General features: G+C 63.7%; 48 protein-coding genes and 1 pseudogene (1 of these 49 cut by a window edge). 28 read left to right on the top strand and 21 right to left on the bottom strand.

The window, feature by feature from the left end:
- The 7 genes from amt to Q390_RS17415 form a co-directional block, all read left to right on the top strand.
- Positions 1-177 carry the 3' end of an ammonium transporter gene (amt, locus tag Q390_RS0103610; RefSeq protein ID WP_027994847.1) on the top strand. 1,254 nt of this gene lie to the left of the window's left edge, so only the last 177 of its 1,431 coding nucleotides appear in the window; its start codon lies off the left edge, out of view; the stop codon is at positions 175-177.
- A gap of 256 nt (positions 178-433) precedes the next feature.
- A complete protein-coding gene (locus tag Q390_RS17410) occupies positions 434-1,615 on the top strand; it encodes an SMP-30/gluconolactonase/LRE family protein (RefSeq protein ID WP_084153753.1) in 1,182 nt (393 codons plus the stop codon).
- A gap of 74 nt (positions 1,616-1,689) precedes the next feature.
- Positions 1,690-2,820: a glycolate oxidase subunit GlcE gene (glcE, locus tag Q390_RS0103620; protein WP_027994848.1), complete on the top strand. Its 1,131-nt coding sequence runs from the start codon at positions 1,690-1,692 to the stop codon at positions 2,818-2,820.
- A gap of 4 nt (positions 2,821-2,824) precedes the next feature.
- Positions 2,825-3,610 (top strand): YoaK family protein, encoded by a 786-nt coding sequence (locus Q390_RS0103625; protein WP_027994849.1) that lies wholly within the window; start codon positions 2,825-2,827, stop codon positions 3,608-3,610.
- 49 nt (positions 3,611-3,659) lie between these two features.
- Positions 3,660-4,895, top strand: a complete 1,236-nt coding sequence (glcF, locus tag Q390_RS0103630; RefSeq protein WP_027994850.1) for a glycolate oxidase subunit GlcF — start codon at positions 3,660-3,662, stop codon at positions 4,893-4,895.
- 71 nt (positions 4,896-4,966) lie between these two features.
- Positions 4,967-5,560, top strand: coding sequence for an excalibur calcium-binding domain-containing protein (locus Q390_RS0103635; RefSeq protein WP_027994851.1), 594 nt, complete (start codon positions 4,967-4,969; stop codon positions 5,558-5,560).
- Between the two features lie 90 nt (positions 5,561-5,650).
- Positions 5,651-6,574 carry a ProQ/FINO family protein gene (locus Q390_RS17415; RefSeq protein ID WP_245606854.1) on the top strand — a complete coding sequence of 308 codons (924 nt, stop codon included), beginning with the start codon at positions 5,651-5,653 and terminating at the stop codon, positions 6,572-6,574.
- A 93-nt stretch (positions 6,575-6,667) separates the two neighbouring features.
- Here the strand turns inward: Q390_RS17415 and Q390_RS0103645 are convergent, their stop codons facing one another.
- From Q390_RS0103645 to lplT, 3 genes are all read right to left on the bottom strand, one after another.
- A complete protein-coding gene (locus tag Q390_RS0103645) occupies positions 6,668-7,642 on the bottom strand; it encodes a magnesium and cobalt transport protein CorA (RefSeq protein ID WP_027994852.1) in 975 nt (324 codons plus the stop codon).
- Between the two features lie 108 nt (positions 7,643-7,750).
- Positions 7,751-8,638, bottom strand: a complete 888-nt coding sequence (locus Q390_RS0103650; RefSeq protein ID WP_027994853.1) for an EamA family transporter — start codon at positions 8,636-8,638, stop codon at positions 7,751-7,753.
- A 55-nt stretch (positions 8,639-8,693) separates the two neighbouring features.
- Positions 8,694-9,998 (bottom strand): lysophospholipid transporter LplT, encoded by a 1,305-nt coding sequence (gene lplT / locus Q390_RS0103655; protein WP_027994854.1) that lies wholly within the window; start codon positions 9,996-9,998, stop codon positions 8,694-8,696.
- A 155-nt stretch (positions 9,999-10,153) separates the two neighbouring features.
- On the opposite strand from lplT, the gene alr reads away from it, so the two are divergent.
- The gene (gene alr, locus Q390_RS0103660; protein WP_027994855.1) at positions 10,154-11,269 is read left to right on the top strand and encodes an alanine racemase; all 1,116 of its coding nucleotides are present in this window, start codon (positions 10,154-10,156) and stop codon (positions 11,267-11,269) included.
- Positions 11,270-11,562: 293 nt separating this feature from the next.
- Positions 11,563-12,480 (top strand): lytic transglycosylase domain-containing protein, encoded by a 918-nt coding sequence (locus tag Q390_RS0103665; protein ID WP_245606855.1) that lies wholly within the window; start codon positions 11,563-11,565, stop codon positions 12,478-12,480.
- Between the two features lie 6 nt (positions 12,481-12,486).
- Here Q390_RS0103665 and Q390_RS0103670 read toward each other — a convergent pair whose 3' ends face one another.
- Together Q390_RS0103670 and Q390_RS0103675 are read right to left on the bottom strand one after the other, a co-directional pair.
- A complete protein-coding gene (locus Q390_RS0103670) occupies positions 12,487-12,804 on the bottom strand; it encodes a cupredoxin domain-containing protein (protein WP_037472042.1) in 318 nt (105 codons plus the stop codon).
- A 5-nt stretch (positions 12,805-12,809) separates the two neighbouring features.
- Positions 12,810-13,433, bottom strand: a complete 624-nt coding sequence (locus Q390_RS0103675) for a DUF4142 domain-containing protein (protein ID WP_425423927.1) — start codon at positions 13,431-13,433, stop codon at positions 12,810-12,812.
- A 280-nt stretch (positions 13,434-13,713) separates the two neighbouring features.
- Between Q390_RS0103675 and Q390_RS0103680 the strand changes: the two genes are divergently transcribed.
- Positions 13,714-16,281 (top strand): penicillin acylase family protein, encoded by a 2,568-nt coding sequence (locus tag Q390_RS0103680; RefSeq protein WP_027994859.1) that lies wholly within the window; start codon positions 13,714-13,716, stop codon positions 16,279-16,281.
- A 39-nt stretch (positions 16,282-16,320) separates the two neighbouring features.
- Here the strand turns inward: Q390_RS0103680 and Q390_RS0103685 are convergent, their stop codons facing one another.
- The 5 genes from Q390_RS0103685 to Q390_RS0103705 form a co-directional block, all read right to left on the bottom strand.
- Positions 16,321-16,989: a TetR/AcrR family transcriptional regulator gene (locus Q390_RS0103685; RefSeq protein ID WP_027994860.1), complete on the bottom strand. Its 669-nt coding sequence runs from the start codon at positions 16,987-16,989 to the stop codon at positions 16,321-16,323.
- A gap of 130 nt (positions 16,990-17,119) precedes the next feature.
- Positions 17,120-19,930 (bottom strand): Hsp70 family protein, encoded by a 2,811-nt coding sequence (locus Q390_RS0103690; protein ID WP_027994861.1) that lies wholly within the window; start codon positions 19,928-19,930, stop codon positions 17,120-17,122.
- 7 nt (positions 19,931-19,937) lie between these two features.
- Entirely contained in the window at positions 19,938-21,860 is a 1,923-nt protein-coding gene (locus tag Q390_RS0103695; protein ID WP_245606856.1) for an Hsp70 family protein, read from the bottom strand.
- Positions 21,857-22,450, bottom strand: coding sequence for a DUF2760 domain-containing protein (locus Q390_RS0103700; RefSeq protein WP_027994863.1), 594 nt, complete (start codon positions 22,448-22,450; stop codon positions 21,857-21,859). Before Q390_RS0103700 ends, Q390_RS0103695 begins: the two co-directional genes overlap by 4 nt.
- Positions 22,451-22,652: 202 nt before the next feature.
- Positions 22,653-24,131 carry a Fic family protein gene (locus Q390_RS0103705; RefSeq protein ID WP_027994864.1) on the bottom strand — a complete coding sequence of 493 codons (1,479 nt, stop codon included), beginning with the start codon at positions 24,129-24,131 and terminating at the stop codon, positions 22,653-22,655.
- Positions 24,132-24,384: 253 nt separating this feature from the next.
- Between Q390_RS0103705 and otnI the strand changes: the two genes are divergently transcribed.
- Both otnI and Q390_RS0103715 read left to right on the top strand, forming a co-directional pair.
- Positions 24,385-25,200, top strand: coding sequence for a 2-oxo-tetronate isomerase (gene otnI, locus Q390_RS0103710; protein WP_027994865.1), 816 nt, complete (start codon positions 24,385-24,387; stop codon positions 25,198-25,200).
- A gap of 111 nt (positions 25,201-25,311) precedes the next feature.
- A complete protein-coding gene (locus Q390_RS0103715; protein ID WP_027994866.1) occupies positions 25,312-27,267 on the top strand; it encodes a methyl-accepting chemotaxis protein in 1,956 nt (651 codons plus the stop codon).
- A gap of 87 nt (positions 27,268-27,354) precedes the next feature.
- Here the strand turns inward: Q390_RS0103715 and Q390_RS0103720 are convergent, their stop codons facing one another.
- On the bottom strand, positions 27,355-28,458 hold the full coding sequence (locus Q390_RS0103720; protein ID WP_027994867.1) for an alkene reductase: 1,104 nt from the start codon (positions 28,456-28,458) through the stop codon (positions 27,355-27,357).
- Positions 28,459-28,712: 254 nt separating this feature from the next.
- Here Q390_RS0103720 and Q390_RS0103725 point away from each other — a divergent pair, with 254 nt between their 5' ends.
- Complete coding sequence (locus Q390_RS0103725; protein ID WP_051603020.1) at positions 28,713-29,939, top strand: YbfB/YjiJ family MFS transporter; 1,227 nt, start codon at positions 28,713-28,715, stop codon at positions 29,937-29,939.
- Positions 29,940-29,966: 27 nt separating this feature from the next.
- On the opposite strand, the gene gstA is transcribed toward Q390_RS0103725, so the two are convergent.
- Entirely contained in the window at positions 29,967-30,575 is a 609-nt protein-coding gene (gstA, locus tag Q390_RS0103730) for a glutathione transferase GstA (protein ID WP_027994869.1), read from the bottom strand.
- Positions 30,576-30,641: 66 nt separating this feature from the next.
- Entirely contained in the window at positions 30,642-31,583 is a 942-nt protein-coding gene (locus tag Q390_RS0103735; RefSeq protein WP_027994870.1) for a LysR family transcriptional regulator, read from the bottom strand.
- 90 nt (positions 31,584-31,673) lie between these two features.
- Here Q390_RS0103735 and Q390_RS0103740 point away from each other — a divergent pair, with 90 nt between their 5' ends.
- Positions 31,674-32,831 (top strand): YeiH family protein, encoded by a 1,158-nt coding sequence (locus tag Q390_RS0103740; RefSeq protein WP_084153756.1) that lies wholly within the window; start codon positions 31,674-31,676, stop codon positions 32,829-32,831.
- A gap of 20 nt (positions 32,832-32,851) precedes the next feature.
- On the opposite strand, the pseudogene Q390_RS17420 reads toward Q390_RS0103740, so the two are convergent.
- Positions 32,852-33,046 (bottom strand): annotated as a pseudogene (locus Q390_RS17420) (YkgJ family cysteine cluster protein); the annotation flags it as partial.
- Positions 33,047-33,312: 266 nt separating this feature from the next.
- Here Q390_RS17420 and mnmG point away from each other — a divergent pair.
- The 11 genes from mnmG to Q390_RS0103805 all read left to right on the top strand — a co-directional run bounded on the left by mnmG (position 33,313) and on the right by Q390_RS0103805 (position 43,952).
- Positions 33,313-35,286: a tRNA uridine-5-carboxymethylaminomethyl(34) synthesis enzyme MnmG gene (mnmG, locus tag Q390_RS0103755; RefSeq protein ID WP_027994872.1), complete on the top strand. Its 1,974-nt coding sequence runs from the start codon at positions 33,313-33,315 to the stop codon at positions 35,284-35,286.
- The gene (gene rsmG / locus Q390_RS0103760) at positions 35,283-35,936 is read left to right on the top strand and encodes a 16S rRNA (guanine(527)-N(7))-methyltransferase RsmG (protein ID WP_027994873.1); all 654 of its coding nucleotides are present in this window, start codon (positions 35,283-35,285) and stop codon (positions 35,934-35,936) included. The genes mnmG and rsmG overlap by 4 nt, the downstream gene beginning before the upstream one ends.
- Positions 35,937-36,043: 107 nt before the next feature.
- Entirely contained in the window at positions 36,044-36,877 is an 834-nt protein-coding gene (locus Q390_RS0103765) for a ParA family protein (protein ID WP_027994874.1), read from the top strand.
- 54 nt (positions 36,878-36,931) lie between these two features.
- Positions 36,932-37,471: an RBBP9/YdeN family alpha/beta hydrolase gene (locus tag Q390_RS0103770; protein ID WP_027994875.1), complete on the top strand. Its 540-nt coding sequence runs from the start codon at positions 36,932-36,934 to the stop codon at positions 37,469-37,471.
- Between the two features lie 8 nt (positions 37,472-37,479).
- On the top strand, positions 37,480-38,400 hold the full coding sequence (locus tag Q390_RS0103775; protein WP_027994876.1) for a ParB/RepB/Spo0J family partition protein: 921 nt from the start codon (positions 37,480-37,482) through the stop codon (positions 38,398-38,400).
- A 4-nt stretch (positions 38,401-38,404) separates the two neighbouring features.
- Positions 38,405-39,160: a class I SAM-dependent methyltransferase gene (locus Q390_RS0103780; protein ID WP_027994877.1), complete on the top strand. Its 756-nt coding sequence runs from the start codon at positions 38,405-38,407 to the stop codon at positions 39,158-39,160.
- Between the two features lie 187 nt (positions 39,161-39,347).
- Positions 39,348-40,880: a COG3014 family protein gene (locus Q390_RS17425; protein WP_051603017.1), complete on the top strand. Its 1,533-nt coding sequence runs from the start codon at positions 39,348-39,350 to the stop codon at positions 40,878-40,880.
- A gap of 26 nt (positions 40,881-40,906) precedes the next feature.
- On the top strand, positions 40,907-41,302 hold the full coding sequence (locus Q390_RS0103790; protein ID WP_027994878.1) for a YcfL family putative periplasmic lipoprotein: 396 nt from the start codon (positions 40,907-40,909) through the stop codon (positions 41,300-41,302).
- A gap of 25 nt (positions 41,303-41,327) precedes the next feature.
- A complete protein-coding gene (gene lpoB / locus Q390_RS0103795) occupies positions 41,328-41,936 on the top strand; it encodes a penicillin-binding protein activator LpoB (RefSeq protein ID WP_051603018.1) in 609 nt (202 codons plus the stop codon).
- Positions 41,937-41,947: 11 nt separating this feature from the next.
- On the top strand, positions 41,948-42,922 hold the full coding sequence (locus tag Q390_RS0103800; protein ID WP_245606857.1) for a hypothetical protein: 975 nt from the start codon (positions 41,948-41,950) through the stop codon (positions 42,920-42,922).
- Between the two features lie 7 nt (positions 42,923-42,929).
- Positions 42,930-43,952, top strand: a complete 1,023-nt coding sequence (locus tag Q390_RS0103805) for an alpha/beta hydrolase (protein WP_245606858.1) — start codon at positions 42,930-42,932, stop codon at positions 43,950-43,952.
- Positions 43,953-43,985: 33 nt separating this feature from the next.
- On the opposite strand, the gene Q390_RS19345 is transcribed toward Q390_RS0103805, so the two are convergent.
- Positions 43,986-44,144, bottom strand: coding sequence for a DUF3149 domain-containing protein (locus Q390_RS19345; RefSeq protein WP_084153757.1), 159 nt, complete (start codon positions 44,142-44,144; stop codon positions 43,986-43,988).
- A gap of 174 nt (positions 44,145-44,318) precedes the next feature.
- Here Q390_RS19345 and cynS point away from each other — a divergent pair, with 174 nt between their 5' ends.
- From cynS to Q390_RS17430, 3 genes are all read left to right on the top strand, one after another.
- Positions 44,319-44,762: a cyanase gene (gene cynS, locus Q390_RS0103815; protein ID WP_027994882.1), complete on the top strand. Its 444-nt coding sequence runs from the start codon at positions 44,319-44,321 to the stop codon at positions 44,760-44,762.
- Positions 44,763-44,890: 128 nt separating this feature from the next.
- A complete protein-coding gene (locus Q390_RS0103820) occupies positions 44,891-46,162 on the top strand; it encodes an MFS transporter (RefSeq protein ID WP_027994883.1) in 1,272 nt (423 codons plus the stop codon).
- Positions 46,163-46,238: 76 nt separating this feature from the next.
- Positions 46,239-47,411 carry a GGDEF domain-containing protein gene (locus tag Q390_RS17430; protein WP_037472046.1) on the top strand — a complete coding sequence of 391 codons (1,173 nt, stop codon included), beginning with the start codon at positions 46,239-46,241 and terminating at the stop codon, positions 47,409-47,411.
- A 3-nt stretch (positions 47,412-47,414) separates the two neighbouring features.
- Here Q390_RS17430 and Q390_RS0103830 read toward each other — a convergent pair whose 3' ends face one another.
- From Q390_RS0103830 to Q390_RS0103855, 6 genes are all read right to left on the bottom strand, one after another.
- The gene (locus Q390_RS0103830) at positions 47,415-48,110 is read right to left on the bottom strand and encodes a response regulator transcription factor (RefSeq protein WP_037472047.1); all 696 of its coding nucleotides are present in this window, start codon (positions 48,108-48,110) and stop codon (positions 47,415-47,417) included.
- A 57-nt stretch (positions 48,111-48,167) separates the two neighbouring features.
- On the bottom strand, positions 48,168-49,958 hold the full coding sequence (locus tag Q390_RS0103835; RefSeq protein WP_027994885.1) for a sensor histidine kinase: 1,791 nt from the start codon (positions 49,956-49,958) through the stop codon (positions 48,168-48,170).
- A 6-nt stretch (positions 49,959-49,964) separates the two neighbouring features.
- Positions 49,965-50,135: a hypothetical protein gene (locus Q390_RS19855; protein ID WP_156949817.1), complete on the bottom strand. Its 171-nt coding sequence runs from the start codon at positions 50,133-50,135 to the stop codon at positions 49,965-49,967.
- Positions 50,136-50,231: 96 nt separating this feature from the next.
- Positions 50,232-51,815, bottom strand: a complete 1,584-nt coding sequence (locus Q390_RS0103845) for an ATP-binding protein (RefSeq protein ID WP_211250408.1) — start codon at positions 51,813-51,815, stop codon at positions 50,232-50,234.
- 108 nt (positions 51,816-51,923) lie between these two features.
- Positions 51,924-53,510 (bottom strand): ATP-binding protein, encoded by a 1,587-nt coding sequence (locus tag Q390_RS0103850; protein ID WP_211250409.1) that lies wholly within the window; start codon positions 53,508-53,510, stop codon positions 51,924-51,926.
- 24 nt (positions 53,511-53,534) lie between these two features.
- Positions 53,535-53,776, bottom strand: a 242-nt coding sequence (locus tag Q390_RS0103855; RefSeq protein WP_027994888.1) for an integrase core domain-containing protein, incomplete at its 5' end; no start/stop codon positions are given.

The raw sequence follows: 53,776 nt of genomic DNA on the forward strand, positions 1-53,776 counted from the left end.
GGCGCGCAAGTGTGGATCCAGGTGAAGAGCGTGCTGCTGACCATCGTCTGGTCTGGCGTGGTCTCGTTCATCGCCTACAAACTGGCTGACCTGCTGGTGGGGCTGCGCGTGCCCGAAGAGGCCGAACGCGAAGGCCTGGATATCACCTCTCACGGCGAAACAGCGTACAGCCGCTGAACGAGGGGGTGGGAAGGCAGCGGTGTCTGGTGGCACTGCTGCCTTCTTTATGGAGAGTTGCTGGGGGAGGTATTGGGGTCAGAATTATTGGGGTCAGATTTCAATTAATTTGAATCAAATGGCGCTAAAGCCCATGCCAGTCATGCGCTATGTGCTATCTATTTTGCAGTAACTTGGTATTTTTTTATGCCTGTGTACAGAGATCAAAACCGGTTCGCGCTCTAATCTGCGGCTCTGACACTGCAGGAGCAAGCACATGGCATGGCGCGTGATTACCCGTGAGGCGGCGCAGTTGGGCGAGTCGCCGTTCTGGTCGGCAGACGACGCCCGGCTGTATTGGGTGGACATTGCCGGGCGCGCCGCTTTGCGCACCGACCCGGCCAGCGGCGCCACCGAGCGCTGGCCGCTGCCCGATGAGCCCGGCTGTATCGCGCCGGCGCGCACCGATGGCCGTCCCAGCGGCTGGGTGTTGGCGCTGCGCAGCGGCATCTACCGCGCGCAGCACTGGGGCGGGGCGTTGGACTGCCTTGCGCGCCTGCCCTACGACCCGGCGCATGAACGCGCCAACGACGGCAAATGTGATCCGCGCGGGCGTTTCTGGGTGGGTACGCGCGACGAGCGGCCCGGCGGTGGCCATGCGGCGATGTACTGCATCGATGCGCGCCAGGGTCCGGCACAAGTGCAGCGCATGTGGGGCGGCGCCAGCACGCTCAACGGCCTGGGCTGGTCGCCTGACCAAGGCACGTTGTACAGCGCCGACACGCCGACGCACCGCATCGAAGCGCGCGACTGGGACGGCGCGCACAACACCCTCGGCCCGGTGCGCCTGCTGCACCCGTTTGCGCTCAAGCCGGCGGGCTGGCAACCGGGGGAGGGCGTGCCCTATGGCGGTCGCCCCGACGGCGCAGCGGTCGATGCAGAGGGCAACTACTGGTGCGCGCTGTACGAAGGGGGGCGCGTGCTGCAACTCTCGCCCGGCGGCGCAGTACTGCAAGCGATTGCCACGCCCGTGGTGTGCCCGACCATGGTCTGCCTGGGTGGGCCGGACGGGCGCACGCTGTTTGTCACCAGCGCGCGCCACGGCCGTCCGCCAGCGGATCTGGCACGCACGCCGCTGGCCGGCCACGTGCTGGCGCTGGCGCAGCCCGTGGCGGTGCCAGGCTTGCCGGTGAATGCGTTTGTCGAGTCGGGTGCGGCGCTGCCGCAGGTGGTGCCGGCTTTGACGCTGCAAGCCGTCAATGACGGCGTGGTCGCCGTTTTGCTCGCCAGTGGCGCGCCGGTCGGTCACCTGAAATGGATCGGTGGCCGGTGGAAGTTCAAGGCCATGGGTTACGAGGGCACGGACCTGGTGCCCGGTGGTGGGCCATTGACGGCGCGCCACAACTGCACCTTTGCGCTGCTGGACGCTGCTGCCATCGAGGCCGGCTTGCTGGGCTGAACGCCCAAATAAGGGGGTGGCCACCGCCATCATTGCGCCGTTGCACCCTGGTCGCAGGCGTACCATCGGCGACTATGGAACGTGTTCTGCAACAGATGATCGAGCGTGTGCGCGATGCCGCGGCACACCAGGCGCCGCTGCGCATCCGTGGTGGCGGGAGTAAAGACTTTCATGGTGGTGTGCCGCTGCAAGGCGAGGCGCTCGATACGCGCGCCTACCGCGGCGTGGTCAGCTATGAACCCAGCGAGCTGGTCGTCACCGCGCGCGCTGGCACGCCGCTGGTCGAGCTGGAGGCGCTGCTGGCCGAGCACGGGCAGTGCCTGGCGTTCGAGCCACCACACTTTGGTGCAGGTGCCACGGTGGGCGGCATGGTGGCGGCGGGCTTGTCCGGCCCGGGGCGCGCCAGCGTCGGTGCGGTGCGCGATTTTGTGCTGGGCGTGGAGCTGATCAATGGCCGCGCCGAACATTTGACTTTTGGTGGCCAGGTGATGAAAAACGTCGCTGGCTACGACGTCTCGCGCCTGATGGTGGGCGCCTGGGGCACTTTGGGCTTGCTGACGCAGGTCAGTCTGAAGGTGCTGCCGCTGACCCCGGGCGAGTCCACGCTGCGCTTTGATTGTGACCAGGCTGAAGCGCTGCGCCGTCTGCATACTTGGGGCGGCCAGCCGCTGCCGCTGAATGCCAGTTGCTGGCTGCAGACTGCCGAGGCGGGCCAGCTGTATGTGCGCCTGCGCGGTGCAGTGGCTGCGGTCGAGGCGGCGTGCAAAAGCATGGGCGGCGAACGGCTGGACAACGCTGCCGTGGCCCCTGACTGGCATGCCTGCCGCGAGCAGACCTTGCCTTGGTTTGCTGCGCGCACGCAGTCACCCGCTGAGCCGCCGCTGGATTTGTGGCGCCTGTCGGTGCCCGACACCGCGCCGGTGCTGGCGCTGCCCGAAGGCGTGGCGGCGCCGCTGGTCGAGTGGCACGGCGCCCTGCGCTGGGTGCAGGCGCCGCGTAAACATGCTGCCGCCTTGTATGAAAAAGCCCTGCTGGCCGGTGGGAGTGCTTCTCTTTTTGTAGCTGGTAGCGCAGGCTCTTTAAAGGCTGAAGGCTGTTTTGCTGTGCATTCGGCTGCTCTGGGGGCGATCCACCAGCGGCTACGCCAGGCGTTCGATCCGGCCGGACTCTTCAATCCGGCACGTGCGGGCGCTGTAGGCGCTTAGCGCCATGCGGCGACTGCGCCACCTGACCGGACGCCACCGCACCTCGTCTACCAACCGTGCGCTGGGCCTGCTGCTGGCCTTCAACGCCGGCGCGGTCAATGCCGGTGGTTTTCTGGTGGTGCAAATGTACACCTCGCACATGTCGGGTTTTTTGTCGCTGCTGGCGGACAACGTGGTGCTGGGCAATCTGGCGCTGGTGTTGAGTGCCGTGGGCGTGCTGTGGGCCTTTCTGTCGGGCGCCGGCACCACGGCGATTTTGGTCAACTGGGCGCGGGCGCACCAGTTGCGCAGCGGCTTTGCGCTGCCGCTGCTGCTCGAAGCGCTGCTGATGCTGCTGTTTGGCCTGATGGGTGCCATCACCCTGACCTGGCACACGGTGTTTGCCGTGCCACTGACGGTGCTGCTGCTGGCCTTCATCATGGGACTGCAAAACGCCGTGGTGACCAAGATGTCGTCGGCGCAGATCCGCACCACGCACATGACCGGCGTCATCACCGACTTAGGGATAGAGATGGGCAAGATGTTTTACTGGAACCGCAGCGGCACCCCGCCGGCGGCGCAGGTGCGCGCGAACCATGTGCGCATGCGCCTGTACGCCAGCCTGCTGGCCATGTTCACCAGCGGCGGCGTGGTCGGGGCGGCAGGTTTCAAATACATTGGCTTCATCTGGGTGGTGCCGCTGGCCGCGCTGATCTTGGCGCTGTCGTTGCCGCCGCTGATGGCGGATCTGGAGCGCCTGCGCACGCTGTGGCGCCTGCGCCGCCAAGGCACTGCGCCAGACCGCCCCTGATGGCCTCTGAACACGCCCGCTATTTTTTATCTGTTTCACCACCCATACCATGCAAACCCAGCTTGCTCCCCTGTTCCAGGGCACGGCCGACGGCCAGGTCGCCGAAGCCATCCTGCGCAAATGCGTGCACTGCGGTTTTTGTACCGCCACCTGCCCGACCTACCAATTGCTCGGTGACGAGCTGGACAGCCCGCGCGGGCGTATTTACCTGATCAAGCAGGTGCTGGAAGGCCAAACGCCGACGCGCAGCACGCAGCTGCATTTAGACCGCTGCCTGACCTGCCGCAACTGCGAAACCACTTGCCCGAGCGGCGTGCAATATGGCCACCTGGTCGATATTGGCCGCAAGCTGGTTGACGCGCAGGTGCCGCGCCCGCTGGGCGAACGGGCCACGCGCTGGCTGCTGAAAGAGGGCCTGACCTCGCCGCTGTTTGCCCCGGCCATGCAACTGGGCCAGGCGGTGCGCAGTCTGCTGCCAGCCAGCGTGCGCGCCAAGGTGCCAGCGCCCGAGCCGGCCGGTGTCTGGCCGACGCGGTCACACGCGCGCAAGGTCTTGCTGCTGGCGGGTTGCGTGCAGCCGAGCATGGCGCCGGGCATCAATAGCGCCACCGCACGGGTGCTGGACGCCGCCGGTATCCAGACCATCATCGCCCCCGAGGCCGGCTGCTGCGGCGCGGTCAAATTCCACCTGAACGACCAGGACGGCGGGCTGGCCCACATGCGCGCCAACATCGACGCCTGGTGGCCGCACATCGATAGCGGCGCGGTCGAATGCCTGGTCATGAACGCCTCGGGCTGCGGCGCCACGGTGAAGGAATACGGCTACCACCTGCAACACGACGCGCAGTACGCCGCCAAAGCGGCGCGCATCAGTGCCCTGACGCGCGACCTGAGCGAGCTGCTGCCCGACATCACCCCACTGCTGCAAGGAAAACTGGCCGACGTACCCCAGGGTGTCATGGCCTTTCATGCGCCGTGCACCTTGCAACACGGCCAGCAGCTGCGCGGCGGCGTGGAAACACACCTGCGCGCGCTCGGCTTTGACGTGCGCGTGGCTTTGTGTGAAGCGCATTTGTGCTGTGGCTCGGCCGGTACCTATTCGGTGCTGCAGCCTGAGCTGTCCCAGCAGTTGCGCGAGCGCAAGCTGGGCCACCTGGGCGCGCTGGAGCCGACGGTGATCACCTCGGCCAACATTGGTTGCATCACCCACCTGCAAAGCGGCACCGCCACGCCGGTACGCCATTGGGTGCAGGTGCTGGACGAGGCCTTGGCTGGTCAGCCCTGAGCGGCAGAAATTCAGGTGCGGCGGCACCGTCGCTACCATGGCGCCCATAAACAAGGGAACAGGGAGGCGCCATGCGTTTTGAGGGAACACTTGCGAAGTGGAATGACGACCGGGGTTTTGGCTTTATCCAGCCGACGCAAGGCGGCCAGGAGCTGTTTGCACATATCTCGGCATTTCCGCGCGATGGTCAGCGGCCGCAACTCAACGAGCCCTTGAGCTTTGAGGTGGCGCTGGCGCAGGGCGGTAAAAAGCAAGCCGTGGCCATTCAGCGGCCCGGTGCCGTGGCGCCGCGCTCCACTGCTGCCCGGCGCACGCCGCCGCAACTGTCACGCAACCATTCGTCCACCGGCGTGTTTGGCAAGCTGGTAGTGCTGCTGCTGGTGTGCGCTGTGTTGGGCGTGGGCTACTCAAAGTACGACGCCTACCAGCAGGCGCGGGCCAGCGCGACAGTGGCAGCGCCATGGGAGGACGCCCCACCTGCCGGCCGCAGCATCCCGGCGGTGGCGCCTCTGGTGCCTAGCAGCTACCGCTGTGATAGCCGGCAACACTGTTCTCAAATGACCTCCTGCGCCGAGGCCACCTTCTTTTTGAAAAATTGTCCCACCACCAAAATGGACGGCGATGGTGACGGCGTGCCCTGTGAGCAGCAATGGTGCACGCGTTAACCCCATCACCGGGCGGAGACTGCTTTACAGGCCTTTGACGCCAAGGCTGGCATGATTGAGGGCTTTGTTGCTGTTATCCGCTACACCTATATGACCGACCACCTGCCCACTCCAGACCAGACCGCCGCGCCCGCTGCCCCCGAAGGCGCTGCCGCGCCCGCGCTGCCTGAGAACGCTTCCGCCAGCGCTGCTGACACGCACCGCCCCGCAGGCGCTTCAAACCGGGGTGGCCGGGGTGGCCGTGGCCGCGGGCGCAAACCCGGTGGCGGCGACCAAGCTGCACCCGCTGATGCGCATGCACCAGCCGATGCCACCGCTGCCCCACGCCGTGCCCCACGCGCCATCCCGCCGGCGCTGGAGCAACTGGCCGCGCTGTACCCGCAGCTGTTTGGTGCGGTGTTTTTGCCGCTCAAGCGCGGCATTTTTCAGGACCTGCTGAGCGCCCACCCGGAAGCGTTTGAGCGCGAAGCACTGAAGCTGGCGCTGGGCATCCACACGCGCTCGACGCGCTATCTGCAATGCGTCGCTGCCGGCCAGCAGCGCCACGACCTGCAAGGCCAGCCGGTCGAAGCCATGGCGCCTGAGCACATCCACCAAGCCTTGCTGGAAGTGCACCGGCGCCGCCAGGGCCGCAGCACCGAAGACCTGCTGCCCAAGCTGCGTGCGCGCATCGTCGCCAACATCGAGGCCAGTGGCCTGTCGCGCGAAGAATACGCCGAGCGCGTGCGCACGCGCGACGCAGCGGCCAACGCCCTGCTGGACGAAGCGCTGGCCGAACTGTCCGCAAAAATCGCCCGCGAAGAAGCGCTGCAGCGCACTTTCGAGGCCAGCGGCAAGAGCGTGGACGAGTTCGCTGACATGTACGGCATGGACCCGCGCGCCGTGGCCCGCAGCCTGCACAACGCGCGGTCGCGGGCGGCGGCTGAAGCAGCGGCGGCCGCCGCCGCAGCAGCAGTAGAGCCAGAGGTGGCAGCTGACCCCATCGAGCCACACCCTGCACCCGACGCCGCATAAAAGCCGCATGAAAAAGCGCTAGCAACTATCAAAAAAATAGCTGCTGACGCACGTATTTAAAGGGCGGTAGGCCAATTTGACTGCAAAGAGCGCCTACAGCCACCCCGCCTTGCGGAAGCGCCAGTACAGCACCACGCCGGTGCTGAAGATCGTTGCCAGGGCAAGCGGGTAGCCATACTTCCAATGCAGCTCGGGCATGCCTGTGAAGTTCATGCCCCAGATGCCGGCCAGCGCGGTCGAGGCGGCAAAAATGGCGGCCCAGGCGGCGAGCTGTTTGGTGGTTTCCGACTCTTCGATCGTCACCATCGACAGGTTCACCTGGATCGCCGTACCGATGGTGTCGCGCATGGCGTCGATGGCGCCGCTGATGCGCGTGACGTGGTCGTGCACGTCGCGGAAATACTCTTGTACGCGGCTGCACACGCTGGGAACGCGCCCGCCGTGCAGCTTGCCCAGCACATCCAGCAGTGGTGCGGCCGCATGGCGCAGCATGCCGGTGCGCCGCTTCAAGGCGTAAAGCCGCTCGATGTTGCCGCGCGCTGCGCCGGGGGTGAAGATCTGCTCCTCCACGTCTTCCAGTTCGGCTTCAAAGTCGTCGAGCACGGGAAAGTAGCGGTCCACCACCGCATCCATCAGCGCGTACAGCACAAAACCGGCGCCGCTTTGCAGCAGTTGGGGCTCGCGCTCGCAGCGATCGCGCACGTCCTGAAAGCCATACTGGCTGCGGTTGCGCACCGACAGCACAAAATTGGGTCCGGCAAACACCGCCAACTCGCCCAGCGGTTCGTCGGTGTCGGCCGGCGCAGTCGGGTCGAGCAGGTGCATGACGACAAACACCATGCTGCCGTATTCCTCGATCTTCGGCCGCTGGTGGCCTTTGCGCGCGTCTTCCACGGCCAGTTCGTGCAGGTTGAACTCTTGCTGCATCTGCGCCAGCTCGGCGGCATCCGGGTCGTGCAGGGCGACCCAGACTAGGCAGCCCGGGCGCTGCAGCCAGTCGCTGATGTCATCGGTATGGATATCGGCGCACTTGCGACCGTTTTCGTAGACAACGCAGTTGATGATCATGGAAGCGGTCGGAGCCAGGCAGAGGGGTGGAAACGGCGAAGGGCGGATCTTCGCATGTCCTGCCCTGGCAGTCGGGCCCGCTGCATGGGTGCGCTTGGCGGCGGTATGTCAGGTCGGTGCGCGCCGCGCCGGCAGGCTGGCCAGCAGTGCCGCCAGCACGATCAGCGCGCCGCCGGCCAGGGTGCGTGGGCTGAGCACGGCAGCGTCCAGCAGCCACGCCGAGGCGCTGGCAAAGACCACTTCGCTGAGCATGATGAGCGCGGTGGCACTGGCCGCCAAGCGCGCGGCGCCGTATTGCAACGCCCAGTTGCCCGTTATAAAGGCCCCTGCCAGCGCCAGCGCCACCACGACCCAGCCGCTGGCCAGCACCGGAGGCGGCGGCACCAGGCCCATGGACCATCCCAGGCCGGCGCTGAGGCCCGCCAGCAGCGCCGCGCCGCCAAACATCGCCACCATGCGTGCGGCATCGGGGACGTGGTGCAGGCGGCGCAGCAGCACGTTGGTCAGAGCAAAGAAAAAGCCGCCCGCAACAGCCAGTCCATCGATGGCAGACAAACCTGTGGTTAGCTGTGACAGCGGCTGGCCCGGGGGCACCACCACCAGTACCACGCCAGCAAAGGCCAGCAGCAGGCGCAGCAGCGCCAGCGGTGTCGGCACTTCGCCCAGCAGCTTCCAGGCCAGCAGTACCGACCATGCCGGCATCAGATAGAACAGCAGCACCACGCGCACCACGTCGCCCACCGTCACGGCCCAGTTGAAGCACACATTGGTCAGGCCCGCCGCCAGCGCCAGCAGCCACAGGGCCGGGTGCTGCCAGGCCAGGCGCAGCGCCCCCGGACGCAGCGCCAGCAGCGCGACCAGCGCCACGGCATACAACAAGGCGGTGGCCCACAGCGGGTGCAGGCCGGCGCCCTGTAACAGGCGAAATGGCCACCACGAAACGCCCCAGATCAAGGCGTTCAACAGCAGCGCCAGGGCGGGCAAGAAATAATGCATGAAATGGCCTGTAGCGCTTATGGGTTAAGCGCTTTAAGCTATCAAAACTGAATTTTCAGTGGTGGTTGTCGCGGCGCGCAATGCGCAGCAGGTGCGTGACGGCGGCACGGTGGTATTTGCAGTTGTACAGATGCCAGAAGCGGATCAGCCACATGGCCCCGGCGACCAGTACGCCAAATACGGTGATGGCGCCAAACACCGATAGGCCGAGTTTCAGCGACAGACTGTAGAGCGCGCCCATGCCCAGAATGGCCGCCTGTTCGTTGAAGTTTTGCACCGCAATCGAGCGGCCCGCGCCCATTAGGTTGTGGCCGCGGTGCTGCAGCAGCGCATTCATCGGCACCACCAGAAAACCGCCCAGACCGCCCAGCAAAATCAGGAACGGCACCGCGATCCAGATGCTGTGGATGAACACCATCAGCACCAGCAACACGCCCATGGCAATGCCCATGGGGATGACGCGCGTGGCGCTGTCCAGGCGCATGCGCAGCGATGCCAGGATGGCGCCCGCCGCCGTGCCAATCGCCACCACGCCGGTCAGCGCCGAGGCCTGGGTGGTGTTGTAGCCCAGCGCCACGGCGGCCCAGGCCAGCACGATGAATTTCAGGTTGCCGCCGGCGCCCCAGAACAAGGTGGTGGTGGACAGCGAAATCTGTCCCAGCTTGTCACTCCACAGGCGGCGGTTGCAGGCCCAGAAGTCGGGTAGCAGCGCCAGCGTGTTGGCGGCAATGCTGCGCTCGGCATCGTGGCGCAGCGGGCGCATTTCCACGCCGGTCAGCGGAATGCGCAGGTTGAACCAGGCTGCCAGGGCGTACACCGCAATCAGGGTGGCAATGGCGGCTTGGGACGGCGTACTGATACCGGTGTCGATCCAGGGCAGATCGACCGACAGCAAAACCTGCGACAGCCGCTGCCCGACCAACTGGCCGCCCAGCAGGACGCCCAGAATGATCGAGGTGATGGTCAGACCTTCGATCCAGCCGTTGGCCTTGACCAGTTGCGAGGCGGGCAGCAGCTCGGTGAGGATGCCGTACTTGGCCGGCGAGTAGGCAGCGGCGCCCAGGCCGACGACGGCATAGGCAATCAGTGGGTGCGAACCAAACAACATCATCAGGCAGCCGACGATTTTGATGGCGTTGCTGATGAACATGACGCGGCCCTTGGGCAGGGCATCGGCAAAAGCACCGACAAAGGGCGCCAGCACGACATAGAACAGCGCAAACATCGGCACTAGGGCGGCACGTTGCCATTCGGGCGCGCCATTGGACAGCAACAACTCCACAGCAGCGACGAAAAGCGCGTTGTCGGCCAGCGAGCTGAAAAACTGCGCCGACATGATGGTAAAAAATCCGCGCTTCATCGCATCGCTGAAAGGCCATCCGTGGGTCGAATGAGCTGATAAATGGGGAACCCCGGGAGACTGTCCAAGAGTGATCGGCGGTTATATCACGCACACCGCGCGCTGCGGTGCCAGAATCTCGCCTTCTTCTTTGAGTGCCCACCCCACCCCCTCCCATGCCGCGTCCCATCCGTGCCCTGATCCACCCCAGCGCCCTGCAACACAACCTGTCGCGTGTGCGCCGTGCCGCGCCCGATGCGCAAGTCTGGGCGGTCGTCAAGGCCAATGCCTACGGCCATGGCATCGAGCGTGTGTTTGACGGGCTGCGCGGCGCCGACGGCTTTGCCCTGCTGGACCTGCAGGAGGCGCAGCGCCTACGCCAACTCGGCTGGCGCGGCCCGATCCTGTTGCTGGAGGGCGTGTTCGAGGCGCGCGACCTGGAGCTGTGCTCGCGCCTGGGGCTGTGGCACACCATCCACTGCGACGAGCAGATCGACATGCTGGCCGCGCACAAGACGCAGCTCGGACACCGCGTGTTTCTGAAAATGAACTCGGGCATGAACCGCCTGGGGTTTACGCCGCAGCGCTTTCGCAGCGCCTGGGCACGGCTCAATGCGCTGCCGCAGGTGGATGAAATCTCGTTCATGACGCACTTTTCGGATGCCGACGGCGCGCGCGGCATTGGCCACCAAGTCGCCGCCTTTGACACCGCCACGCAAGACCTGCCCGGCGAGCGCAGCCTGTGCAACAGCGCCGGCGTGCTGCGCCATGCCAGCGTCCAAGCGGCGCTGGCCGCCGACTGGGTGCGCGCCGGCATCGTGCTGTACGGCAGTGCGCCCGACCATCCCGAGCACGGCGCCGCGCACTGGGACTTGCAACCGGCCATGACGCTAAGCACGCGCTTGGTCGCCTTGCAACAACTGCAAGCCGGCGACAGCGTCGGCTACGGCTCGTGCTTTACCGCCGACCAGCCGACCACCATCGGTGTCGCGGCTTGCGGCTATGCCGACGGCTACCCGCGCCACGCCGGCACGGGCACGCCGGTACTGGTGAACGGCATACGCACCCGCTTGCTCGGCCGCGTCAGCATGGATTTGCTAGCGGTGGACTTGAACCCGGTCATTGCCGCTGGGCTCGAGGTGGGTTTTGGGAGTGAGGTCACGCTGTGGGGCCGCGCTGAGAACGGCGCTGTGCTGCCTATCGATGAAGTGGCGGCGGCGGCGGGCACGGTGGGCTATGAGTTGATGTGCGCCCTGGCGCCGCGTGTGCCGGTGGCGGTGGCGGTGGTGTGAGCATGTGTGCGAATGCCGCCTGGCGCAGCGGCTGTGGTTTGGTGCCGATTTTTAGCTACTATTAAAGTAGCTTAAAGTGCTTGCCAGATAAAGGTTTGTTGCCTGTTTTAGGCCTAATTGCACACAGTGCCACGCCAGCTGCGGGCACGGTTTTCTGGGGACTTGCCAGTTACCGCTTGTTCCTATGCAGACCTGTAACACGACTCCCATAATGGATTTGCCTGGGTGTTCTGATGTCTCCGTGGGTGGGGACGGGCCCGGCATTCACCATGAGGGCCCCAGCCGCGATGAGCATGTTCTCTCCGTCCTTGCGTTTGCGCTGGCACTGGTTGCCTTGGGCGCTGGGCTGCTTGGTGGCGCCGGTCGCTGCCTTGGCGCAGCAGGGTGTGCCCAGCGGTGCAGTTGTAGCCGAGGAACTGCGCCAGCAGGCCGTGGCGCTGGAGCATGGCGAGGGCGTGGCGCGTGATCCGGTGCAGGCGGCCGCGCTGTATTGCCGCAGCGCCCGTCTGGGCGACGCGCAGGCCCAGTACAACCTGGGCTGGATGTATGCCAATGGGCGCGGCGTGCCGCGCAACGATACGACCGCCGCGTTTTTTTTCCATGCGGCGGCCGAGCAAGGACTGGCGGTCGCACAGCGCATGTTGCGGGTGGTTGGTGGCCTGGGCGCCGAGGTGCCCGACTGCATGCGCCCCCCGCTGATCGCACCCAGCCTGTCCGCCGTGGCCACGCCCGGCGTGGATTACCAGCGCATTGCGCCGCGCAAGATTTTTGAGTTGGTACTGAAAATGGCGCCCCAGTACCAAGTCGAGCCGCAACTGGCACTGGCCATCATCGCGGCGGAATCGAATTTCAACAGCCAAGCGCTGTCACCCAAAAACGCCCAGGGACTGATGCAGTTGATCCCCGAAACCAGCGAGCGTTTCAACGTCAAAAATCCCTATGATCCGGCGCAAAATCTCCGCGGTGGGCTGACCTATTTGCGCTGGCTGCTGGCGTACTTTGAGGGCGACGTTGCATTGGTGGCCGCCGCCTACAACGCGGGCGAAGGCAAGGTCGAGCGCTACCGGGGCGTGCCGCCGTATCTGGAAACACGGGCTTATGTACAGCGGGTGCTGCGCGCTGTGGGGGCGGCGGTGCATCCGTTTGATCGCAAGATAACGCGACCTTCGCCAGCATTGCAAAACATCCGCACGGCACTGGCGCGCAAGTAAGCTGTTTTATTCCACCGTCAGCGTGGCTTTCATGCCGGGGTGAAAGGTGCACACATACGGCACGCTGCCGGCCTTGCGCAGCACAGTGCTCCAGGATTTACCGGGTTCGATGCTGCCCGAGTCAAACACTTTGGCGGCGCTGGCGGTGTGCGGCACCAAGTCGTCGTTGCGCCAGACCACGCTGTCGCCGCGCCGCAGCGTGAGCGTGTCGGGCGTGAAGCGCATGTTCTCCATGACGATGGTGTGTGTCTCTGCTACCGCTGGTGCCAGGGCGAGTGTCCAAGCACCGCCCAGCGCCAGCACGACGGCTGCTGTGCGCTGCATAGCTTTTAGCTCCCACTCTTGCCAAGCGAGGTTTCGAGCTGTTTGGCGTGGTCCAGGTGCTGGATGAATGTCGGCCGGGATTTCTCCAGCAAGGCCTTGAGATCGGCATTTTGCGCGCTGGGCAGCAAGGTCTTGTCCAGCGCATCAATCACCGTCTGGTGGTAGCTGACTTCGTGGGCGACGTAAGCACGATCAAACGCAGTGCCTTTGAGGGTCTTGAGGGGGGCGATGTTGTCTTGCCCCGCTTTTTTCAGGCTTTTGCTAGTGTCGTTGTTTTCCGGTGTGACCTTGAGGCGCTTGACCAGGGCGGTTGCTGCCTTGTTGACCGAGGTGTGGTCTCTGACCATCTGCTTGGCAAAGGACTTCACTTCTTTGGAATGCGCTTTGGATGCGGCCAGCTTGCCGGCGTCGATGTCCACTTGGTTGGCCGTGACCACGATGGAGGCAATTTGCGCATCGTTGGGCGCCGTGCTGTGCGCGTCGGCAGGTGATGTGCTTTGTGCCGAAGCGGGCATCTCGGCGGGTGCTGTGCTTTGTGCATGGGTGGTGCCGGCGGCAAAGGCCAGCGCCAGAGCCAGGGGAAGAAGGGACAGTTGCATGACGGACTCCTGAGGGTGTGGTGGAGACATCAGATGTACCACTGAGTGCAGCGAAAGAGATGGGCATTTTGCTGATCTCTCTGTCAGGAAGTGCGCTGTGCGTGCGAGCAGAAAGCGAATGTTGAGGCGCTGGCTGGCTTGGCAGCGCCTTAGCGATCGGGCGTGTTCTGTTTTTTAACGGCACACAAAATTATGGTTATCCCTAATCAAAGACGCAAACAGTGCCCCTTAAACTTCTCGACCAACCGGTCGGTAGATCAATTGATCGGTTGTCAGAATTGATGCAAATCAGCCAAACCGGAGAAAAAACATGAGAAAAATCAAAGTATCGAGCCGCGCCGGCGCCTTGATCGCTACATTCGCGCTGGCGGCGACAACGATAGGTTGCGGCAGCAGTGACGGGGATACTTCGGTGGGTCAGCCCAGCCAGCCCGAGCAAAAAAAGCTCACTATCAAACGTGACAGTTATGGCATTCCGCATGTCTATGCCGACACCGTGCGGGGACTCTTCCATGGCTACGGTTACGCCGTCGCAGAAGACCGCCTCTATCAGATAGAGATGGCCAAACGGTCTTCGTATGGCACCGTTGCGCAAGTGCATGGCGCTGCTTATGCCGACCTGGACGTCGCTACGCGCAAGCTCATCGATCCGGCCTCGATCCAGGCCCAGCTGGCAGCACTGTCCCAGGACGACAAGGATATTTTTCAGGGCTATGCCGAGGGGTTCAATGCCCGCATTCAGGAAGTCATGGCCAACAAGCAGGAGCTGATGCCCAAGCAGTTCATTGACGCCGGCTTTGAGCCTGTTGCCTGGACGGCGGAAGATGTGGCAATGGTGTGGGTGGTCACGATGGCGGTCCGTTTCTCCAACAGCAACAGCGAAATTTCAAACCTCCAACTGCTCAATGATTTGAAAGCGGCCAAGGGCGATGCCGTCGGCCAGCAGATTTTTGAACAGCTGCGCTGGCTGGAAGATCCGACGTCGCCCACGACGGTACCACGCGCGGCAGGCTATACCCCGGTGCAAGTGGTACAGGCGAATGCGCCAGCCACTGTGGTAGCCGCCCAGGGGCCACGCCGCGCCGCGCCGCAAATGGTTGCGCAAAAGCCACCCTCCAAAGCGCTGTTTGCCGAGCAGCAACAGGCCCGCCTGTCGCCTGTTCCGGCTGAAATGCTCCAAGAGCAGAACACCCTTTTTGCCGCCTGGCGTGGACTGGCCACACCGGACGAACGTCCCAAGGCCAGCAACCTGTGGATTTTGGGGCCGAACAAGACCAGCGACAAAAGCACCATCTTCAGCAATGGCCCGCAATTCGGCAATTTCAATCCTAGCTACGTGTATGGCATTGGTCTGCACGGGGCGGGGTTTGATGTCACGGGCAATACGCCCTTTGCCAATCCGGTGATCTTGTTTGGCACCAATGGGCATATTTCCTGGGGCGCCACTGCCGGGCCGCTGGATGTCAACGACATGTACGAGGAAAAAATCAACAATGCCAACGAGTATTTGTTCAATGGCACCTATCGGCCGATGAAAAAGCGTGTCGAGGTGGTCAAGGTCAAGGGCGACAAGGACATTACGGTCGAGGTGTTCTCCACCGTCCACGGCACTGTGACCAGCATGGATGCGGCCAAGGGCACCGCCTACAGCATGCGCCGCAGCTGGGACGGCCAGGAAGTCGAGACGCTGCTGGGCTGGATTCACTCCGTGAAAGCCAAGAGCTGGACGGAGTGGCTGAAGCAGGCCGAGCGCGTCGCCATCACCATCAACTGGTACTACGCCGACAAGCTGGGCAACATTGGTTATGTGTCACCCGGCCGGTTGCCGATTCGGCCACCCAACCAGGACGTTCGTTTGCCCGCGCTGGGCGATGGCAGCATGGAATGGCAGGGGTTCAAGCCGTTTAGCGAAGTGCCCCAGGTCTACAACCCCAGCCAAGGCTATATCGTCAACTGGAACAACCAATCGGCGCCTGGGGTGCAAGGGGATGGAGCCAATTATTCGATCGTCGATCGGGTGAACGAATTCATTTTCCGCATCGATGCCAAACCCACGCTGACACCAGCGGAAGCCGCCGATCTGACCCGGCTGACCTCTTTTTCAGACCCCAATGCGCGCTATTTTGTGCCTTACATCCTGGAAGCCACCCGGGGCCTGCCGGCCACCGATCCGGTACAGCAGGCCGCGCAGTTGCTGGGCCAATGGGATGGTCTGAACACCAATGTGCAGGACAAGGGCGTGTACAGCGAACCCGCCGTCACCGTCATGCGCACCTGGCTGCCCCTGGTCTTCAAGCAACTGCTGGCCGACGATCTGCCTGTGGGGGTGGTGGAGCGATACCTTGGCGCGGGTTATCCAACGAGCGCCGCCGGCTCGGCCTCTCCTGCGCCAGGCTCCAAGCTGCTGTACAACGCCCTGCTGGGCGCCAAAGCAGGCGTGCCGCAGAAATATGACTTCCTGAACGGTGCGGACAAATACGCCTTGATTCGCGATACTTTGGCACAAGCCGTGACCAGCCTCACCGCGAAATACGGCCCGGACATGTCGCAGTGGCTCACACCGGTGACGCCGCACACGTTTGCGGTGAAGAACTTCATGCAGTACCCGCAGGCCGGTGCCGACGAGGCGCTGTCTTTGCCGACCTACATGAACCGTGGTACGCAAAACGATCGCGTCACGTTTGCTGCCGGCGGCGAAGTCTCCATGTGCACGGTGGCACCCCCCGGACAAAGCGGTTTTGTGGCGCCGAATGGAGCGAAATCCAAGCACTACGCCGACCAGTTGGAGCTGTACAAGAACTTCACGTGCCGCGAAGAGAGCTTGACTCCCCAGGCGGTCAATGCCAACCAAGAGTCTTCCAAGACACTGAGCTACTGAGCCCGCAGCGAGGGCGCGTGGCAGAGAGGCGGCGCCGATTCAACCAGAACAGGTCGGATCGGCGCCGTTGTCGTTGCTGGTGTCCACCGTTGGCGAGGCGGCGGGGTTGGGCCACTGCACGGCGGCAAATCCGCCCAGAAAAAGGTCGGCGACGATGCGCGCCATTTCCTCGTAGCTGAGCCGTCCATCGGGTTTCAGCCAAGTAAACATCCAGTTCATCATGCCAAACAGCAGCATGGTGAGCGGTTTCTCCATTTGCGCTGTCTGCAATTCGGGTCGCATCGCCACCATGGCGCTGGCGAAGGCACGCACCACCACGCGCTCCTTGTCCCAAATGGCCTCTCTGGATGGCGGACTCAGAAAGCGGACGTCCTCTGTCAGTACCCGGTGTGCATGGTGGGCGTTTTCGTATTCATGCATGAAGCCCAAGATAAGTAAGCGCAGTAAATTTTCGGGGGTATGCGGTTGTGCGGTGATTTTCTCGACCAGCGCCACCAGGCGCGATACATGCTCATCCGCAATGGTGTGCAGAAGCTCGCTTTTATCGGCGAAGTGGTGGTACAGCGTCGCTTTGGAAAGTTTGCAGGCGTCCGCCACATCGTTCATCGTGGTCGAGGGATACCCCCGGCTGGCAAACAGGGCCGCCGAATTCGCCAGGATGCTGCGCTGCTGATCGGTGGGGAGGCGGGACGTTTTCTTTTGATTCATGGATGGGGTGCTTGCATGTAGCTTGAGGGCGTTCTCCGCCGGGATTCGGAAGGTGCCGGCCTTTGCTTGAGCGCAACATGGTTTGCGAAACGCTCTATGGGGCGCTTCACAGGTTCGTCCGGTGTGCCCATCATCTCGCCAGCAGACGCAATCCTGGCGGCAAGGCCTCGCCAAAACTGCGCTTTTGGTCTGCATCATCGAGTTGCACGGCTTCGCGCACCATCGTGACCCAGCTGGCTGGGGCGCGCACGGCGGCCAAGCGGCGGGCGACTTGTTCGCGCAGTTCGGGCGCTAAATCGCGCGTGCGGTCGCCACTCATGCGGGCGATTTGCGCAGCGGCAAACGCTGCGGGTTCCACTGCTTTCCAGTCCAGCGCCAGCAGGGCTTGCAGCCAGCCGCTGGCGATCTCCGCGGGCACCACGGTGTGCGCGCTGCCGTAGAGCGGTACGCGCGCGCCCAGGCGCCCCAAGGCCCACCAAGTTTGCGGGTTCTCGTCGGGGCGTTGCAGCCGCTCTAGCACCCAGCGGCCGGTTTCGGCGCGGTGGTGGCCGGGCAATTGCTCCAGCAGCGCCGCCAGCCGCACCATGTCGTCGTAGCTGCCTTGCACCGGGTGGCGGGCGCGTTTGCCGGCGTCGGTGTCTTCCAAATGGCCGGCAAGGGTTTCGAGAATGTGCAGTTGCTGCGCTTCATTCAAGCCGCCGGCGGCGCGGCGCCACAGCGTCCACCACTCCGACCAGTTGCGGCTTTCGCCGGTGTATTGGATGCCTTCGGAAAACAGCGGCCAGAGTTGGTCGATGCGCCAGCTGTCCAGCGGCGTGCCCATGCCGGGGCGCAGGCAGTAGCCAGCCAAATTGAGCCAGACGCGCTCATGTTCGGCGCTGCGCCGGCGCCGGCGGGCGCGCGTCCACAGGGCATCGAACAGGGTGCGCAGCAGTGCAATGCTCCACGTGTCGCGCGCGCCCAGCAGGTGCTCCAGTGTGCTGCGCAGTTGGCGGATTTCTTTGGTGGTGACGGGTTGCTGGGGCGTGGCGCTGCCGAATACGCGCTCGATCAAGGCGATGGCTTGGTCTAGGCGTGGATGCGCGGCGTTGTCTTCTGCACTGCCGCTATCGGCTGCGCTGTCATCACTTGCATGGCTGCGCACTTGAAACGCCAACAGCCAGCGCTGCGCCGGGTCGTCGGCGTGGGTGCAGTGCATTTCCAGCGTGCCGACCTCGGTCATGGTGGCGCTCAGTTGCACCGTGACATGCCCCCGGCGCTGACCGGCTGCTGCGGGCAGCACGGTTTCCAGCGGTGGCAGGTGGACGAAGCTGGGGGCATCGTCGCCAGTGCCGGGCACTGGCAGGTCAATCACATCACCGGCTTGCCACGCAGTGTTGGCGGCGCAGGCCACCAAGTGAAAGCGCACCGCTTGCCCCAAACACAGGGCAAAGCTGTGGCCGAGCAGCGGTACTTCGATGGCGCTGTCGGTGCCGCGCGGCAGCACGCAAATGGCGCGCGGCGGCGCGTCTTTTTTATCGTCTTCCAGTAGTAAAAAATAGCTGCGCGCCGAACCACCACCGACGCCGTGCCCGAGCTGCGGCACACGCGCGGCGCGCACCAAAGCGTAGGCGACTGCGCCGCGCGCCACGGCGGTGTCCGGGTCGCTGTGTTGCAACACGCGCACTGGAGCGCCGCGCCAGTGCGTCAGGACGTGTTCCAGCCGCTGTGCCAGCGCCGGGGCGCGGAACACGCCGCCGTTCAATAGCAGGGTGTCGGGCACGGCCAAGGTGGGGCCGGTACCGGAATGGCGCTCCAGAAACGCCGCCAAGTGCCGTGTGATGGCCGCGTCGGCCGGGTAGGGTAGGCCCAGTTCGACCAGGCCGGAGCGGCGGCGTTGTGGGCGGATACTGGCCTCTTCTTGCGGCATAAAGCCATCGACCACCAGACGCTCGACCACAGCGCGGGTCAGCGTGACCGAGCGCGCGCCGCCCACCAGTTGTGCGCCGCCGCCGAGCAGCGTGATGCTGGTGTGCGCCGGTGCGTCGGCACCCAGCAGCAGTTCTTTGGCGGTACGGCAGCGTTGCACCAGTTGGGCAAAGCGCGCGGCGGGCAGGCGGGTGCTGCTGCCCAGCGTGCGCTCGATATGGTGTGCCAGCGCCAAGTCCATGTTGTCACCGCCGAGCATCAGGTGCTCGCCGACGCCGATGCGCGTCAGACGCGGCAGGGCGTCGGGCTTGGCGGTGGTGTGTTCCACGTGGATCAACGTCAGGTCGGTGGTGCCACCGCCGACGTCGCAGACCAGTAGCTGCGCTACGCCGTGCAGTTGCGCGGCCAGTTGCTGGCGTTGGCAAAACAGCCAGTCGTGGAAGGCGGCTTGCGGCTCTTCCAGCAGGCGCAGCGGCCCCAAACCAGCGTCGCGCGCCGCTTGCAGCGTCAGGGCACGCGCGCCTTCGTCAAACGAGGCCGGCACCGTCAGCACGATGTCTTGCTGTGCCAGTGGTGCGCTGGGGAAGCGTGCATTCCATGCTGCGTGGACATGCGCCAGATAGCTGGCGCTGGCCGCTACCGGTGAGATCTTTTCTACATCGTCGGCGGCACCCCACGGCAGGATGGCGGCGCTGCGATCAACGCCAGGGTGCGATAGCCAGCTTTTGGCGCTGCTGACCAGCCGACCCGGCACTTGGCTGCCCAAGTCGCGGGCGTAGCGGCCCAGCACCGCCGTTTCTGCTGACGACCACGGCAGCACTAAATCCGCAGCGCTCAGTTCACCCGCTGCCGGGTGGTAGCGCAGCGACGGCAGCAGCGCAGGAGCAGCCACTTCGCCCGGAGCGATCAGCTGGTCGATGGGCAGCAGGTGGATGCTGTCGCCGCCCGCGTCCGCCGCTGAGAGGTCTGCATAGGCGACGACGGTGTGGCTGGTACCCAGGTCGATGCCGACGGTGTAGCGCGCTGTACTCACCGCCGCCTCACGCCTGCGCGGGGCTGGTGTTGTGGCGCGTGTCCAGCTCGACCTTCCAGCGCTCACTGCCGCTCTCGCCCTGGGCGTTGATGGGCAGGGCTTCGAGTTCCAGCGTGCCGGTAGTGGTGATGCGGGCGTGCAGTTGCACGCGCACCACTTCGCCAGCGGTGCGGCCTTGGGCGGGCAGGGTGGCCTGGATTTCTTGCAACTCGTGCAGTTCGTCGGCGCTCCAGAAGTCCAGCAGCGTGCCGACCTGGTCTTGGCGGCGCATCGACGAGCCAAAGAAACGCAAGCGCACCGGTTCACCCACGACGAGGCCGAATTCTTGACCGGGCAGTCCGGCATCGGTGCCTTCTTCCATGCCAAACGGCGCCAGACACAGCGCCTGGATCGGTGGCTCCATGCCCGGAATAGCGGGCATCGACGAATCCACCGCCACGTAATACGACTGCGCCGTGCCGCCGCGAATGCGCACGCCCCGGCCCCGGCGCACGTAGCCGTAATAGGCGGCGCCGCGTGCTACCGCCAAGTCCAGATCCGCACCGCTGAGCAGGCGTGCAGGCGCGGCGCCTTCGTCATTCAGCCAGCCGTTGAGAACGTCCAGCAGCCGCTCGGCAATTTGCCCGGACTTGAGCACGCCGCCGTTGAACAGCACGGCGGTGGGGTGCAGAAAACTGGCCTCGGCGGAGGCAGCATTGTCAAAGCCGACGTGTCCAGCCAGCTCGGCAGTGGCATCGCGTTGGCGCGTCAAAAAAGCCGCCAGATGGCGTGTGACGGCGGCATCTTGCGCATACGGCAAACCCAGTTGCGTTAGCGCGCCGCGTGCGCGGTTGATCGGCTGGTCGGACACGGCGGCCGGTGGAAAGAAGCCTTCCAGCAGCGTCTGTTCCAGTTCGGCGCGCGTGACTTCGGTGCGCAGCGCGCCGCCAATCAGCTTGGAGCCGCGACTGGGCACCACCACTGGCACGGCGTCCACGCTGGGGTCGCTCAGCAGCATTTCTTTGGCGCTGCGGCAGGCGTGGGCTAGGGCGCGGGTTTGCCACGGGTCGAGCTGTTTGCCGTCGGCGGCCAGCTTGCGCGCTGTGCCGTAGGCCAGCGCCAAGTCCATGTTGTCGCCGCCGAGCAGGATGTGTTCGCCCACGGCAATGCGTTGCAGCTCCAGGTTGCCGTCCTGCTCCAGCACGGCGATCAGCGACAGGTCGGTGGTGCCACCGCCCACGTCCACCACCAGCAGGATGTCGCCGCTGCGCACCTCTTTGCGCCAGGCACCGCTGCTGCGCTGAATCCAGCTGTACAGCGCCGCTTGCGGCTCTTCCAGCAGCGTCAGTTGCGGCAGACCGGCGGCCTGCGCGGCTTCGGCGGTCAGCTCGCGTGCCGCCGGGTCGAAGGAGGCGGGAATGGTGACGGTGACGTCTTGCGTCGCCAGCGGCGCTTCGGGGTGCTGCGCATCCCAGGCGGCGCGCAGGTGCGACAGGTAGCGGATCGACGCTTCCAGTGGCGAGACACGCGCCACTTCGGGCGGTGCTTCGGCCGGCAGCAGGGCGCTGCGTCTATCGATGCCGGGGTGGCACAGCCAGCTTTTGGCGCTGGAGACCAGGCGGATCGGCGTGGCCGCGCCGCGCGTGCGGGCGAATTCGCCGACAGCAAAGTCTTGGCTTGCCGACCACGGCAGGGCCAGGTCGCCGGGGGCCAGTTCGCTCTCGTGCGGCAGGTACAAAAACGACGGCAGCAGCGTGGGGTTTTCCAGCGTGCCGGGGCCGGTCAGCTGGGGCACGGACAGCACGCCTTGCACGGCGTTTTCGCCATCGCTGGCTTCGGTGTCAAGCCAGGACAGCGCGCAATGCGTGGTGCCCAGGTCGATGCCGATGGTGTAGCGCGCGCTGGGGGGGGGGTCAGTGTGGATGTCGTTGGCGTTGCTGTTGTCGTTCACAGTTCCACCTCCGCCTGGGCCAGCACGCTGGCGTCGTGCTGCGGTGCCAGTTGCGGCAGGCGGGTGTCGGTGGCGCGCCAGCCGCGGTGCGCCAGCGTGCCGGTGAACGGTGCCTGGCCGACGACGTTGCCGGTGATGCGCGTGGCGGCGGCGTCAAAGCCCACCGGCAGGGTCAGGCGCTCGCCTTCGCTTTCGCTGCGCACGGGCTCCAGGGTGAAGTGCTCGCGCAGCACTTTGCGGCAGCCTTCGTGGACCACGCGGGTGGCGGAGCCAATCTCGCTGTCGCTGTAGGGGGCGATGTCTTCTTGCATAAAGTCGATAAAGCGCGCCTCGCGTTGCAGCAGACCGAGCAATTGCAGGGCAGCGGTGTCGGGCGCCACTTGCAGCACGGGTGGCGGTGGCGCGACGGGTGCCGGTGCCGGCTTGGGGGCTGGTGCGGGCGCCGGGGTTGGCTCAGGCGCTTGAGGCCAGCCGCCTTCGGCGCGCAGACGGGACACGTCCGCAGCAAAGGTGGGATTGCCGACGATGGCAAAAAAGCTGCTCACTGCCAAGGCAATGCGGCTCATCAATGAAGGAGGGGTGGGGGTCATAAGTGGGTGTGGGGTAGTGGGTTCAGAAGGTCAGCGGCCCGGCACGGAGGCGGGCGCAGCGCAGTGCGCGCCAGAGGCTGGTAATAGTACCGAAACCGGTCTGCTCTGTGTGTTGGCATTCGTGCGCTATTGTAATAATAGCTAGTGCCGCTTGCTGCATATGCGCTAGAAGCCTATTTGACTTGTTTTTATGGGTGCTGGCCTATGGCCGTGCAGGGAGGCGGGCCTGCTGCCACGCCAAGTAGTCCGAGCGGCGCAGGCGGTAGCGGGCAATACTGCCCTCGTGCAACTGCTGCAGCGCCTCTGTGAGCATCTCGGCAAAGGCCATCCGGTGGGCGGGTGGGGCGTACTCCTGCGCCAGCTGGGCCACGAGGGACGGGCTGGGCTGCTGTCCGCCCTGGACGATGGTTTGCACGGCTTGCATCAAGGCGTCGCGGTACTGGATCTTCAGCGGGTCGGGCGCCACCATGGTTTGCGTCATCGCCAAGTAGTGCTGGCAAGAGCGCTCATAGGCCCAGACGAACAGGTCGCGCAGCAAGGCCACGTCATTGAGCTCGTACACCCCCAGCGTGGCTTCGGCGTAGGCGCGCTGCGGCACATCGATGAAGGACAGGGGACACAGGTTGTGCTTGAGCAGCGGGATGTTGGCGCCCAGGCGCGACACCCGCTGGTTGGCGTCGTCAAACGGTTGCAGGTAGGGCAGTTGCACCAGCAAGAAAAACGCCTGCTCAAACGGCTCGGGGATCGCGGTGGCTTTGTGCAGCAGCAGGGCAAAGCAGTCTTCCAGTTGCTCCGGCACGGCCAGCGGCTCAAACACCGTGCCAGCCAGCTCGACCGGGCGCTGGCGCAGCCGGCCACTGGCGCGCGGGTCGGGCAGCAGGTCTTGCGACAGCACGGCGTGCAGATTTTTGAAGGTGAACGCATCCAGCGCCAGCTCGTCGGCATCAGGGATCAGCATCTCGATAGCGGCCTGGTGGTTCAGCAGCATCTGCGTCTCGATGGCGTCCTGGCCTTGGGCGATGCGTCCCAGTTCGATCAGGTTCTGGGCGTCTGGGCGGCGGTAGCTGTTGCCCTCCAGCCGGGACGAGGCCCACGACCAATCCACCCGCAGCCGGCCCAGGATGTCGCGGGCGTAGGTGCCGGCGGGCTGTCCGCTTTGTGGCGTGCGCCCGATCTGGTGCAGCTGGCGCCGCGTCGGCTCGGGTAGATAAAACGTTTCGCCGGGCTGGTAGGCGTGCAGAAATTCCAGCTGGTAGCCAATCGGGCGGCGGTACATCGGCGCGCGCCGCACTTGCGTGGCGATGGCGGCGCCTTCGGGCGAGAGCGGCACCTCCAGATCGACCTCAGCTTCTGCCGGTTCGGGTGCCGCCTTCTCGGGCGCGACCCGCTCGGTCTGCGCCACTTCCAGCGCTGTGGACGCCGTTCCAGCTGCGCTGAGTGCATTGAGCGCCACAGCGCCCACCGCCAGCTTGTAGACCAGCACGATGCTTTCGCCTTCGGTGACCAGCCGCTGCTCTTCAATCAGCTTGAGCAGGCGGCGCTGCAAGGTGCGGCGCTGGGGCGGTGTGCCCAGGCGGTGCTCCATTTCTGCTTCTAGCGCAGAGATGCCCACGCCCGCAGGGTGGCTGGCGACGATGGATGCGATCAGCTCCAGCTCTTCATTCAGTGTGATGCGCGGCATCGGGGGTGTCCTTGTGCGTGCTTTTCCGGGTGCTTGTCGATGGGCCTTGTCGCGGCCCGGTGTCATGGAATATAGCGCAGCACGACACAAGCACGACAGGCGCGACAAAGAATGACAAAAGCGCGACACAAGCGCGACAAAAATATGTCGCGCTTGTGTCGCGCTTTGTCGTGCTCCCTCTGTGCTGTCGTACCACCACCGACCGCGATAAGCTGGGAGCTTCCTTTTTTAACGACCGACTGCGCCCCTTGCCATGCCCCAATTCGCTGCCAACCTGACGCTGATGTACACCGAGCTGCCGTTTTTGCAGCGCTTTGCTGCAGCGGCGGCGGATGGTTTTACGGCAGTGGAGTACCTGTTTCCCTACGCTTACCCGCCAGCTGCACTGGCTGCGCGCTTGCAAGACAACGGCTTGCAGCAGGTACTGTTCAATGCGCCGCCCGGCGGCACTGATCTGGCGGCGATGGCGGCTGCCTGGGAGGTGGGTGAACGCGGTACGGCGGCGCTGCCGGGGCGCGTGGAGGCGTTTCGCGCCGGTGTGCAGCAGGCGCTGGCCTATGCCGATGCATTGGCGTGTCCGCGCATCCACCTGATGTCGGGCGTGGCCCCGGCCGGGGTGGCACACGACGCACTGACGCAGCAGTGCATTGATAACCTGCGCTGGGCGGCCGAGGCGGCGGCGCAGTGCGGCTGCGAGGTGCTGATCGAACCGATCAACCAGCGCGACATGCCAGGCTATTTTTTGCGCTCCCAGGCCCAGGCCCATGTGCTGCTGGATGCAGTGCAGGCACCGAACCTGAAGGTGCTGATGGACCTGTACCACTGCCAGATCGCCGAGGGCGATGTCGCCAGCAAGCTGCGCCGCTATCTGCCGACCGGGCGCATTGGCCATATCCAGATTGCCGGCGTGCCCGAGCGCCAGGAACCGGACCAGGGTGAGCTGCATTACCCGTATCTGTTTGGCGTGTTGGACACACTGGGGTACTGCGGCTGGGTGGGCTGCGAATACCGACCGGCGGCCGGCACGTCGGCGGGTTTAGGTTGGCGCCCGGTACGCAGGAGTGCGTAAGGGAATGTGTCGATTGATCATTGCAGGGTTTTCCATAGAGTGCAGTAATCGTGCGCGTGGCCTTTTTTAGGGCCTTGGCGCGGCACCTTGCAACTTTCTGGAGAATTTCTTATGGGTACGTCCACTGCCTTGAACCGTTCTGTGGCGCGCCGCGTGACGCTGCTGGCCATTGGTTTGGTCGCCCTGGTGCTGGTGTTGGTCGGCGCCGCCCTGGCGCTGCTGACCGAGCGCAATACGCGTGCGCAGGTGGTGCGCAGCGTGGGCGATACGGCGCAGAGCGTGGCGCAGTCGCTGGACGCGGCCGACGCCACCAACCGCGAACTGGTGCAGCGCACCATGAAGGGTTTTCAGCGCGAGTTTGATGCGGCGATGCAGCTCAACGAGGCCACCGGCGAGCTGTCCAGCTATGGCGCACCAGTCAACGGAGACACCACGGCCGTCGATAAATTTGCCCAGGAAACTGGCGGCATTGCCAGCGTGTTGGCCAAAAAGGGCAATGACTTTGTCACCGTCACCACCTCGATCAAAAACGCCCAAGGCGAGCGCCAGATGGGCGTGGCGCTGGAGCACCACAGCCCGGACTATGCGCAGGCGCAAAAGGGTGAGCCCTATGCTGGCCGCACGGTGGTCAATGGCAAGCCCTATATGGGTTACATGCTGCCGGTGAAGAATGCCAGCGGCCAAGTGGTGGCGCTGCTGTACATCGGCAACGACATCAGCGTGTTTGAAGGCATGCTGGAAAAACAGGTTGCACAAACGCACTTTTTTGAGCAGGGCGGCGTCTATGTGATCGACCCGCGCCAGTCGCTGGCCGAGGCGGTATTTGTTGCCCACCCGACGGCGCGCGGCCAAAAGGTGCTGGAGGCGTATCCGCAGGCACAGGCGTTTTTGACGGCCCTGGGCAGCGCCTCGGATGGCTTTGTGCGCGACGCCGTGCAGGTGCGCAGTACGGATGCCATCGACCCGTGGGCGTTGGTGCGCAAGACCCAGGGCAGTGGCTGGTGGGTGGTGGCGGAGGTGCCTGATGGCGAGGCCATGGCCAGCCAGCACCAGATCACGCTGGCGGTGTGGGGGCTGCTGGCGCTGGCGGTGGCGCTGCTGGCGGCGGGTTTGTTCGTGGTGCTGCGCCGCAGTGTCAGCCAACCACTGCAGGAGCTGACCCAAGCCATCACGCAGGTGGCGCAGGGCGACTTGACCGAGGCCTTTCGCACCACGCGCCAGGATGAGATGGGCGCGCTGGTGCACGAGGTCGAGAAGCTGCGCCAGCACTATGTAGCCACGTTGGGCCAAGTGCGCACGGCGGTGGACAGCATCACCACCGCCAGCGCCGAAATTGCCAGCGGCAACCACGACCTGTCCAGCCGCACCGAGCAGACCGCCAGCAGCCTGCAGCAAACCGCGCAAAGCATGGAGCAGCTCACCGCCACGGTGCGCCAGTCGGCCGACGCGGCGCGCCAAGCCAATCAGCTGGCGACGTCTGCCGCCGAGGTCGCGGCGCGTGGCGGCCAAGTGGTTGGCCAGGTGGTCCAGACCATGGGCGAGATCAACCACAGCTCGCGCAAGATCGCCGACATCATTGGTGTGATTGACAGCATTGCCTTCCAGACCAATATCCTGGCGCTGAACGCCGCTGTCGAGGCGGCGCGCGCCGGCGAGCAGGGGCGCGGCTTTGCCGTGGTGGCCTCTGAAGTGCGCTCATTGGCCGGGCGCAGCGCCGAGGCAGCGCGCGAGATCAAGGCGCTGATCGGCATCTCGGTAGAGAAGGTGGAGTCGGGCGCGCGCCAAGTACAGGACGCCGGCACCACCATGGACGAGATCGTCGGCTCGGTGAAGCGCGTCGGCGACATCATTGGTGAGATCACGGCTGCCGCATCCGAGCAGTCGGACGGCATCGGCCAAGTCAACACCGCCATCAGCGATCTGGACCAGATGACGCAGCAAAACGCCGCGCTGGTGGAGCAGTCCACCGCGGCCAGCCAGAGCCTGAGCGATCAGGCGCTGCGCCTAGGGCAGGCGGTGGGCACGTTTCGCCTGCCGGTGGGGCGTACGCTGGCGCTGGCTGCCTGAGCGCCACGCTACGGGCTTGCTGCAGGCAGTGGCGCTGTTTCGGCTGGATTCCCATTGAGCCCGTCAGCGCTGGACGCGTTCAGGCCTTCAGGCGTCCAGCGTCGGGTAGTCGGTGTAGCCTTCTGCACCGCCGCCGTAGAAGGTGGCACGGTCGGGCGTGTTCAGTGGCGCATTGCGTTGCAGCCGCTCGACCAAATCGGGGTTGGCAATGTAGGGACGGCCAAAGGCAACGATGTCAGCGCCTGCCGCCAGCGCCTGTTCTGCCATCGCCTTGTCGTAAGCGTTGTTCACCATCCAGGCGCCCTGGCCGCCAGCGGTGCGGTACACGGCCTTGAGCTGGGCGTAGTCAAATGGCTGATCCGGCAGTTCGCGCGCGCCGCCGGTGGCGCCTTCAACAATGTGCAGATAGGCCAGACCCAGCGGGGCCAGCTGGTGCATCAGGTAGTCAAAAATTTGCTGCGGGTGGTCGTCGGTGATGTCGTTGGCCGGCGTGACGGGCGAGAGGCGGATAGCGGTGCGGTCGGGGCCGATTTCGTCGGTGATGGCGCGCACCACTTCGAGCAGCAAACGGGTACGGTTTTTCAGATTGCCGCCGTAATCGTCGGTGCGTTGATTGGCACCGGTCTTCAAAAATTGCTCCAGCAGATAGCCGTTGGCGGCGTGGATTTCGACGCCGTCAAAACCACAGGCGATGGCGTTGCGCGCGGCATGGCGGTAGTCCTGCACGATGCCGGGCAACTCGGCCGCATCCAGGGCGCGTGGCATGGAGGTATCGACAAAGGTCGGCACGCCGTCCTGGATCAGCACCGTCTTGGTGTGGGCACGGAGGGCCGAGGGCGCGACCGGCGCTTGGTGCTCGGGCTGCAAGCTGGTGTGCGAAACGCGGCCGACATGCCACAGTTGCACCACGATTTGGCCGTCCGCTGCATGCACGGCGTGGGTCACTTTTTTCCAGCCGTCGAGTTGCTCGGTGCTGTAGAGCCCAGGCACGTCCGAGTAGCCCTGGGCCTGCGGGCTGATGGCGGTGGCCTCGGTGATCAGCAGGCCGGCGCTGGCGCGCTGTGCGTAGTACTGCGCCATCAGCGGCGTCGGGATGGCGTCCGGCGCCCGGTTGCGCGTCAAGGGCGCCATGGCAATGCGGTTGGACAGGTGCAGGCGGCCGGCCTGGATCGGATCGAACAGAGTGGTCATGGAGGTTTTTGAAGAAGAGGGGGAATAAAGGATGGGTGATGAAGCGTAATCGAGCCCGGCCGCCGCTGCACGGGCAAGGACGGCAAAAGCCACTGGTGCGCACGATGATTGTTATGAAAATAATAGCTATAACCGCTTGTCTTATAAGCGCTTGAGGTCGATTTGACCCTTGAAAAAGATGGTAAATAAGGCATTTGCTGCGCTGGCCTGAAAAAATGACACAAGCTCCCAAAAATTCGACACAGGACACTCCCATGCAGACACCTGCGCTGAACCAACTGTCTTCCGTGCGCGCGCACCCGGTGTGGGTGGTGCTGGCCTTGTCGTTGGGGGCGGCGGTGTCGCTGGGCGTCACGCGCTTTGCCTATGCATTGCTGCTGCCGGTGATGCGCAACGATCTCGGCTGGAGTTACACCCTGGCCGGAGGCATGAACACCCTCAATGCGCTGGGCTATTTGCTGGGCGCGCTGACCACGCCGTGGCTGCTGCGGCGCATGGCGCCGGGTACGGTGTTGCTGCTGGGTGCGTTGCTGGCGACGCTGTTCATGGCGCTGAGTGGGTTCTTTATCGACGCCGTGCCCTTGCTGGTGCAGCGCCTGCTGGCGGGCATGGCCAGTGCGTTGGTGTTTGTCGCTGGTGGGCTGATGGCGGCACGCCTGGGGGCGCTGGACACCGGGCGCAGCGGGCTGCTGCTGGGAATTTATTACGGCGGCACTGGCTGGGGCATTGTCGCTTCGGCGCTGCTGGTGCCGCCGGTGTTGGCGGCTGCGCCGGCGCTGCATGGCTGGACCTGGGCTTGGTGGGCGCTGGCAGGGGTGTGCGCGCTGGCGACGGCGGTGTTGGTCTGGCCGGCGCGTGCGCTGCGTGGTCTGGCCAGCGGTGCGCCGACCGCCAGCCCGGGCAATGCCGCGCCGAGTGCACCACCGGCACCGATTGCCTGGCGCTCGCTGGTGCCAGCGCTGCTGGGCTATGGCCTGTTTGGCGTCGGCTACATCGGCTACATGACGTTTGTCGTGGCACTGCTGCGCGACCAAGGCGTGGGCAGTCTGGGGGTGACGGTGTTTTACACGCTGCTCGGTCTGGCGGTGGTGCTGTCGTCGCGCATCTGGGCCGGTCTGCTGGACCGCAGCCGGGGTGGTCAGGCGCTGTCGCGGCTGAATGCCTTGCTGGGACTGGCAACGGTGTTGCCGGCGCTGAGCAGCGCCTGGCCGGTGGCGCTGGTCTCGGGCATGCTGTTTGGCGGGGTGTTTTTGTCGGTGGTGGCATCGACCACCGCGCTGGTGCGCCAGTCCCTGGCGCCGGTGCATTGGGCCACCGGCATCAGCGCCTTCACCATCGTGTTTGCTGCCGGGCAGATCATCGGCCCGACGGTGGTCGGTGCCATTGCCGACGGCCCTGGTGGTTTGGCGCGGGGCTTGGTGTTCTCGGCTGCCGCGCTGTGGCTCGGGGCGCTGGTGGCGGCGCGCCAGAAGCCGCTGTAAGCGCTGCAGTCGCAGCGCTTACAGCGGTTATTTCAGTAAGCCTTCGGCCTGCATGGCGGCGACCACGGCCGGGCGTTGGCTGACGCGCTGGCGCCAGGCCAGCAGGTGTGCCAGCGGCGCCAGATCCAAGCCGACCGGCTTGGCCCAGTTGGTGATGGTGAACAGGTAGGCATCGGCGACGCTGAACTGCGCCCCCATCAGGTAGTCGCGCCCGGCCAGCTGCTGGTTGACAAATTCCAGTCTCTTCAGCAAGCGTTCCTTCATCGCAGCCTTGTATTCGTCATTGGCGGCACCGCCAAAGAAGGGCGAACAGCCCTTGTGCAGTTCGGTGCCAATGAAGTTCAGCCACTCCTGCGCCTGGTAACGCTCAAAGCTGCCGGCGGCTGGCATCAGCTTTTTATCGGGCGCCTGGTCAGCCACGTACTGCACGATGACCGCGCCTTCGCGCAGCGTGCGGCCGTCATCCAGCACCAGAAACGGCACATAACCCAGCGGGTTGATGCTGTAGTAGTCGGTCCCGTCGGCCAGCTGGTGGGTCTTGGTGGGTGCGGCAATGGCCTCGTAAGGCAGGCCGGACTCTTGCAGCACGATGTGCGGTGACAGCGAGCAGGCGCCGGGCGAGTAATAGAGTTTCATGGAGTTTCCTTGGGTGACAGAGCGTGAAAAGCGGGCGCGCAACGCTGCCGCACGCGCCTTGCCATGCTATGCGCTGCCCGGATTTTTTGCTGGGAACGGCGTTTCGCAGCCCAAGTGCGCCAGCAGGCGCGCCAGCGCCGGTGTGATTTCCTTGCTCTGTTGCAGCACGCAAAAGCATTGGCGTTGTATCGGCGGCAGTGGCGTCAGCAGCTCTTGCAATAGACCCTGGCGCAAAAAATCACGCACCACCCAGCGTGACAGGCAGGCCACGCCCAGTCCGGCCGCCGCCGCCTGTTTGATGGCTTCGGAACTGCCCAGCTCGATGACGCGGCGGTAGCTGTGCAGCAGCGGCAGGATGGCCAAGTCACCGGTTTCGCGCGTGCCCGAGCCGCTCTCGCGCAGCAGCCAGACGGCAGTGCGTAGCTGCGCCAGGCTGACCGGCTGGTGCGGGTCCAGGGCGTGCGCGCCGTGCGGCGCTGTGACCAGTACCAGCTCGTCATGCAGCCAGGGGCGCACCGCCAAGCTAGGGTGGTGGCAATGGCCCTCGACCAGACCAATGTCGAGTGAAAAATCTGCCACGCGCGCGCAAATGTCTTCGGTGTTGCCAATGGCCACGCTGGACTGCCAGTGCGTGGCCGTGGCCGGCGTGGTGCCCAGAAATTCCGCCAGCAGTGCTGGCAGCACATGGTTGCCCAGCGTGCTGCTGGCGCCGATGCGCAGCGACTGCAGCTGTGCGCTGGCGTCGTGCGCCATGCGCTCGACTTCGTGCGCGCCTTGCAGCAGGGCCTGTGCGCGCGGCAGCAGGGCGCGGCCGTTGTCATTCAGCAGCAGGCGCTTGCCGGTGCGGTCAAACAGCTGCAGCGACAGCAGGCGCTCCAGCTCATTCACTGCGCCGCTGGTGGCTGACTGCGACAGTGCAATGGCGGCGCTGGCTGCGGTAGTGCTGCCGGTCTGCGCCACGGCGACGAAGATTTGCAGTTGGCGCAGTGTCAGGCGAAGCACGTCCATAGAGGCTCCTAGTATCTAACGATATATCCGTTAGATGATATGCAAATAACCTGTTGGACGGGAAGCGGCGTGGCGCGCAGACTGCTTTTCATGTCTCATCCCACGGCACTGACCCGGCACACCCACGCGGCGCACCCGGCTAAATCGAGCGCGCCGACGCTTTCTCCTGCTCCTGTGGCTGCACCGCGTGCTTGGCGCCGCCTGCTGCCTGGGCTGGCGCTGAGTGCTGTGCTGGCCGGCGCCGGCATCGCTTTGGGGCGCATCGACTGGCTGGCGGCGCACGGCTTCAGCGCGCTGACGCTGGCCATCGTGCTCGGGATGTTGGTCGGCAACACGGTCTATCCGCGCGTGGCTGCCGCCAGTGGCCCGGGCGTGAATCTGTCCAAACAGCAGCTACTGCGTCTGGGCATCATCTTGTACGGCCTGCGCCTGACGGTGCAGGACATCGGCCAAGTCGGCCTCGCCGGTGTAGTGGTCGATGCGCTGGTGCTCAGTTCAACTTTTCTGCTGGCCTGCTGGATCGGTACGCGCTGGTTGGGGCTGGACCGCCAGAGCACCATGCTGATTGGCGCCGGCAGCGCGATCTGCGGCGCAGCCGCGGTGATGGCCGCCGAGCCGGTGGTGAAGGCCCGCGCCGAGCAGGTCACGGTGGCGGTGGCCACGGTGGTGGTGTTTGGCACGGTGTCGATTTTTTTGTACCCGGTGCTGTTCCAGCTGAACCAGCCGTGGCAGCTGATTCCCGGCGGCGCCAACGGTTTTGGCCTGTTTGCCGGCTCGACCATCCACGAGGTGGCGCAGGTGGTGGCCGCCGCGCGCTCGATTGGCCCCGAAGCGGCCGACACGGCGGTGATCGCCAAGATGGTGCGGGTGATGATGCTGGCGCCGTTCCTGCTGTTGCTGTCAGGCTGGTTGGCCCGTGACACAGCCCGCAAAGCAAAGCGCAATGCCAGCGGCCAGGGCGCCCAAAGCGCCAAGGGCAAGATCGCCATCCCCTGGTTTGCCTTCGGCTTTATCGCCGTGGTGCTGTTCAACTCGCTGCAGTGGTTGCCCGTCCAGGCCACTGCCGTGGCCACCGATATTGACACCGGCCTGCTGGCCATGGCCATGGCGGCGCTGGGGTTGTCCACGCACTTCAGCGCCATCCGCAAGGCCGGCGCCAAGCCGCTGTTGTTGGCGCTGATTTTGTTTGGCTGGTTGCTGGTCGGCGGTGGGCTGATCAACCACTGGGTGCCGGTGCTGCTGGGCTGAAGAACGCGGTCTTACGGGCTGGCGCAGACGGCGGGGCGCTCGGCCTGGCCAAAAATCAGGCAGCGTTGGTCGGGTCCCAGTTGCACGCAGCGCGCGCCGGCGGGTTTGCCGTGCGGTATGCCAGGGATGGCACTGGAGATGGACGGCGTGGTGCAGCAAGCGCCGCAGCTGGGACGGCAGTCGGTGGGTGCGGGCGGTGCGACTAGCCGAACCATAACTGCCAACGCTTGCAGTGGGTGCTCAAGCGCTGGCGGCGCGTTGCAGAAGAGGGGGTAAATGCATGACCGGGATTGGAGCACAACTACTGCGCAGGCAATGCTGTTTCACGTGAAACCCAGCGCTGCCGTAAAACCCCACGTGTGCTCAATTTGAGCAGCGCTACCGGCAAAGTGGGAAAATCGCTGGTTCGCCGGCATGTCACCGATTGACATGCCGGCGCTGTTTTTGACCATTGGGCCCGCGTGCCCCGGAGCGTTGTTTCATGTTGTACCCCCAGGAATTTGATGTCATCGTTGTGGGTGGCGGCCACGCCGGCACCGAGGCGGCGTTGGCTGCTGCGCGCATGGGCTGCCAGACGCTGCTGCTCACGCACAACATCGAGACGCTGGGGCAGATGAGCTGCAACCCGTCGATTGGCGGCATTGGCAAGGGCCATTTGGTGAAAGAGGTGGACGCGCTGGGCGGCGCCATGGCACTGGCGACCGACGAGGCGGGGATCCAGTTTCGTATTCTGAACAGCTCCAAAGGCCCGGCGGTGCGTGCCACGCGGGCGCAGGCCGATCGCATTTTGTACAAGGCCGCGATTCGCCATACGCTGGAGAATCAGCCCAATCTGCTGATTTTTCAGCAGGCAGTGGACGACCTGATGGTCGAGGGCGACCGCGTGGTCGGTGCCGTCACACAGGTCGGTATCCGTTTTCGTGGCCGCACCGTGGTGCTGACAGCGGGGACTTTTCTCGATGGCAAAATCCACGTGGGGCTGAATAACTATGCGGCTGGCCGTGCCGGCGATCCGCCCGCCATCAGTCTGTCAGCCCGCCTGAAAGAACTGCAGCTGCCGCAAGGGCGCTTGAAAACCGGTACGCCGCCACGCATCGATGGGCGCAGTATCGATTTCTCAAAATGCAGTGAGCAGCCGGGTGACGGTATGCCGGGCGGTGTGGCGGGTGCTGTGCCGGTATTCAGCTACCTAGCGCATCTGCGCGGCGGTGCAGCGATGCACCCGCAGCAAATGCCGTGCTGGGTCACCCACACCAACCTGCGCACGCACGACATTATCCGCAGCGGCTTTGACCGCAGTCCGATGTTCACCGGCAAGATCGAGGGCATCGGCCCACGCTATTGCCCCAGTGTCGAAGACAAGATCAACCGCTTTGCCGACAAAGACAGCCACCAGATTTTCCTGGAGCCCGAAGGGCTGACGACGCACGAGTTTTACCCGAACGGCATCAGTACTAGCCTGCCGTTCGACATCCAGCTGGCCTTGGTGCGCAGCATGGCTGGGCTGGAGAACGCGCACATCCTGCGCCCTGGCTACGCCATCGAATACGACTACTTTGACCCGCGCTCGCTCAAGAGCAATTTTGAGACGCGCCAGATTCAAGGGCTGTTTTTTGCCGGTCAGATCAACGGCACCACTGGCTACGAGGAGGCGGCCGCGCAGGGGCTATTTGCTGGCGCCAATGCCGCCCTGCAATGCAAGGGGCTGGAGTCGTGGCTACCCGGGCGTGACCAAGCCTACCTGGGCGTGCTGGTGGACGACCTGATCACCAAGGGCGTGACCGAGCCGTACCGTATGTTTACCAGCCGCGCCGAATACCGCCTGCAGCTGCGCGAGGACAACGCCGACATGCGCCTGACCGAAGTCGGCCGCCAGCTGGGACTGGTGGACGATGTGCGCTGGGAGGTATTCAGCCGCAAGCGCGATGCTGTTTCACGTGAAACCGAGCGTCTGAAAACCACTTGGGTCAATCCACGCAATCTGCCGTCCGAAGAAGCGGTGCGCGTGCTTGGTAAGGCCATTGACCATGAATACAACCTGTTTGAATTGCTGCGCCGTCCCGATGTGTCGTATGGCGCGCTGATGGCGATGCAGGATGGTAAATACGCCAGCAGCGCGGTGTCCCGTGAAGCACTGGGCGCCTTGAGTGATTCGGTGGTAGAGCAGGTAGAAATTGCCGCCAATTACGCTGGCTACATCGATCGCCAAAAAGACGAAATTGGCCGCGCAGCGCATTACGAGAAACTGCGCCTGCCGCCCGAGCTGGACTACATGCAGGTGACAGCGCTGAGCATCGAAGCGCGCCAATCATTGGCACGCTTCAAGCCCGAAACGCTGGGGCTGGCCTCGCGCATCAGCGGTATCACGCCGGCTGCCATCTCGCTGCTGCTGGTGCATTTGAAGCGCGGAGGTTTCAAGGATTTTGTTGCCGCCCCGGCGGGAGAGGCTGAATGAGCGCAGCGCTGGAACAGACATTGCGCAGTGGCGCGCAGGCCTTGGCGCTGGACTTGAGCGAAGCACAAATCACGCTGCTGCTGGACTTCATGGCGCTGCTGCAAAAGTGGAACAAGGTCTACAACCTGACCTCGGTGCGTGATCCGGCAGAAATGGTGACGCACCACCTGCTCGACAGCCTGGCGGCGGTAGCCCCGCTGCGCCGGCATTTGGCGCAGGCCGGGCAGGATGCGCCGCGCCTGCTGGATGTGGGCTCGGGCGGCGGTCTGCCCGGCGTGGTATTTGCCATCTGCTGCCCGCAACTGGACGTGAGTTGTGTCGACACCGTGGCCAAGAAGGCGGCATTCATCCAGCAGGCGGCGGTAACGCTGCAGCTGCGTAATTTGCACGGCATTCATGCGCGGGTCGAATCGTTGTCTGGCCCATTTGATGTGGTCAGCTGCCGCGCTTTTGCCTCGCTGCCCGATTTCACCACTTGGTCGCGCGCGGCGCTCGGACCGGATGCTGTCTGGCTGGCGATGAAGGGCAAACACCCGGCGGATGAAATCACGGCCTTGCCGGCAGAGGTACAGGTGTTTCACGTGGAACAGCTGTCGGTGCCCGGGCTGGATGCCGAGCGCTGCATTGTCTGGTTACGCCCGCCAGCGTGAGAACTGGGCCGGTGGCATGTCGCGCCGGCAGGGTCGTGGCGTAAACTCGCCGACGGTGGGCCTACGCTCTTTTCATTGCAAACAACTCCCGAACTATCCGGTACTCCATGGCCAAAATCTTCTGTGTTGCCAACCAAAAAGGTGGCGTTGGTAAAACCACCACCACGGTGAATCTGGCTGCGGGTCTGGCCAAAATTGGTCAGCGTGTGCTGATGGTCGATCTGGACCCGCAGGGCAATGCCACCATGGGCTCGGGGGTGGACAAACGCAATCTGGCGGTATCGGTGTACGAGGTGCTGGTCGATTCCGTCCCGGTACGCGAAGCAGCACAGCTGGCAGAAAAGTGTGGCTACCACGTGGTCGGTGCTAACCGTGAATTGGCCGGGGCCGAGATCGAGTTGGTGCAACTGCCGCAGCGCGAAATGCGCCTGAAAAACGCGCTGGCCAAGGTCGATGGCGACTATGACTTCGTCCTGATTGATTGCCCGCCATCGCTGTCGATGCTGACGCTCAACGGGCTGTGCGCCGCGCATGGCGTGATCGTGCCCATGCAGTGTGAATACTTTGCGCTGGAAGGCGTCACCGACCTGGTGCACACCATCAAGCAGGTGCACGCCAACTTGAACCCCGACTTGCAAATCATCGGCCTGCTGCGCGTCATGTTCGACCCGCGCACCACGTTGCAGCAGCAAGTCAGTGACCAGCTCAAGAGCCACTTTGGCGACAAGGTGTTCAGCACCGTGATTCCGCGCAATGTGCGCTTGGCCGAGGCGCCGAGCTATGGACTGCCGGGGGTTGTGTTTGACCCGTTGGCCAAAGGCAGCCAGGCTTTCATCGCCTTTGCGCAAGAGATGGTGGAGCGGGTGCAATCCATGAACAAAACCGCCAGAACCCAGGCCACCAAGACAAAAAAATCAGTCAAAACAGCCTCAAATGGTTGATGGGTATGCGCTATTAGCTATAAAAATAATAGTACAACAGGCTGAAAAATACCCGTGAAACCCTGCAACATTCTGACCCTGCCCGGCTGGCAAGACTCTGGCCCGGCGCACTGGCAAAGCCGCTGGGAAGCCTTGCACGGCTACCAGCGCGTGCAGCAGCACGATTGGCTGCACCCGCTGCGTGGCGACTGGACGGCGCGGCTGGAAGAAGTGGTGGTGGACAGCCCGGCGCCGGTGGTGCTGGTGGCGCACAGCCTGGGCTGCATTTTGGTGGCGTGGTGGGCGGCGCATTCGCAGCACACCCACCGCGTGCGTGCTGCGCTGTTGGTGGCGCCGGGCGATGTCGAGCGCGAAGACCTGCACATCCCCTTGCATGGCTGGGCGCCAGTAGCGCGCCAGCCGCTGCCGTTTCCAGCGCTGCTGGTGGCCAGCCGCAACGACCCTTTTTGCAGCTTTGAGCGTGCGCAAGACATGGCGCAGCACTGGGGCGCGCGCTGCGTCGATGCCGGCGCCGGCGGCCATCTGAATGCTGATTCGGGTCTGGGCGATTGGCCCCAGGGCCAGGACTGGCTGCACTCCTTACTGAAAGATTGAAGAACAACATGGTCACGAAAAAATCCAAGGGTTTGGGGCGCGGTCTAGAGGCTTTGCTCGGCCCGCAGGTGGTTGAGCACCCTGCGGCGGCGCCGTTGCAGGACGATGGTCTGCCGCACAGCCTGGCCCTGACCGACCTGGTGCCGGGCCGCTACCAGCCGCGCACGCACATGGACGAGGGCGCGCTGTACGAGTTGGCCGAGAGCATCAAGGCGCAGGGCATCATGCAGCCGATTTTGGTGCGCCGTTTGGCGGAGGGTGAGCACGCCGGCCAGTACGAAATCATTGCCGGTGAGCGGCGTTTTCGGGCGGCCAAACTGGCGGGTTTAGACAGTGTGCCGGTGCTGGTGCGCGACGTGCCCGACGCGGCCGCCGCCGCCATGGCGCTGATCGAGAACATGCAGCGTGAAGACCTCAATCCGCTGGAAGAAGCGCAGGGCCTGTCGCGCTTGGTGAAAGAATTTGGCCTGACACACGAGCAGGCGGCGCAGGCGGTGGGGCGCTCGCGCAGTGCCGCCAGCAATTTGCTGCGCCTGCTGAATTTGGCCGATCCGGTGCAGACCCTGCTGATGGCCGGCGACATCGACATGGGCCACGCGCGCGCCCTGCTGACGCTGGATCGGGCGGCGCAGATCACCGCCGGCCACCAAATTGCTGCCAAAAAGCTGTCGGTGCGTGAGGCTGAGGCGCTGGTGAAAAAGATCGGCGCTGACTTTAATTTAGTGCCGCAAAAGCCGCACCAAACCAAATCGCGCGACATCCAGCGGGTGGAAGAAGAGCTGTCGGACTTGCTGATGGCGCAGGTGGAAGTGCGCGTCAAAAAGCGCGTCAAACGCGCCGGCCGGGTGGAAGACATGGGCGAGTTGGCGATCCAGTTTGGTTCGCTCGAAGCGCTCAACGGCCTGATCGACCGTCTGCGCCGGGAGTAACGCGGTGGCGCGGTCGGCGGCTTGGCTGCCCTGGCCCCTGCCGGCATTGCTGGCGTGGGGCGGGGCGTGGCTGGTGTTTGTGGCGCTGTTGCGCGTGGCGCCGCTGCTGCTGGCGGTGCTGCTGGCGTGCAGCGTCGGCGTGGTCGCCAGTCTGCTGGCGCGCAACTGGTGGCGGCGCAGTTGGGTCGCACTGGGCTTTCCGCTGTCGCTGGCCTTGACCGGCGCGGCCGCCCTGCCAGCTTGGGCGTGGTTAGCGCCGCTGGCGTTGCTGCTGCTAGTGTATCCGCTCAATGCCTGGCGCGACGCACCGGTGTTTCCGACCCCGCGCCAAGCGCTGGACGGGCTGGCCGGGCTGGCGCCGCTGGCGCCACAGGTGCGCGTGCTGGACGCCGGTTGCGGCCTGGGCGACGGGCTACTGGCGCTGCGCCGCGCCTATCCGCAGGCGCATATCGAGGGCGTGGAGTGGAGCTGGCCGCTGCGCCTGCTGTGCGCGCTGCGCTGCCCTTGGGCGCGCGTGCGGCGCGGCGATATGTGGCGCACCGACTGGAGCCGCTACCAGCTGGTGTATCTGTTTCAGCGCCCTGAAAGCATGGCCCGTGCCGGCGCCAAAGCGCGCGCCGAACTGACTCCTGGCGCTTGGCTGGTGAGCCTGGAGTTTCCCCTGCCCGATACCCCTGCACAAGCCCGGCTGCGCCTGCCCGGCGGGCGCGTGGTGTGGATCTACCAGACCCAGACCCAAGTGCACACGCCGCAGACCTGAGCGCGTGCGTGGTGCCCGCAGGTGTGGCGGTCGAGAGACAAAAACCCGCCGGCAGAACAAATTCTCCCCACGATATATGCGGTCTTTGTTACATTCTCGTTTGATTTTTTACAAAAATCATCTGCCAGAAGGGAATGGCGCGACCGGGTTTTTCTGGCACTTCGTCCACAAACCAGCAAGGAAATTTATGAGCCACAGGCCATTGCCACGTCCCCGTTTTTGGGGCGCCCTGGCGCTTGCCATTGCCCTGACCGGCTGCGCCAACATGCAAAGCCACGACAAGCTGGCGTCCGATGTGCAGACCGCCGGGCAAAGTGGCGGCATTCCGGCTGCGCTGGCGCGGCTGGAGGCTTCTGCCACTTCGGAAGAGCAGAAAACAGCGCTGCTCTACAACCTGGAGCGTGGCGAGCTGCTGCGCCTGGATCGGCGCTACGGCGACAGCAACCACGCCTTCATGCTGGCTGACAACAAGGTCAAGGAGTGGGAAGAGGCGGCAACCACCAACCCGAGCAAGCTCATGGGCACGGTAGGCGCCGCACTGATCAGCGAGCGGCTGAAAGTGTATGAAGGCCAGGACTATGAAAAGGTCTGGCTGACGACGCGCTTGGCGCTGAACCGCGTCGCGTTGGGCGATCTGGACAATGCCCGTGTGGACATCAAGCGCACCCACGAGCGCGAAGCCATCATTGCCGAGTTCCGTGCCAAAGAATGGGTGGCTGCCGAAGAAGAAGCCAAGGCCAAAGGCGCCACCTCTGGCAACAAAGAACTCAATGGCTATCCGGTGGAAACGCTCAACGACCCTGAGGTGCTGGCGCTGAAAAACGGCTACCAGAACGCCCTGAGCCATTACTTGGCCGGTTTTTTGTACGAGGCCATGAACGAGCCCGGCATGGCCGCCCCCGGCTACCGCAAGGCGATTGAACTCAAGCCTGAAACCGGCGTGCTCGAAGAGGGCCTGCGCGGGCTCGACAGCCGTACCAGCTTTACCTGGAAGAAGCGCCAGCGCATGACCGACGTGCTGTTCATTGTCGAAGCTGGCGATGCGCCCGCACGCAAGCCCAAGGCCTTTACGCTGCCCATTCCCATCGGTTCGCGCTGGAGCACGGTGAGCCTGTCCTACCCGGTGATTGAGCCGTCCAACGACCCGGTGCTGGGCCAGTTGTCGGTGGCCGGTTACGACTTCAAGCTCGAAAAAGTGGTCGATCTGAACGTCATGGCGCGCCGCGCCCTGAAGGAAGAAATGCCCGGCATGGTGCTGCGCGGCTTTACCCGTGCTGTGGCCAAGGGCGTGCTGCAAGACCAGTTGCAGAAAAATGGCGGCCTGATTGGCGGCTTGATCGGTGCTGTGGCCTCTGTGGCTACGGAGCAGGCCGATGACCGCATGTGGCGCATGTTGCCGGGTCGCGTCTACGTGGCGCGTGGCTATTTGCCGCCGGGCGAGCACCGCATTCGCCTCAATGGCAGTGAGCTGGAGCAGAGCATCAAGATTGAAGGCCAATACGCTGTGGTGCCGCTGCGCTTCTACCACCGCAGCGTGCTGCACGGCGATGTGGCCAGCATCGGACAATTGGCGGCTGTGGCGACGGCTCCTGTCCCCGCCGGGGACACCCCAGCCGCTGCAGGCAAACCGGCTGCCAAAACGCCGCTGCCACGGCGCGCCGCACGGGCGCCGCAGCGCACGTCAAACAAAGCCGCAGCGCCCGTCGCCGCAGTGCAGTGACTTTTTCATTGATCCAGGAGCTTTTTATGACCCCTCGCCATTTCCTTGCCAGCGCCTGCATGGCCCTGCTGGCCCTGGCTGGCAGCGCCCAGGCGCAGCAGCACGATCCGGCCACGCCCCTGGCCGTAGCGGCCAAGGTCGATTTGCGCGGTGACGCCCACAGCATTGCGGTGCGCGAGATGCGCATCGTGCGCAAGAACGACGTGCTCATCGTCCAGGCCGATCTGGCCAGCCAGGGCCGCAGCGACCGCACGGTGTTTTATCGCTTCAAGTGGCTCGACAGCGTGGGCAACCAGGTGGGTGATGGCGAATCATGGAAGCAGATCGCCGTCCAGGGCTTGGGCCAGCAAACCCTCAAGAGCGTGGCGCCGACCGGTGCGGCTGCCGATTTCCGGCTTGAAATGAACGTAGAAACGCGCTGAATGCGCCCCAGAGCACAAGAAACCCATGCAAACACTTTCGCGCCACGCACTCCTCTCGGCCCTGGTGGCCAGCACGCTCGCCCTCGCCGGGTGCCAGAACCTCTCCTCCCCTGTGGTGCGCTTTGACCGCCAGGTCAACTACGGCGATGCCAAGGCGGTCGAACTGGTGACCAACGAATTTGGTTCGTCCGACCTGCAGATGATTGCCGAAAAAATGACCGGCAGCCTGCTCGAAACCGGCATCTTCCAGGGCCGCCCGACGGTGACCATTTCCACCGTCAAGAACAAGACCAGCGAGTACATCGACACCACCAACGTCATGAGTTCCATCCAGACCTCGCTGATCAAGTCGGGCAAGGTGCGCTTTGTCCGTTCCATCAACGAAATGCAGCAGGGCGTGGACGAGTTGCAGCGGCAAAACCAGAGCGGTCTGTACAAACAGAACACCACCGCCAAGGTCGGCCAGATGACGGCGGCGCGCTACAGCATGGAAGGCGAGCTGACCAGCATCGTCAAGCAAAACGCTGCCACCAAAGACGTGTACTACAAGTTCACGCTCAAGCTGTTTGACGTGCAAGAGGGCACCATCGAATGGCAGGATGAAAAAGAAATCCGCAAAACCAGCAAGCGCTAAAGAGGCCCGTGATGACCCTTATGTCCGTCATGCAACGCAGAACCTTTGTCACCGCCACCTTGGCGGCCGCCGCCGCGCTGGCCAGCACCAGCGCCGTTTGGGCACAAAACGCCGCCAAAATCGCCGTCACCGACCTGGCCTACGCACAGCAGGTGTCGGCGTATTTTGAAGCCGCCACCTACCAGCGCAGCGCGCAGATGAGCGCCCAGGCCAGCGCCAGCGGCTCGCACAGCCACGGCCGGTATGGCGGCTCGGGCGGCTATTCGGGCAACCAGTCGATGCAGGCCTCCGAGCAGGCCAGCGGCACCTATGTGTCTGGCCGCTACAGCTACATCGAACAACGCGAGCTGGGCGCCTACACCAACGACATCAAGGGCGCGCTGCTGCGCGGCACGGCGTTTCGTCTGGTGCAGGGCAAAGGCTTTGATGCCGGCGCGCCGCAGCCGAGCAAGGCCGAGCAGGTGCTGAATCAAGTCAAGGGCGGCAAGATGGCCACGCCGGTGCGCCAGCCGCAGGTCGGCGACATCATTGCGCGTATCAAAAAGGGCGAGTTCAACGGCGCGGACTATGTGTTGTTTGGCGTGGTTTCCCACATCGACTTCAGCGACGCGCTGTCGCCGCTGCAGGGCACCAGCAGTGCCACGCTGCAATACGGCCTGAATCTGCTGGCCGATTTTTCGTTGATCAACACCCGCAGCTACGAAATCAAGGCCGCGTTCTCGGCCCAAGGCGCAGGCAACGACACCAAAATTTTGTCCAATCGGGGCGACATTGCGCCGCCCAACCGGGCCAAGGTGATGCGCGAAACCTCGCAAAGTCTGGCGCAGAGCGTGTACCAGCAGCTCACCGACCAGCTGGGCTATTCCGACCCCAATCTGTCACGCGGCGTGCGCCAGCAGCAGATGCCGATGCCGATGCCACTACAGGGCGGCCAGCCGAGCTATGCGCCGGCGCCGCAGCCAGAGCAGGTCATCATCTTGCGCTGATGTCACAGTGCAGGTAATCGATCAGGCCAGCTGCGTGCTGGCCTTTTTCTTGCGCGCGGCGGCGGTGGTCGCCGTGGCCGTGTTGGGTGCTGGCTTAACGGCCTGTGCCAGTGCCGACCTTGCGCCCGCACCAAGGTCGGACAGCTTCAGCGTGCGCAGTCTGCCCGGTGTGGACGGCCAGCTATTGCAAGCGCTGTACCGTAGCGAGCGCGTGGCGCCGCTGCGTTACCGCGTCATCGTGATTCCCGGCTCAGGCTGCGCCGGCATGGGGCCGTGGGCCGAGCGCTACTTTGCTGGCCTGCTGCACGCGCAAGTGCTGGTGCTGCACAAACCGGGTGTGGCTCCAGACAGCCGCACCGCGCCCGGCGACTGTTCGGCCAATTTTGTCCAAACCGATGCCTTGGGTGCTTGGCGCGAGCACGCCCGCGCTGCTGTGCGTGCCGATGCAGCGCAGCGCGCGGGCGACCCGGTGATGGTCGCGCTGCCGCAGTTGTTGATCGGTATCTCCGAAGGCGCCGAGTTGTTACCGGCGCTGGCGCCAGAAGTGGTCTCACTGGCGGGTGTGGTGCTGATCGGCTCCAGTGGCCTCAATCCGCTGGAGGCCGGCACGCTACAGGCGCGGCGCTTGGGTGCTGCGGCATGGGCGCAGTGGCAGGCGTTGGGCGTGGCGCAGGCCGGTGATCGGCCCGACAGCCAGGTGCAGCAAGGGCGCAGCCTGCGTTATTGGCGCGACCTGTGGTCCTGGTCTCTGCTACCGGCGTTGCTGGCCGGGCCGTGGCCCTTGTTGCAGGTGTGGGGCGCGGATGATGCGCGGGTGCCGGCCAGCGCTTATGCCCGTTTCATGGCACGCGCCCAAGGCCGTGTGGCGCCGTATTGCCCGCGCCGGCTGGCGGGGGCTGACCATGGCCTGCAGCGCCCTGCAGAGCCGGATGGCCAGGGCGGGCACGATGGCGTTCAGCAGGTGTGGGGGTGGTTGGAGAACTGGGCCCGCGCAGCGCAGCCGGGGATGTGCGCGGCGCTGGCGCCGTGAATGCAGGTCAGCGGGCCAGCGGGAGAAGCGAATTTAGACGGGTGTCTTGCTGCCGGGCGGCGGCGCGGGCTTTTCGTTCATTTTGCGGTTCATGATGACGGCAGCGCCCACGGTGCCAATGATCATCATGAAGATGCCGATGATGCTCATCAGGCCATAGTCGGTAGTGAAAAGGTCGGTCAGCATTTTCATAAGGTTCCCTTGATTGTTAAAGCCATTGTGCTAGTAAGGATTCTGAATCCTACCCCATGGAGCGCCTTGACCTACGTCAGCAGTGCAGATCTGTCCGCCCGGGGATGTCCTTTGGATGGTGCGGATCTACACTGGCTCGGTGCCGATTCCCTTTGTTTTGACTGAAAGAAGCCCATGAGCCGCATTGCAGTGACTGAGAAAATCATTTCCACCAAAGTCAGCCGGGGGCTGAAATGGTCGGAGGTGGCCCAGAAAGTGGGTTTGAGCAAGGAGTGGGTAACAGCGGCCTGCCTGGGCCAGATGACGCTGAATGCGGACCAAGCCGCCACCGTCGGTGATATTTTTGGCCTGACGGTGGACGAGCGCCAGTGGTTGATGGTGGCGCCGTACAGAGGCTCACTGCCCACCAGCGTGCCCAGCGATCCGCTGATCTACCGTTTTTATGAGTTGATCAGCGTCTATGGCAGCACCTTCAAAGAGCTGATCCATGAAGAGTTTGGCGACGGCATCATGAGCGCCATCGACTTTCGCATGGACTTGGCGCGTGAGAGCGATCCCCACGGTGACCGCGTCAACATCACTCTGTCGGGTAAATTCTTGCCCTACAAAACCTATTGAGTGGCACGACCCTGGCGTGTAGCGCCAAAGCTGTTTTGAGAGGTGCCATGCCATCAAAATTAATAGCTTGAAGCGCTTGTCACGTAAGGGTTAAAGCCTATTTTGACCTTCATAAATCGGTCCGCAGCATGACGTTATCTTCTTCTGCCGCCGCCAGTGCCGCTGTGCCCTGGCGCCAGGATGCGCGCACGATGGGCCTGATTGGCTTGGCGCATGGCTCTTCACATTTTTTTCATTTGCTGCTGCCGCCGTTGTTTCCATGGCTGATCAGTGAGTTTGGCTTCAGTTACTCCGAACTGGGCTTGCTGGTGTCGGTGTTTTTTGTCATCTCGGGCGTGGGTCAGGCACTGTCGGGCTTCCTGGTTGACCGCGTGGGCGCGCGCCCGATCCTGTTTGGTGCGCTGTTGTGTTTTGCGGGGGCGGGCATAGTGGCGGGTATGGCGCAGGGCTATGCGGGTCTGCTGGTGGCGTCGGCACTGGCCGGTCTGGGCAATGCACCGTTCCATCCGGTGGACTTCACCATCCTCAACAAGCGGCTGTCACCGCAGCGCCTGGGCCATGGTTTTGCGGTGCACGGCATTTCTGGCAATCTGGGCTGGGCGGCATCGCCAGTGTTCATGACCGGCATCACCACGGTCACCGGTTCGTGGCGCATCGCGTGCGTGTGCGGCGGCCTGCTGGCGCTGCTGGTGCTGGCCATCATGGTCTGGAACCGCGATGCGCTCGACGACCGCCAGGGTGCCTGGGCGCACCAGGACAAGCCCACAGGTGCTGCGGCGCTGGTACCCGAACACCCCATGGCCTTTTTGCGCCTGCCCTCGGTGTGGCTGTGCTTTTCGTTCTTTTTCTGGACCACTTGTGCGCTCAGCGCCATCCAGAGTTTTGCCAGCCCGGCGCTGCAAAAAATGTACGGCCTGCCCCTGTCGCTGACCTCGATGGTGGTGACTGGCTACATGTTGTGCGGTGCCGCTGGCATGGTGGTGGGCGGGTTTCTGGTCGGGCGCGTGGTGCGGCTGGAGCGGGTGATTTCTCTGTGCCTGCTGGCGTCTGGTGCGCTGCTGGTCGTGGTTGGCTTGGGCCTGCTGCCGGGCATGGGTGCCATGGTGCTGGCGGCGCTGGCCGGTGTGGGCACTGGGCTCGCCGGGCCGTCGCGCGACATGCTGATCAAGCGCGCGGCACCGCCCGGTGCCACCGGGCGCGTCTATGGCACGGTGTATTCGGGGCTGGATCTGGGTTTTGCCCTGTCTGCACCGGTGTTTGGTGCGCTGTTGGACCAAGGCTTGGTGTCAGGCATTTTTTACGGCTCGGCGGCGGCGCTGGTGCTGGGCGTGGTGTCGGCTACCTGGGTGGGCGCCGGGATTGCAGCGCGCAGTTCGCGCGTGGTACCGGCACCCGGTTAACCATCCGTTTCTGGGTGCAAGACGCTAGCAAGCACCATCGTCTAGGGTGCCTTATTTACCGTAGCCTGAGCCTTGCATGACCGCTGACGTCCCCACGCTGTTGTTGATGATTATTGTGTCCTCGGTGGTGGTGGCAGGGGCTTTGCTGGTGCTCAACGGCAACCAGCGCCGCGATGGCTTGCAGTATTGGGCTGGCGCCTTGCTACTTACTGCAGTGGGCTATGGGCTGATGTTGCTGCGTGGGCGGATTTCTGATCTGCTGTCGATCGTGCTGGCCAATGCACTGCTGTCGGCTGCCGTGGCCGGCTTTCTGGTGGCGGTGCGCTGTTTTCATGGCTTGCCGTTGCGGCGGACGGGCGCACTGGCGCCGGTGCTGGTGGTGGCGGCACTGATGTTTGTTTTTCAAGGCGACTTCGTTGCCCGCCTGGTGATCAGCAGCTTCAGCCTGGCTTTGCAGGTCGGGTGGGTGTTGTGGGTGCTGCGGCGCAACCGGTTGCAATATGAGGCGGGAGGGGGCCGTGGAGCGCTGCTGCTGGCGGGCGGGTTGGCGTTGATAGGCCTCACCGTACTGGTGCGCGGCAACTCGGCACTTTTTTCATCGCTCAACCTCGCCACCATCCTGCAAGGCAATCTGGTGCAGACGCTGACCTTCATGGTCACTTTCATCGCCACGCTGGTGACCTCATTTGGCTTCGTCTTCATGGTCAAGGAGCGCGCGGATGACGCCAACGTGCGTCTGGCGGCGCAAGACGCTCTGACCGGTGTGGCCAACCGCCGCGCGCTGATGCTGGCACTGGAGCGCGAATTGGCACGCGCCGTACGTCAGCGCACACCGCTGGCGCTGCTGATGCTGGATATCGACCACTTCAAACAGGTCAATGACCACTACGGTCACTTGGCCGGCGATCAAGTGCTGCGCCACACGGTGCAGGTGGTAGGACAGCATCTGCGCACCCAAGACCTGCTGGGGCGCTATGGCGGTGAAGAATTTTTGGTGCTGCTGCCGGGCACCGACCTGCAAGGCGCGCAGCGACTGGGCCAGCAGCTGTGCCAAGCAGTGCAAAACGCGCCCTGCGACTGGCGCGGCCAGCCGATTGCAGTGACGGTGAGCGTGGGTATTTCTGTCTGCGCAGTGGGCGACCAGCCCGACTGGGAGACACTGCTGCTGGCCGCCGACAAAGCCCTGTACCGCGCCAAAGACAATGGCCGAAACCGGGTGGAAGTGGCTTTGTTGTCTCGTGGAGACTAGATTTCAGCGCACCTCGATGTCGCACTGGAGCGCATAACCAAAGCCGCGCAAAGTCACGATGGTGTTTTCTATGGCGCTGCAATGGCTCAGTTTTTTGCGCAAGGCGCTAATGCGCATCTCCAGACTGGCCTGTGTCAGGCCTTTTTCTTTGCTATCGACCAATTGCATCGCCTGCCAGCGCTCTAGTTTGTGGCCCGCAGCGCGGCAAAAGGCGACCAGTAATTGACTCTCGCCCCGCGTCAATGCGGCTTCACCCTCGGGGCCTGACAGGGTTGATGACTGGCTGTGGAGCGCCAAAACTGTTTTGGACTGTGCAGGGTTGGATTTCAAGCGGAAGGCCAAGCTGTGGATACAGGCCAACAGCTCTGCTTGTTCTACCGGCTTGATCAGGTAGTTGTCGGCACCGCAGTCATAACCGTTCAAACGGTCGCGCAACTGCCCGCGCGCCGTCATCAACACAATGCCGGCCAAGGGCTGGCTTTTGCGAATGCGCTGGGTCAGGGTAAAGCCGTTTTCACCCGGCAAATTGACATCGACCAAGTACAGGTCAGGCACATCGCGCATGGGGGTTTCGTCCACTTCTTCGGCGCTGGCCACGCCGGTGGTGTGGTGGCCGTTGTCATTTAAAAACTCCAACGTAGCTTCACGCAAGCTGTCGTTGTCTTCAATGACCAGAATGTGCAGTGGTGGTGGATGCATAGTGCAAGCGATAGTAGCGAGCGCCAATACGCCAAGCCAAATTAAACCAAAGAGCACTCACTGCGTGAGAGGTAACGGCAGAGACACCGGCAGCGGCAAAGTCAGCACAAAGCGCACCACTGTGGCATCGGGCTGGTAGGCAATTTTCCCGCCCAAAGCCTGCGCCAAATTTTTGACCAAGTACAAACCCAGACCGGTGCCAGATTGGCGCTGCGCCTGGGGTGAGCGGTAGTATTTGTCAAACACATGGTGCGCGTCGGGCCAGCCTGCACGGCCTGGCAGGTTGCTCAGTTCCAACCGCACCATCGGCTTTGCGTGCGGCGCATCGCCTCTCTCGATGACCGAGCACTGCAACTCAATCGGCGTTTCGGCGGCCGAGTATTTGCAGGCGTTCTCCAGCAGGTTGCTCAGTACCAAGAACAGCAGTTGCGGATCGGTCTGCAGCGGCACAGACGCCAGCGGCTGCCAACGCACTTGCGCCGGTTGCGGGCAGGACGAGACGGCGTCTTGCACGATGCCCGCCAAGTCACACATTTGCAGGTGCGGGGCCAATTGGCCGTCGCCCAGTTGCAAGGTTTGCAGGCAACGCTCAATCACCCCATCCATATCGCGCATGGCTTTGCGCATGGCGATGCCACCTTTTGCGGTGCTGTCGAGGCGCAGGTGCATGGTGGCCAGTGGGGTTTTGATCTCGTGGGCCAGCATGGCCATCAGCTTTTCTTGCTCTTCGCGCATATGGCGTTCGTGGGCCATTTGCAAGGTGGTTTTTTCTAGCGACAACAGCGCTTGTTGTCGCTGCTGTCCCCCTATAAACGCACGGTATTGCAGCATCAGCATCAGCAGCACGCTGCTGACCAAAGTTTGCAGTTGGCTGATGTAGAGGGTCCATTCGGTCGGCGGCAACCACCCCAGCCCGGTGGTGGCGGCAATCACCATGATGATCAGAAATGCCACATAAAACATCACCAGCATGCGCCGCGATAGTGCAGGAGCCGTAGCACTGTCGGCCCCTGCCCAAGCGCGCCCCGTGGCAGCGCACACCAAGCACACCGGGGGTGCCAGCAAAATGCTCAAAAGGTTGTTTTGCAAAGCCCACATCACATGGCCCAGCGCCAGTAATACCAGGTTCAATCCTGCGAGCGCCATCATGCTCAGCAACAGCCCCATGGCCCAGCGCGGCGGCTGAAACTCGCGCAGAAAGCGCCAGTGAAACAGCAAGCCACCCAACACCACCACCACGGAAAACACACTGCCCAGCAGATTGAGGCTCTGCGCGCTCCAGGCCAAAGGCCAAAACACCCGCAAGATGCCCGAGGTGCTCAGGCCAAACAAGCCCGCCGTCAGCTGCATCAGCGCAAAAGCGCCCATGACGCCAGTCACGCCTTCGCGGAGCAACAGGCTGTTGGTGACCCCCCACCCCATTAGCAACACCACCACCCCGATATACAGGCTGACGAGCAGGTTTTGCCGCAAAGTCAATGTGTCCAACTCGCTGTGGTCCACGGCGGCGACGTGGATTTGGCGCGTGCTGGTCGAGGTTAAGCGCAGCCAAATATCGCGCGGCGCATCGCCCCGGGCAATCGGCATCAAAAAATCGGCCCCTTGCATCACATCCAGTCGGGGGTGGTACCGATCACCCACGGCACCCACCCGCCCGCCCGGCACCAGCGGGTCAAACACCACCACCTCATCAATGTAGGCCGGTCGGATGCGCAGCACCAACCCATCGGGCGCGGTGGTGGGCGCACGGTCTGCGCGCGGGTCAATGCGCAGGCGCAGCCACACCACGCCCGTGCCGTAACCCCGGCTCAGGGTTTCATCAAACGGTTGCGTGGGTTGTTGCTGCACATCGGGTCATTGCAGCTGTCCGGTGGCGTCTTCGAGCCAACTGCGCTCGGTGATGTGGTCGCGGGCGTGGGCTGCTGGCAGTGCGCACAGGCAGCACCACAGCAAGGCCCATGCCCAACAGGGCCAGTGCAGCAAGGAGCGAAATGGGGAGGGGAAAAACACAGTGGGCGCTGTCATGCGGGCCATTCTAGGGAGCGGGGCCTTTTTTGAAGGCGTGCACGGCTAGTTTTTGATGAAATCAGCCTCTAGACCTTGCAAATCAAGCGCTAGTAGCTACAAAATTGCTAGCGTTTCTGCCCCAAACCCCACAATGTTGCGGCTCGCTTTGCTGAACTCTACGCCCACCAGGTGAATCGGCTGGTTCAAGGCGCGGTACTTGTCGGCGTAACCCTTGTCTTTGAGCTGCTGCAGCGCACTGCCGCTGGGGTTGGTCTCCACCACCTTGAACTCGAACAAGAACACTTGGCCGGCAAACAACACCGTCATGTCGATACGGCCCACGTTGGTGGGGTCTTCCAAGCGAATCTCGACCCCTACGGCGGCAAAGTAGCTGTAAAAAATGCTGGCGTAGTAACCCTCGTAGCCGGCCATTTCGTTTTTGCGATACCAGTCGTTGGCGATGCTGGCGTAAAACGCATGGAACAAAGTTTTAAGACCGGCAAAGTCTTGCGCGCGCAGCAAATCGTACAACTGGGTGATTTGTGGCCCCGGCAGGCTCAGGCTGCCCGTCAGGCTTTGCAGCAAGCTGGTGTTCAGGGCCGATTGCACTTCCAAATTGGGGTATTTGAGGGTCAGCTGCATTCGCCCCGGCATCTCGCGCACCGTATCTACCGTCAAATAGCCGGCTTGGAACATCAATGCTTCCGTCGGAATGTTGTCCACATCAAAGGTGGACAGCAGCGTATCCGAGGCCACGATGCGGCTGAGGTCGGGCGTAAACACTTGGCGCTGTTGCAGCAGCTTGATTAAAAAGGTGGGCGTGCCGGTCTCAAACCAGTGCGGGCGGATTTTGCGGGTGTCAAACAACAGCAGCAAGCCAAACGGGTTGTAGACCGAGGTGCCCAGCCAGTTGTAGCCGTTGTACCAGTCGCGTATCAGCTCCCGGTCTAGCCCCGGCAACTCGGGGGCAAACACCGTGTCCACGTCGGCATCGGTGTAGCCGCAAATAGCGCTGTAGCGCTCGTCCAGCGTGATGTCTTTGAGGTTGTTCAGCCCTGAGAACAAACTGACCTTGCTGAATTTAGAGACCCCGGTCAAGAAAGCAAAGCGTATGTGGGCGTCGCTGTCTTTGATGACGCTGTAAAAGTCTTTCAACCCTTCGCGCACTTCCAAAGCCACCTCGGTTTTGTCGATATTGTCCAAAATGGGTTTGTCGTACTCATCGACCAGCACCACCACGCGTTGGCCGGTGTGGGCTGCAATGCGCTCTATCAAATGGAGGAAACGGCTGCGCAAGTCAACAAATGCAGCGGGCAGCTCCCAGCGTGCCTCATGGTGGCTCAGTTGTTGGTGCAGCACTTGGTCCAGCGATTGGCGTGCGGCAATCACACCCGCCCCAAAGCTGATGCGAATCACCGGAAACTTCGTGCCCCAGTCCCACAGCGGCTCCGCCGCCAGCCCAGTAAACAGCGTCCGGTTGCCTTCAAACAGCTCCTTCAACGTATCCAAAAACAGGCTTTTGCCAAAGCGCCGGGGGCGGCTTAAAAAGTAGGCCTTGCCGGTTTGTACCAAGTCCACCGCCATGCCCGTCTTGTCCACGTAGTAGCAATTGTCCTCACGGATTTCGCTAAAGGTTTGGATGCCAATCGGCAGCTTTTTGCGTGCCAGTGCGGCTGGTTGGGGGGCGATGGGGGTCATGCGGGCATTCTAGGAGCGTGCCCTCCACACACGTGCGTTCACGCTGGGCCGGGGCGTGCAAATAATGGTCAAAACGGCCTCTAGCCGTTTAAACACGTGCGCTAGCAGCTACAAAATTGCTAGCGTTTCTGCCCCAAACCCGACAATGTTACGGCTCGCTTTGCTGAACTCCACGCCCACCAGGTGAATTGGCTGGTTCAAAGCGCGGTACTTGTCGGCGTAACCCTTGTCTTTGATTTGCTGCAACGCACTGCCGTTGGAGTTCGCCTCCACCACCTTGAACTCGAACACAAACACCTGAGCAGCAAACAGCACCGCCATGTCAATGCGGCCTTTGTTGGTGCTGTCTTCCAGCCGAATGTCTAGGCCCAGCGCGGCAAAGTAGCTGTAGAACACGCTGGCATAAAACCCCTCGTACTGGTCAATCGGGTTGCGGGCGTACCACTGGTGCGGAATGCTGGCAAAAAAAGCCTCAAACAGCGCCTTGAGGCCCGGCAGGTTGCCCGCCTTGAGCAGGTCAATCAGCCGCAGGCGCACCTCAAACGACGTGCGCTCGGGCGCGCCCAGGCCGCCCAGCAAGGCCGCGTTCAAGCTGGCCTCTACCTCCCGGTTGGGGTAGCCCAGCGTGTACACCCATTGGCCTGGAATGGGCTGGGTGCGCTCTAGCACCGTTAAATACCCGGCCTGAAACAGCAACGCCTCGGGCTCGATGCAGTCCACATCAAATGCCGACAACAGCGCCATGCTGCTTTGCAGCCGTGCCAAGTCGGGGGTAAAAAACTGCCGTTCGGCCAGCAGCTTGACCAAAAACGTGGGTGTGCCGGTTTCAAACCAATAGGGCCGAAACTCGCGGCTGCGAAACAGCAGCAGCACATCAAACGGGTTGTAAACCGACGTGCCCAGCCAGTTGTAGCCGTTGTACCAATCGCGAATTTGCTGGCGGTCAAGGCCGGGCAGCTCGGGCGCAAACACCGTGTCTACGTCGGCATCGGTGTAGCCGCACAGGGCGCTGTAGCGCTCGTCCAGTGTGATGTCGGTCAGGTTGTTTAGGCCCGAGAACAGGCTGACCTTGCTGAACTTGCTCACCCCCGTGAGGAAGGCAAAGCGGATGTGCGCATCGCTGTCTTTGATGACGCTGTACAGGTCTTTGAGCCCCTCGCGCACCTCCAAGGCCACGGCGCGGTGGTCGATGTTGTCCAGAATCGGTTTGTCGTACTCATCGACCAGCACCACCACACGCTGGCCGGTGTGGGCATGCAGGCGCTCAATCAGGTCCAAAAACCGGCTGCGCGCATCGGGAAACGCCGCCGGCAGCGCCCAGCGGGTTTCGTGGTGGCTCAGTTGCTGGTGCAGCACTTGGTCCAACCCGTGGCGCGAGGCGATGACGCCCGCGCCAAAGCTGATGCGAATCACCGGGTGCTGGGTGCCCCAGTCCCACAGCGGCTCGGCGGCCAGCCCGGTAAACAGCGCCCGGTTGCCCTCAAACAGCTCCTTCAACGTATCCAAAAACAGGCTTTTGCCAAAGCGCCGGGGGCGGCTGAGAAAGTAGGCCTTGCCGGTTTGCACCAAGTCCACCGCCATGCCGGTCTTGTCCACGTAGTAGCAGTCGTCTTCGCGGATTTCGCGGAAAGTTTGGATGCCAATCGGCAGCTTTTTACGTGCCAATGCGGCTGGCTGGGGGGCGGTGGGGGTCATGCGGGCATTCTAGGAGTGTGCTGGTCAAGTTTTTTCGGACACAACGATAGGTTGTTTGATTGCCGATTGCTGCTCGAAGGCATTGGGTGGCAAGTTGCCCAGTTTGGAGTGCAGCCGCACGCTGTTGTAGAAACCTATGATGCAGTCGGCGATGTCCATCATGGCCTCGGCGTGGTTGGCGTAGTCGCGCTGCCAGACCCGCTCCGTCTTGAGGCTCAGGAAGAAGCGCTCCATCACCGCGTTGTCCCAGCAGTTGCCCTTACGGC

It is taken from the genome of Simplicispira psychrophila DSM 11588 (genome assembly GCF_000688255.1).
Lineage (GTDB): Bacteria > Pseudomonadota > Gammaproteobacteria > Burkholderiales > Burkholderiaceae_C > Simplicispira > Simplicispira psychrophila.

Bases quoted from the DNA above. Each gene is read 5' to 3' on its own strand.
- Q390_RS19855 (WP_156949817.1), bottom strand. From the start codon at position 50,135: ATGACAGCGCCCACTGTGTTTTTCCCCTCCCCATTTCGCTCCTTGCTG.
- Q390_RS0103735 (WP_027994870.1), bottom strand. From the start codon at position 31,583: ATGGACGTGCTTCGCCTGACACTGCGCCAACTGCAAATCTTCGTCGCC.
- Q390_RS0103700 (WP_027994863.1), bottom strand. From the start codon at position 22,450: ATGACCCCCACCCCTCCTTCATTGATGAGCCGCATTGCCTTGGCAGTG.
- Q390_RS19345 (WP_084153757.1), bottom strand. From the start codon at position 44,144: ATGAAAATGCTGACCGACCTTTTCACTACCGACTATGGCCTGATGAGC.
- Q390_RS17415 (WP_245606854.1), top strand. From the start codon at position 5,651: ATGACCGACCACCTGCCCACTCCAGACCAGACCGCCGCGCCCGCTGCC.
- rsmG (WP_027994873.1), top strand. From the start codon at position 35,283: ATGAGCGCAGCGCTGGAACAGACATTGCGCAGTGGCGCGCAGGCCTTG.
- Q390_RS0103740 (WP_084153756.1), top strand. From the start codon at position 31,674: ATGTCTCATCCCACGGCACTGACCCGGCACACCCACGCGGCGCACCCG.
- mnmG (WP_027994872.1), top strand. From the start codon at position 33,313: ATGTTGTACCCCCAGGAATTTGATGTCATCGTTGTGGGTGGCGGCCAC.
- Q390_RS0103775 (WP_027994876.1), top strand. From the start codon at position 37,480: ATGGTCACGAAAAAATCCAAGGGTTTGGGGCGCGGTCTAGAGGCTTTG.
- Q390_RS0103850 (WP_211250409.1), bottom strand. From the start codon at position 53,510: ATGACCCCCACCGCCCCCCAGCCAGCCGCATTGGCACGTAAAAAGCTG.
- Q390_RS0103645 (WP_027994852.1), bottom strand. From the start codon at position 7,642: ATGATCATCAACTGCGTTGTCTACGAAAACGGTCGCAAGTGCGCCGAT.
- Q390_RS0103725 (WP_051603020.1), top strand. From the start codon at position 28,713: ATGCAGACACCTGCGCTGAACCAACTGTCTTCCGTGCGCGCGCACCCG.
- lpoB (WP_051603018.1), top strand. From the start codon at position 41,328: ATGCAAACACTTTCGCGCCACGCACTCCTCTCGGCCCTGGTGGCCAGC.
- Q390_RS0103705 (WP_027994864.1), bottom strand. From the start codon at position 24,131: ATGCCGCGCATCACACTGAATGAAGAGCTGGAGCTGATCGCATCCATC.
- glcE (WP_027994848.1), top strand. From the start codon at position 1,690: ATGGAACGTGTTCTGCAACAGATGATCGAGCGTGTGCGCGATGCCGCG.
- Q390_RS17430 (WP_037472046.1), top strand. From the start codon at position 46,239: ATGACCGCTGACGTCCCCACGCTGTTGTTGATGATTATTGTGTCCTCG.
- otnI (WP_027994865.1), top strand. From the start codon at position 24,385: ATGCCCCAATTCGCTGCCAACCTGACGCTGATGTACACCGAGCTGCCG.
- Q390_RS0103715 (WP_027994866.1), top strand. From the start codon at position 25,312: ATGGGTACGTCCACTGCCTTGAACCGTTCTGTGGCGCGCCGCGTGACG.
- gstA (WP_027994869.1), bottom strand. From the start codon at position 30,575: ATGAAACTCTATTACTCGCCCGGCGCCTGCTCGCTGTCACCGCACATC.
- lplT (WP_027994854.1), bottom strand. From the start codon at position 9,998: ATGAAGCGCGGATTTTTTACCATCATGTCGGCGCAGTTTTTCAGCTCG.
- Q390_RS0103650 (WP_027994853.1), bottom strand. From the start codon at position 8,638: ATGCATTATTTCTTGCCCGCCCTGGCGCTGCTGTTGAACGCCTTGATC.
- cynS (WP_027994882.1), top strand. From the start codon at position 44,319: ATGAGCCGCATTGCAGTGACTGAGAAAATCATTTCCACCAAAGTCAGC.
- Q390_RS0103665 (WP_245606855.1), top strand. From the start codon at position 11,563: ATGTTCTCTCCGTCCTTGCGTTTGCGCTGGCACTGGTTGCCTTGGGCG.
- Q390_RS0103765 (WP_027994874.1), top strand. From the start codon at position 36,044: ATGGCCAAAATCTTCTGTGTTGCCAACCAAAAAGGTGGCGTTGGTAAA.
- Q390_RS0103670 (WP_037472042.1), bottom strand. From the start codon at position 12,804: ATGCAGCGCACAGCAGCCGTCGTGCTGGCGCTGGGCGGTGCTTGGACA.
- Q390_RS0103675 (WP_425423927.1), bottom strand. From the start codon at position 13,433: ATGTCTCCACCACACCCTCAGGAGTCCGTCATGCAACTGTCCCTTCTT.
- Q390_RS17410 (WP_084153753.1), top strand. From the start codon at position 434: ATGGCATGGCGCGTGATTACCCGTGAGGCGGCGCAGTTGGGCGAGTCG.
- Q390_RS0103685 (WP_027994860.1), bottom strand. From the start codon at position 16,989: ATGAATCAAAAGAAAACGTCCCGCCTCCCCACCGATCAGCAGCGCAGC.
- Q390_RS0103720 (WP_027994867.1), bottom strand. From the start codon at position 28,458: ATGACCACTCTGTTCGATCCGATCCAGGCCGGCCGCCTGCACCTGTCC.
- Q390_RS0103830 (WP_037472047.1), bottom strand. From the start codon at position 48,110: ATGCATCCACCACCACTGCACATTCTGGTCATTGAAGACAACGACAGC.
- glcF (WP_027994850.1), top strand. From the start codon at position 3,660: ATGCAAACCCAGCTTGCTCCCCTGTTCCAGGGCACGGCCGACGGCCAG.
- Q390_RS0103635 (WP_027994851.1), top strand. From the start codon at position 4,967: ATGCGTTTTGAGGGAACACTTGCGAAGTGGAATGACGACCGGGGTTTT.
- Q390_RS0103845 (WP_211250408.1), bottom strand. From the start codon at position 51,815: ATGACCCCCATCGCCCCCCAACCAGCCGCACTGGCACGCAAAAAGCTG.
- Q390_RS17425 (WP_051603017.1), top strand. From the start codon at position 39,348: ATGAGCCACAGGCCATTGCCACGTCCCCGTTTTTGGGGCGCCCTGGCG.
- Q390_RS0103625 (WP_027994849.1), top strand. From the start codon at position 2,825: ATGCGGCGACTGCGCCACCTGACCGGACGCCACCGCACCTCGTCTACC.
- alr (WP_027994855.1), top strand. From the start codon at position 10,154: ATGCCGCGTCCCATCCGTGCCCTGATCCACCCCAGCGCCCTGCAACAC.
- Q390_RS0103790 (WP_027994878.1), top strand. From the start codon at position 40,907: ATGACCCCTCGCCATTTCCTTGCCAGCGCCTGCATGGCCCTGCTGGCC.
- Q390_RS0103820 (WP_027994883.1), top strand. From the start codon at position 44,891: ATGACGTTATCTTCTTCTGCCGCCGCCAGTGCCGCTGTGCCCTGGCGC.
- Q390_RS0103680 (WP_027994859.1), top strand. From the start codon at position 13,714: ATGAGAAAAATCAAAGTATCGAGCCGCGCCGGCGCCTTGATCGCTACA.
- Q390_RS0103800 (WP_245606857.1), top strand. From the start codon at position 41,948: ATGACCCTTATGTCCGTCATGCAACGCAGAACCTTTGTCACCGCCACC.